At 43.4% G+C, this 57671-nt stretch carries 38 protein-coding genes, 1 other RNA gene and 1 pseudogene (1 of these 40 running past the window's edge); 15 read left to right on the forward strand and 25 right to left on the reverse strand.

The features are described from left to right. Positions 1 to 478: pseudogene (locus tag RMY16_RS16670) on the forward strand (glycosyl transferase family 2); the annotation flags it as partial. Positions 479 to 823: 345 nt separating this feature from the next. Next, the gene (locus tag RMY16_RS16675) at positions 824 to 1225 is read left to right on the forward strand and encodes a fasciclin domain-containing protein (RefSeq protein ID WP_322662579.1); all 402 of its coding nucleotides are present in this window, start codon (positions 824 to 826) and stop codon (positions 1223 to 1225) included. Between the two features lie 193 nt (positions 1226 to 1418). On the opposite strand, the gene sfsA is transcribed toward RMY16_RS16675, so the two are convergent. Both sfsA and RMY16_RS16685 read right to left on the reverse strand, forming a co-directional pair. After that, positions 1419 to 2138, reverse strand: coding sequence for a DNA/RNA nuclease SfsA (sfsA, locus tag RMY16_RS16680; RefSeq protein WP_416211679.1), 720 nt, complete (start codon positions 2136 to 2138; stop codon positions 1419 to 1421). A 144-nt stretch (positions 2139 to 2282) separates the two neighbouring features. Beyond that, a complete protein-coding gene (locus tag RMY16_RS16685) occupies positions 2283 to 2516 on the reverse strand; it encodes a hypothetical protein (RefSeq protein WP_322737338.1) in 234 nt (77 codons plus the stop codon). A 602-nt stretch (positions 2517 to 3118) separates the two neighbouring features. Here RMY16_RS16685 and RMY16_RS16690 point away from each other — a divergent pair. Together RMY16_RS16690 and RMY16_RS16700 are read left to right on the forward strand one after the other, a co-directional pair. Continuing rightward, on the forward strand, positions 3119 to 3787 hold the full coding sequence (locus RMY16_RS16690) for a 2OG-Fe dioxygenase family protein (RefSeq protein ID WP_322737339.1): 669 nt from the start codon (positions 3119 to 3121) through the stop codon (positions 3785 to 3787). A 464-nt stretch (positions 3788 to 4251) separates the two neighbouring features. After that, positions 4252 to 5520: a tetratricopeptide repeat protein gene (locus RMY16_RS16700; RefSeq protein WP_322737340.1), complete on the forward strand. Its 1269-nt coding sequence runs from the start codon at positions 4252 to 4254 to the stop codon at positions 5518 to 5520. 120 nt (positions 5521 to 5640) lie between these two features. Here the strand turns inward: RMY16_RS16700 and RMY16_RS16705 are convergent, their stop codons facing one another. Next, positions 5641 to 6474: a DUF4114 domain-containing protein gene (locus tag RMY16_RS16705; RefSeq protein WP_322737341.1), complete on the reverse strand. Its 834-nt coding sequence runs from the start codon at positions 6472 to 6474 to the stop codon at positions 5641 to 5643. Positions 6475 to 7203: 729 nt separating this feature from the next. Here RMY16_RS16705 and argS point away from each other — a divergent pair. From argS to RMY16_RS16720, 3 genes are all read left to right on the forward strand, one after another. Continuing rightward, positions 7204 to 8958: an arginine--tRNA ligase gene (gene argS / locus RMY16_RS16710; protein ID WP_322737342.1), complete on the forward strand. Its 1755-nt coding sequence runs from the start codon at positions 7204 to 7206 to the stop codon at positions 8956 to 8958. 125 nt (positions 8959 to 9083) lie between these two features. Further along, complete coding sequence (locus tag RMY16_RS16715) at positions 9084 to 9647, forward strand: Uma2 family endonuclease (RefSeq protein ID WP_322737343.1); 564 nt, start codon at positions 9084 to 9086, stop codon at positions 9645 to 9647. 8 nt (positions 9648 to 9655) lie between these two features. Beyond that, entirely contained in the window at positions 9656 to 10168 is a 513-nt protein-coding gene (locus RMY16_RS16720) for a cobalamin biosynthesis protein (protein ID WP_322737344.1), read from the forward strand. On the opposite strand, the gene RMY16_RS16725 is transcribed toward RMY16_RS16720, so the two are convergent. Further along, on the reverse strand, positions 10165 to 10518 hold the full coding sequence (locus tag RMY16_RS16725) for a phage holin family protein (RefSeq protein WP_322662548.1): 354 nt from the start codon (positions 10516 to 10518) through the stop codon (positions 10165 to 10167). The two genes, RMY16_RS16720 and RMY16_RS16725, sit on opposite strands and share 4 nt — an antisense overlap. Positions 10519 to 10989: 471 nt before the next feature. Between RMY16_RS16725 and RMY16_RS16730 the strand changes: the two genes are divergently transcribed. From RMY16_RS16730 to cheB, 7 genes are all read left to right on the forward strand, one after another. Beyond that, entirely contained in the window at positions 10990 to 12549 is a 1560-nt protein-coding gene (locus RMY16_RS16730; RefSeq protein WP_322737345.1) for a CheR family methyltransferase, read from the forward strand. Then, complete coding sequence (locus RMY16_RS16735) at positions 12539 to 13600, forward strand: chemotaxis protein CheW (RefSeq protein ID WP_322737346.1); 1062 nt, start codon at positions 12539 to 12541, stop codon at positions 13598 to 13600. Before RMY16_RS16730 ends, RMY16_RS16735 begins: the two co-directional genes overlap by 11 nt. 530 nt (positions 13601 to 14130) lie before the next feature. After that, positions 14131 to 15588 (forward strand): methyl-accepting chemotaxis protein, encoded by a 1458-nt coding sequence (locus RMY16_RS16740; RefSeq protein ID WP_322737347.1) that lies wholly within the window; start codon positions 14131 to 14133, stop codon positions 15586 to 15588. A gap of 279 nt (positions 15589 to 15867) precedes the next feature. Beyond that, positions 15868 to 17274 carry a methyl-accepting chemotaxis protein gene (locus RMY16_RS16745; protein ID WP_322737349.1) on the forward strand — a complete coding sequence of 469 codons (1407 nt, stop codon included), beginning with the start codon at positions 15868 to 15870 and terminating at the stop codon, positions 17272 to 17274. A gap of 21 nt (positions 17275 to 17295) precedes the next feature. Beyond that, complete coding sequence (locus tag RMY16_RS16750; RefSeq protein WP_322737350.1) at positions 17296 to 17877, forward strand: MCP four helix bundle domain-containing protein; 582 nt, start codon at positions 17296 to 17298, stop codon at positions 17875 to 17877. A gap of 263 nt (positions 17878 to 18140) precedes the next feature. Then, complete coding sequence (locus tag RMY16_RS16755; protein WP_322737351.1) at positions 18141 to 20525, forward strand: hybrid sensor histidine kinase/response regulator; 2385 nt, start codon at positions 18141 to 18143, stop codon at positions 20523 to 20525. A 54-nt stretch (positions 20526 to 20579) separates the two neighbouring features. Beyond that, positions 20580 to 21707 (forward strand): chemotaxis-specific protein-glutamate methyltransferase CheB, encoded by a 1128-nt coding sequence (cheB, locus tag RMY16_RS16760; RefSeq protein WP_322737352.1) that lies wholly within the window; start codon positions 20580 to 20582, stop codon positions 21705 to 21707. Positions 21708 to 21729: 22 nt separating this feature from the next. On the opposite strand, the gene RMY16_RS16765 is transcribed toward cheB, so the two are convergent. The 10 genes from RMY16_RS16765 to RMY16_RS16810 form a co-directional block, all read right to left on the reverse strand. Continuing rightward, positions 21730 to 22323, reverse strand: a complete 594-nt coding sequence (locus tag RMY16_RS16765; RefSeq protein ID WP_322737353.1) for a Uma2 family endonuclease — start codon at positions 22321 to 22323, stop codon at positions 21730 to 21732. 258 nt (positions 22324 to 22581) lie between these two features. Next, positions 22582 to 22965, reverse strand: a complete 384-nt coding sequence (locus tag RMY16_RS16770) for a response regulator (RefSeq protein WP_322737354.1) — start codon at positions 22963 to 22965, stop codon at positions 22582 to 22584. 97 nt (positions 22966 to 23062) lie between these two features. After that, positions 23063 to 25228 carry a GAF domain-containing protein gene (locus RMY16_RS16775; RefSeq protein ID WP_322737355.1) on the reverse strand — a complete coding sequence of 722 codons (2166 nt, stop codon included), beginning with the start codon at positions 25226 to 25228 and terminating at the stop codon, positions 23063 to 23065. A 467-nt stretch (positions 25229 to 25695) separates the two neighbouring features. Then, positions 25696 to 26652, reverse strand: coding sequence for a peptidoglycan-binding domain-containing protein (locus tag RMY16_RS16780; RefSeq protein WP_322737356.1), 957 nt, complete (start codon positions 26650 to 26652; stop codon positions 25696 to 25698). A 178-nt stretch (positions 26653 to 26830) separates the two neighbouring features. After that, entirely contained in the window at positions 26831 to 28105 is a 1275-nt protein-coding gene (locus RMY16_RS16785; RefSeq protein WP_322737357.1) for a pitrilysin family protein, read from the reverse strand. 87 nt (positions 28106 to 28192) lie between these two features. Further along, positions 28193 to 29458 carry a pitrilysin family protein gene (locus tag RMY16_RS16790; protein WP_322737358.1) on the reverse strand — a complete coding sequence of 422 codons (1266 nt, stop codon included), beginning with the start codon at positions 29456 to 29458 and terminating at the stop codon, positions 28193 to 28195. A gap of 167 nt (positions 29459 to 29625) precedes the next feature. Then, entirely contained in the window at positions 29626 to 35502 is a 5877-nt protein-coding gene (locus RMY16_RS16795; protein ID WP_322737359.1) for an AAA family ATPase, read from the reverse strand. Between the two features lie 136 nt (positions 35503 to 35638). After that, positions 35639 to 35822, reverse strand: a non-coding RNA gene (gene ssrS, locus RMY16_RS16800) — 6S RNA. Positions 35823 to 35882: 60 nt separating this feature from the next. Further along, positions 35883 to 37049: a 5-(carboxyamino)imidazole ribonucleotide synthase gene (locus tag RMY16_RS16805; protein ID WP_322737360.1), complete on the reverse strand. Its 1167-nt coding sequence runs from the start codon at positions 37047 to 37049 to the stop codon at positions 35883 to 35885. Beyond that, positions 37046 to 37570, reverse strand: a complete 525-nt coding sequence (locus tag RMY16_RS16810; RefSeq protein WP_322662518.1) for a pentapeptide repeat-containing protein — start codon at positions 37568 to 37570, stop codon at positions 37046 to 37048. The genes RMY16_RS16805 and RMY16_RS16810 overlap by 4 nt, the downstream gene beginning before the upstream one ends. A gap of 732 nt (positions 37571 to 38302) precedes the next feature. Here RMY16_RS16810 and RMY16_RS16815 point away from each other — a divergent pair. Continuing rightward, the gene (locus RMY16_RS16815) at positions 38303 to 38626 is read left to right on the forward strand and encodes a hypothetical protein (protein ID WP_322737361.1); all 324 of its coding nucleotides are present in this window, start codon (positions 38303 to 38305) and stop codon (positions 38624 to 38626) included. A 397-nt stretch (positions 38627 to 39023) separates the two neighbouring features. On the opposite strand, the gene RMY16_RS16820 is transcribed toward RMY16_RS16815, so the two are convergent. From RMY16_RS16820 to RMY16_RS16870, 11 genes are all read right to left on the reverse strand, one after another. Continuing rightward, positions 39024 to 40331 carry a sensor histidine kinase gene (locus RMY16_RS16820; protein WP_322737362.1) on the reverse strand — a complete coding sequence of 436 codons (1308 nt, stop codon included), beginning with the start codon at positions 40329 to 40331 and terminating at the stop codon, positions 39024 to 39026. A gap of 263 nt (positions 40332 to 40594) precedes the next feature. Further along, a complete protein-coding gene (locus tag RMY16_RS16825) occupies positions 40595 to 42835 on the reverse strand; it encodes a chemotaxis protein CheW (protein WP_322737363.1) in 2241 nt (746 codons plus the stop codon). A 38-nt stretch (positions 42836 to 42873) separates the two neighbouring features. Next, positions 42874 to 44142, reverse strand: a complete 1269-nt coding sequence (locus RMY16_RS16830) for a GAF domain-containing protein (RefSeq protein WP_322737364.1) — start codon at positions 44140 to 44142, stop codon at positions 42874 to 42876. Between the two features lie 106 nt (positions 44143 to 44248). After that, positions 44249 to 45262, reverse strand: coding sequence for a chemotaxis protein CheW (locus tag RMY16_RS16835; protein WP_322737365.1), 1014 nt, complete (start codon positions 45260 to 45262; stop codon positions 44249 to 44251). Positions 45263 to 45460: 198 nt separating this feature from the next. Continuing rightward, positions 45461 to 45850 (reverse strand): four helix bundle protein, encoded by a 390-nt coding sequence (locus tag RMY16_RS16840; protein ID WP_322737366.1) that lies wholly within the window; start codon positions 45848 to 45850, stop codon positions 45461 to 45463. 36 nt (positions 45851 to 45886) lie between these two features. After that, positions 45887 to 49021: a hybrid sensor histidine kinase/response regulator gene (locus tag RMY16_RS16845; protein ID WP_322737367.1), complete on the reverse strand. Its 3135-nt coding sequence runs from the start codon at positions 49019 to 49021 to the stop codon at positions 45887 to 45889. A 15-nt stretch (positions 49022 to 49036) separates the two neighbouring features. Further along, positions 49037 to 54283: a GAF domain-containing protein gene (locus tag RMY16_RS16850; protein WP_322737368.1), complete on the reverse strand. Its 5247-nt coding sequence runs from the start codon at positions 54281 to 54283 to the stop codon at positions 49037 to 49039. A gap of 261 nt (positions 54284 to 54544) precedes the next feature. Continuing rightward, entirely contained in the window at positions 54545 to 55078 is a 534-nt protein-coding gene (locus RMY16_RS16855) for a chemotaxis protein CheW (RefSeq protein WP_322681996.1), read from the reverse strand. A gap of 14 nt (positions 55079 to 55092) precedes the next feature. Further along, positions 55093 to 55455, reverse strand: a complete 363-nt coding sequence (locus RMY16_RS16860; protein ID WP_012408767.1) for a response regulator transcription factor — start codon at positions 55453 to 55455, stop codon at positions 55093 to 55095. A 146-nt stretch (positions 55456 to 55601) separates the two neighbouring features. Then, complete coding sequence (locus RMY16_RS16865) at positions 55602 to 56933, reverse strand: response regulator (protein WP_322737369.1); 1332 nt, start codon at positions 56931 to 56933, stop codon at positions 55602 to 55604. Positions 56934 to 57386: 453 nt separating this feature from the next. Beyond that, positions 57387 to 57671, reverse strand: partial view of a gas vesicle protein GvpC gene (locus tag RMY16_RS16870; protein WP_322737370.1) — the 3' end only. The gene runs 414 nt beyond the window's last position; only the last 285 of its 699 coding nucleotides appear in the window; its start codon lies off the right edge, out of view — the gene reads right to left on this strand; its stop codon occupies positions 57387 to 57389.

A 57671-nucleotide genomic window follows, 5' to 3' on the forward strand; every position in this document is an offset into this window, starting at 1 on the left:
GGGGAGCAGGGGAGACAAAGAAAGTAACCATGCCCAAGGCCCAATGCCCAGTCAAGGGCGTATCTGGCTGGGATTGAGTAGCTTGACTCGTAGTCTGCGTCCCTATGACTCGCTGGCGACGATTTGGGATATGGTTGCTCGTACTGCGTATACCCAGCTGAATTATTCGCCATTACTACTATTGGGAACTTTGGTGGGAATGCCTCTGATTTATTTAGCTCCGCCTATATGCGTGATTATAGGTGCAGTTTGGAGCAATTGGGCGATCGCACTTACAGGTATATTAGGATGGCTATTAATGACTTTCGCTTACTACCCGACAATCCGCTTTTATAAATGTTCTCCCTGGTTCGCATTGAGCTTACCTGCGATCGCTTTTATCTATACACTGATGACTCTAGACTCAGCACTCCGCCATTGGCAAGGGCGCGGCGGTGCTTGGAAAGGAAGAGTCTACCCCAACCCAGATAATTTATAGCTGGGATAAAATTTAATTTCAAAATCATTATTAATTCTCTCGAATTGCGATGTTCATGTATAATAGCTCCCTTTTATTCGCGAGTTTTCATCGCGAATAATTTTTGATTATCCCCGTCTTTTTGCCAAATTGGGGTGCTCCCTAAAAAATCGTGAGCGCATCCAGCAGAACTCATAACTCATTCACCTGAACGATGTACGTATAATTCTTTCTTTGTATAAAAATATATATAACCTATTATGTTATCAATAACAAAAATGATTTGGCATACACCTAATGATAGATAGATTTTATTAAACAAATAGTTTAGATTTGTAACAAGTTACACAGAACTAGGTAAAACACATGGCCAACATAATTGAAACTGCTACTAACAATGGTTCTTTTAACACACTAGTTGCAGCAATCGAAGCGGCTGGTCTGGTAGATACGCTCCAAGGTGCTGGCCCATTTACCGTCTTTGCACCCACTGACGAAGCATTTAACAAGCTTCCAGCAGGTACAGTAGACGCATTACTTCAAGATATTCCCAAGCTCAAGAAAATCTTGACCTATCATGTTGTCTCAGGCAAGGTACTGGCTGCTGATGTAGTTAAACTGAAGACAGCTACAACAGTTGAAGGTTCGGATGTAAAAATTGACGCATCTAACGGCGTTAAGATCAATGATGCAACAGTTGCAGCCGCAGACGTTGCTGCTGATAACGGTGTCATCCACGTAATTGACACAGTTTTGATTCCTGCATAACCAAACGTCAGAATAGCAAATGCTATTTCTGGGGTGACGACTACCTATAGTCGTTTATTTATTACAGACTGGTTGAATGTTTTTTAGTAAACATCAACTACCAACAAATCCATCTAGACAGGGTCTAGATGGATTTATTGTTTTATGCGTGTAGAAGCGTTGCAATTGCTAGTTTCTCTTAATTTAGATGTAATCAAATTTTTAGTTTTGCTAAACCTAAATAACGGATACCTTCGGGGGAAATGTCAAAACGGCAAGGTAAGACTTCTAAACCGAGAGCGATCGCATCCCGCAATAATTTACCATATATAGGATCTGTGCGATCGCCAGGGGAGAACTCAATACAATCACCCCGATTGATAAAGTAAAGCATCACTGCACGAGTCAAAGGTAATAACGCCATCAGTTCTCGCAAGTGTTTTTGTCCTCTTGTAGTCTCCGTGTCAGGAAATAGGGCTAATCTCCCTTCAGACAAAGTTGTATTTTTCACTTCTAAGTAAATCGGGCGTTCCTCATCACTCCCCGTCAAGAAAAAATCCACTCGACTTTTTTTATCTAGCCCATAAACCACCTCGCCCTTAATTTGGCTGTAGTTGCCCAATTCTGGAAAAAGGTATTTCATCAAAGCTAGTTTTACCACCCGATTGGGCAAAAAAGTATTTATGCCTACCCAAGTCGGCTCATTGTCATGTACCTGAATAAGTTCTAAAGTGTAAGCCAATTTGCGGTTAAGATTATCGCTTTTGGAAAGCTGTACCGCACTTAGAGGTGTCGATACTCCAGTCATTGGCCCTGTATTAGGACAGTGTGCTGTCACTATTTCGCCAGAAGTAAGTTGAACGTCAGCAAAAAACCGCTTGTAACGCTTGAGTAAAATACCGGGATACAAAGGTGGGTACTTAAATATCCACATTTTCAATACTTTCAGCCATTACTTTTTCTAAAATGCTCATCATTCTGCTTGTTACTTTTTGACTACCATAGCATTTTTATAGCCTACAACCCTTTCCCTACCTAGCTTTTTTAGTTGTTGAAGTATTACTCCAATAACTTTCAGCTAAGAGGAAATAGCTAAATTGACAGCCCGGACAGTCCCCCCATTAATCGGTATATCCGAAGACGTGATTAATAGTGAAATATCATAATCAATTGTTGAGCGATTATATGATGAATACGAAATAATGGCACCTCCAACCACTAACGATGCTTCGGAATCTGTAAGTTCCTCCATTTCTGGAGTTGCATCTAGGTTTATGTCGGTTGTTAGAGCTTTGTTTTTTAATACTTTCATCACTTTTTCCTCGCTAAATATAACTGCAAGCTAGCGACTGCATACTGATTGTATAAACTGACAACAGAACAATCAAGGGAAATATCGAAATATCCTACTTTTCTTACTTAAATTACTTTTTACGCACACTATTTAATACATTAATTATTAGGCGTTACTGGGTGCGAGAATCCAACTAAGTGAATTCAGGGAATTGGAAGTAAGTGAAGGCGATGATGATATTGGTTTAAGTCACATCAAAGGTGGGTAACGGTAAAGCCAATCTATCATTATGGAACCTTGTTCCTGTTTAGACATCTCCAGCAATTAAATACGCTTTATCCAGAAACCTTGTAGAGACGTAGCAATGCTACGTTTCTACATTCTTTTTCGGAGATGTCTTTTGTAAATATACGTCGATTCTTTGCCCACCGAACCCATATCTGCAAATCTTTTCAGCAGCTACTCTGCCCTGTGACAGAATTTAAGCAACTTTATATATCATGGATTGTCAATTTTTGTAGTCAAATTGACAACATAGTAATAAAAAGTAGCATATACTAAGTATTACAAGCCTCCCATAAGAATCTGGGAAAATTTCAACGTGCAAGGAGGTAAATCCTATGCAAAAAGTGTGGACAGCAACGGAATTAGAATATGCTTTTCTATTTACTCTTAAAAAGGTAAATTCCATCAGTCTAGAAGGTTTCAAGGCATTTTTTAATAATATGCCTCTTGACCCTTATATCAAAAACAATTATCGTTCCAGAAGATTATCTCGGTTTACAGTCTCTGGAAATGAGTTAATCAAATTACCTCATGGCGTCTTCTTTCAAAGTAAAGAGTATAATCGATTAGCGGGTGATATCAAAAGAGAGTTTGCAGAATTAGATGATGCACTCATAGAACTTGATATTTTCAAAAATCTTGTTTTAGCATTTAGTGATTCTTGTAAACTTCATCCTGAAGCTGAAATCGGAGTTCATCAAATTAGAATTAGTTGTTCTCCAGATAATTTTGGTAATCCAGCACCTGAAGGTATCCATCAAGATGGCACTGATTTTATTGGCATATTCTCAGTAGATAGAGAGAATATTCAAGGTGGAGAAACACATCTGTATACTGCCAAAAAAGAAAAGCCTGTATTTAGCAAAATTCTAAATCCGGGAGAACTCCTATTGGTTAATGACCATGAGTTTTTCCACTATGCCAATCCTATAAAACCACAAACTGAGGCTCAAGGAAATTGGGATGTTTTTGTTCTGACTTCTCCCAGCTTGCTTTCAGAATAATTTTAGTGCGAGAATTCAGCACTCAGAAAGCAGAATCAATTCAGTATTATTAGTATATTGATTCCACAATTATTCTGCTGTTTCTTAAACTCTGAATTCTAGTTAACCGTAAATATTTTAAAATTTACGAGATATGGGGAATTGAATTTAGTCATTTCCCCAATTTTTTATTATGAATTGGACATAATTTAGCTGATAATGGTTTATTAAAGTTGATGGCTCATATTTAATACATAGCCATAAACTGCTGAATCATTACACAAATTTTATTCGTGATATTTTCACTAAACTGAACTCCTAAATCTGGATGTGTACAATATTCCATTTATCAAAACTTAGGGTGTGTGTTGGTTTTATTTCACAAAAACTATGAAATATACTTAAAATATGGAGGTGAGTGCATAGGTTAGGCTACAAAACAAGCCTGCTGGAATTCAATTAACTGAATCAACCAAACAAATGCCATGAATGACGAATTCTACAATAAAGGATTGGAAAAGGCTAGGCGAAAAGATTACGCGGGAGCAATTGAGGAATTTAACCATGCTTTACAACTGACACCTTACTTTAGTGAAGCTTATTTGCAACGGGGTTTAGCACATTATGACTCAGGAGCAATTCTGAAAGCTGTTTCAGATTATACCGAAGCCCTGAAGCTGAATCCTGAGAGTGTAGAGGCATATTATTGTCGAGGATTGGCTAGGGTAGCGCTGAAAAATTTATCGGGGGCGCTAGATGATGTTGAACGCGCAATTCGTCTCAATCTCAATTATGCTGCTGCTTATAACCTACGGGGAATGGTGCGGCGCAAACAGGGTTTTATTCAAGATGCGATCGCTAACTTTAAAAAAGCTGCTGGGTTATATCTAGAGCAACACGATAAAGAGAATTGTCGTCTGTCTTTGGAACGAATTAAACAGCTACAACCTAAAGAATTACCTGCCCTTGAGGAATCGCGTTCCATCAATGCGCCAATTTTATCTACCAATGATTATTTCACGCAATTATTAGAAAAGGCTGAAAAGGGAGATACTCAAGAAGCACTTGCCGATTTAAACTGGGTATTAAAAGCCGATCCGCAAGATGCCCAAGCTTACTGCTGTCGTGGGGTTGTACGTTGTAAAATCGGGAATTATCGAGAAGCGATCGCAGATTTTAATCAAGCATTACGACTAAATTTTCAAGATGCTATTGTCTATCGCAACCGAGGTAAAGCACGTTCTGTCTTGGGAGATCATCAAGGTGCGATCGCGGATCTTAACCAAGCAGTTCAGATGCAACCCGAAGATGTCTTAGTTTATATTGCCAGAGGTAATGTTTATCGGACAATGGGTAATTATCTCGGTGCAATTCAAGATTATACCCAAGCGTTGCAAATTAATTCTGATGAGGCTCAAGCTTACTACAATCGTGGCATTGCCTATACTTGCTTAGAAGAAATACAAAATGCTGTCGAAGATTATCAACGGGCGGGGAGTATCTTTTGCGAACAAGAAGACTGGGAAAATTATCAACAAGTCTTAAATAGCCTAGAAAAAATCCAGAAATTTAGTCCAGAGTCAAAAAAGCAAAAATATCACCTGCTACGTCAGCGACTTTTACGAATGGTTGGGGGATACTGGGAAATTGCCGAACGATTGATTCAGCAAAACAAAGATTACCATCCTGGGATGTCAGACGAGTGGTATTTGCAAAAAGTGATTGATGATTTAGAACGCGATCGCAATAGATAAAATATAAATGCCACTACAAACATAAAATCACCCGTACATTATTTATACGGGTGAAAATGCGATCGCTTGTTATTTTCCAATGAAACTAAATGCGCCTTATATTTAGCACCGTCTCAAAGTTTAGTTAGAAGTGCGACTTTGACGGCGACGGCGCAATCCAAACATACTAACTGCTCCCACCGCAAACATTGATAGAGTCACAGATGGTTCAGGAACGGTAGCACCAATTAACGCTTTAACATTTGCCTCGCCGATATCAAGAACGACGACAACATCATTAAAGTCGCGATCGGAACCTTCGTTCCACTTACCAGTTACAGAATCTACCCCTGAAGCGTGTAAACCACCGTATAAATCCTCGAATGCTAGGAGGATGTAGTTGTTGTAAGCATAAGCAACTGTGTGCTGTAGCCCGTCAGCGTTAGAAGCAGTATCAGTACCAAAGATATTGGCAGAGGTACCACGGTTCAAACCATCAGCTCTTAACCAGAAGTCAAGTTGAGTACCTGCGGTAACATTACCAACTTTGACCCCATCACCTAGTTTTAGTGCGTTACCGCCCCAGCCGCCAACACATCCAGTGCCTTCACAAGAAATATCATTAAAAAGCAACCCAGATTTGTTAGTAGTTCCTGTAGCTTCAAAGGCTAACTGGTTTCTATAACCTGCGCCCTCATTAATAAAGTAAACAGAAACATTGTGGTCGTATTTTAAATTTAATTTACTGGGGTCTAATTTAAATTGTCCGCTGTTTGGAAGAGCAACACTTTCTGCTTGGACAAATTGTTGAAAAGGAGCGTCATTAAAACCAGTTTGAGACTTATTATATACAGTTGGTTGAGTCCATGAACTATTCCAATTAAAACCAGCAGCAGATGCAGCTTCTACTTGGGAAACTAATCCGGTTAATGTCGCTGTAGCCGCAATCAAGGCAGTGAATAAATTAGATTTCATCTTAAGAGCCATTAAGTAGGAAAAACAATTGAGATAATGCTTTTTTAGCAGCTATCTGTCTTCAGTTGTTTCTTACTTCTAACAGCCACAGTTCTGCAACGTCAATCTGTTTATTTACTTTTGCTAGTATATTTAAATAGCTCTTTATTTAAAGTGTTTTTACTGAAATAAGACATTTTTGATTTGGTATTATACTGTTATCAACACTTAGTATTTCAACTTATGTATGATTAAAACTTCATGAATAATATATACTTTTGATGAAAATCAGATATGCAATTTCTCTAGTGAAAAGCTAAAAGCTTTATCTATAGGAATTTCCATTTAAATGAGGTAGATAAGTAATGGTATACCGTCATCCGTATCAACTAAGCCAAGGCTTAGTTAATACGCTGCTATACAAATAGAGATGATCTCCGTACTTACGTTGGAAAACGTAGTAATCTATCAAATCCATGAAACCTGGGGAAATAAGTTTAGTCTTTGTTTTAAGCGCTAAAGCATTTACTACGTACTACGCTTTCGTTGGCTTGATTAACTAGCAGTAGTCTGTCAAAATCGACTTCGGTATCGTCAGAATCTAAAAGTTATGCCGAGGATGGGAGACAATTTAAGGGGGTTGTACCTTAAAATGACAGTCTTTGCTTAGGCTTGATGAATATCTTTTAAGGTTAAAATAATCAAGCTTTTCCAGAGCTACATTCCCCCTTTCACAGATAAAATCTATATATGAACGCTACACAAGAAAAACTAAAAGCTCAGGTAGAGCAGGCTTTAATCGCTGCTTTTGGTGCTGACTTCGCTGGAGTAGATCCAATTTTGGTTCCTGCTAGTAATCCTAAATTTGGCGATTATCAGGCGAATGTGGCTTTATCGCTGAGTAAAAAGAAAGGATTGCAACCAAGAGCGATCGCAGGTGCGATCGTTGAGAAACTAGATGTATCCGAAATCTGTGAACCACCGGAAATCGCTGGGCCAGGATTTATCAATCTGAAACTGAAAACAGCATACTTAGAAGCACAACTAAACGCGATTCAAGCCGATCCCAGACTGGGAGTTCCAGCCGCGAAAACCCCGAAGCGGGAAATTGTGGATTTTTCCAGTCCCAATATTGCTAAAGAAATGCACGTCGGACACTTGCGTTCGACGATTATTGGTGATTCCATCGCCCGGATTTTAGAATTTCTTGGACACGATGTACTGCGATTAAATCATGTCGGTGATTGGGGTACGCAGTTTGGAATGTTAATCGCCTATCTGCGGGAAGTTTACCCAGACGCGCTTACCACCGCTAATGCTTTAGATATTGGTGATTTAGTCTCTTTTTATCGCAAAGCCAAACTTCGCTTTGATGCCGATGAAGCTTTTCAAGAAACAGCACGCCAAGAAGTCGTCAGATTACAAGCAGGTGCAGAAGATACACTCCATGCTTGGAAACTCTTGTGCGAACAGTCGCGGGGGGAGTTTCAAGTAATTTATGAGTTGCTGAATATCAAGTTAATTGAACGCGGAGAATCTTTCTATAACCCTTTACTATCTGGGGTTGTAGAAGATTTGGATAAATCTGGGTTACTGGTTGAAAATCAAGGGGCAAAATGTGTTTTCTTGGAAGGGTTTACAAATAGAGAAGGTGAACCTTTACCCTTAATTGTGCAGAAATCAGATGGCGGTTATAACTACGCCACAACAGATTTAGCATCTCTGCGCTACCGGATTCAGCAGGATGAAGCAAAGCGGATAATTTATGTAACAGATGCTGGACAAGGAAACCACTTTGCCCAATTTTTTCAGGTAGCACGCAAAGCCGGATGGATTCCTGACGATGTGGAATTAGTCCATGTTCCCTTTGGGTTGGTGTTAGGAGAAGATGGTAAGAAATTTAAAACTCGTTCTGGTGATACTGTGCGGTTGCGGGATTTATTAGATGAAGCTGTTTCTCGTGCCCATGCTGACCTAAAAACTAGATTACAAAAAGAAGAACGTCAAGAAACTGAAGAATTTATTAATGAAGTTGCTAGGGTAGTTGGAATCAGCGCAGTTAAGTATGCAGACTTAAGCCAAAATCGCACCAGTAATTACATCTTCAGCTACGATAAAATGCTGGATCTTAAAGGTAATACTGCGCCCTATATGCTGTATGTTTATGCACGGATTCATGGAATTAGCCGCAAGGGTGATATTAATTTTAAAGAGTTGGGAAATAATGCCGTTTTGTTGCAGCATGAAACAGAATTAACACTAGCAAAATATTTACTTCAACTGGATGAAGTTATTAGTAGTGTAGAGCAAGACTTGCTGCCCAATCGTTTATGTGAGTATTTGTTTGAACTGAGTCAGAAGTTTAACCAATTCTATGATCGCTGTCCTATACTCCAAGCGGAGGAACCGCAGCGCACATCTCGCTTGATTCTGTGTGATTTGACTGCTAGAACTCTGAAGTTGGGATTATCTTTATTGGGAATTCAGGTATTGGAGAGGATGTAATATTTTTTTAACGCAAAGGTACGCTGAGGTAGCGCTAAGGTACGCAGAGTAAGAGTTAAGCTGATTTTTTCTTTGTGTACTTTGCCGTTTTTTAATCAGAATTGCTGGACTGGAGGCGATCGCTTATGGTACGGACACCATCAAAAAACATAACTTTGGCAGAGTTTCTAATTTTACCAGAAACCAAGCCTGCTAGTGAATACATCGATGGCCAAATTATTCAAAAACCAATGGCACAGGGAGAAGATAGCACTATTCAAGGTGAACTGATTATTTTTATTAATGCTATCTTGAAACCCCAAAAAGTTGCACGAGCATATCCAGAACTGCGGTGTACTTTTGGCGGCAGATCAATTGTCCCGGATGTAGCGGTATTTACCTGGGAGAGAATACCTCGCAAAGAAAATGGCAGGGTAGCAAATTTATTTTCAGCCGCTCCTGATTGGACTATTGAGATTCTATCGCCTGACCAAAGACAAACAAAAGTTACAAAAAATATTTTACATTGCCTGAATTATGAAACACAAATGGGTTGGCTGATCGATCCAGAAGAACAAACGGTATTTGTGTACATCCGCAATCAACAGCCAGTCATGTTGGATGAACTAGAAGGTTTACTTCCAGTGCCAGATTTTGCAAGTGAGTTGAGGCTGACGGTAGGAAATTTATTTGGTTGGCTGTTGGAGTAAACCCAATCATGTCAAACTCTGACGGACTGAGTAAGGAAATACACCAATTACAACAGGTTTTATGGGTAGGAATCGGTTGTAAACGGGAAACATCATGGCAGTTGATCGATCTGGCAATTGAGCAAGTATTTCGAGAAAATCAACTTTTTCCAAGTGCGATCGCAGGGATTGCTACCATTGACACTAAAGCCTCGGAAATTGGTTTAATAGAACTTTGCAACCGACGCAATTTGCCCCTAAAAACCTTTTCTGCCCAAATCCTTCGCTCTGTCTGTGTTCCCAACCCTGCCACAATTACCGACGATAAAGTAGGTACACCTAGCGTAGCAGAGGCAGCTGCTATTCTTGCAGCTACTCAAACCCCATTGTTGAGTGCTTACGCTTTTACCAGCACAGAAGCATTGCGGGTGAAGTTCTTAGTTTCTAAACAAATTTTCCAAATACAAGGGCAACTAGGAGCGGTAACGCTAGCTGTTGCCCAAGCTTCAAATATTAGTATTACAATTTCCCAATTTTTCTAGTCAACAACTCTCAAAAAATAGTTAATTATACTAGATACAATAGCTAGTACAATTGAACCTAACAAAGCAGGTAAAAAGCCGCGAATCTCAAAACCAGAACCAGGAGTTAAGGCACTTGCTAACCAAAGGGTTAAAGCGTTGATCACAAATGTAAATAAACCAAAGGTGAGTAAGGTAATAGGAAATGTCAAAAGACGCAAAATTGGTCTGATAAAGGCATTAACTAGCCCGATAACTAGTGCGGCAACAAGGGCTACAACAAAATTATTGACAACGAAACCATCAACGATTTTAGAAGTAATTAATAACGCTACCGCAGTACCAAGCCAAGTTAATAAAAAGTGTTGCATAAGTTGTTTTTAGAGGAATTAGCAGTAAGTTTAATTAATTTTACTATTGCAAGTTGTGATTTTTAACACTACTAAGTATCGTTGTATTTGCTTCTAAAGTTGCCATCATCTTTTATCAGCCCAAAAGCAATGTAATTTTTCAGCACTGGCATAGAGAGATACTTCTAATTGGTGTATCTCGATCGTATTGGAGGATTGCCAGTTTCTATAATTGACTGACAAGTTTTTTTGGCAATGTGGGGATTAAACCTCACACCACTCGAAGTGTCGTGATTCCTGCTTCAATCAGATTGGCACTCATAATTTTTTATTCCCTCAATACTAGCTATTTTACCTGTTTTAGGGAATGAAGCAGCCCTGCTTTTAGAGTCGATATACAAAAAACCCTGTTTCCAAGCTGATATCATCAAATAGATGTAACGGTAGTTGAAATGGGAAACCTAAGCCTATCCGCCCAAAAATCATGTAGCGATGAATCAGATAGGCAGCGATTGCCCCACTTTATTTAAACCCAATTCTCAACACAGTGATGACTTTAGCTTGTCACAGATGGTCGATCTGATTGCTGATAAATTCGGCATTTATATCAAGCCACACTATCAAGATACATTAAAGAAAAATCTTTTAACTCGCATCCGGGCACTGGGATTATGCTCGCTCGATGATTACTATCAGTTCTTGGTGGCAAGAAATCAATTAGTTCCTGGTGCGACAGAGTGGCAAGAACTAATCTCTTTACTCACTGTCACTGAAACTTATTTTTTTCGGGATCAGGGGCAGATGTCGCTGCTCAAAAATCAGCTGCTTCCAGAGTTAATCGAGCGCAAACGAGAGCTTAGTTTAACTCAGTGCAACGCTGCTAATGGAGAATTTTATCGTCCGACATTACGGCTTTGGAGTGCCGGGTGTTCCACTGGTGAAGAAGCTTACTCACTTGCAATTTTGGTGAAGGAACTAATTCCTGACAACCAGACATGGGACATTCTGATTTTAGGCACAGATATTAATCAACCCGCGATCGCTCTGGCTCAACAAGGAATTTACAGCGATTGGTCTTTTCGGACAACCACTCCAGAGATCAAAAATCGCTGCTTTCGATCCCACAAAAAAGGTTGGAAAATCGATCCTGCTATTCAAGCAATGGTCACATTTCAACCTGGAAACCTGATGCAGGATAACTTTCCTGCTTATGCATCCAGGATTCACGATTTTGATTTGATTATTTGCCGCAATGTGTTTATTTATTTTGACTTCAACGCGATCGCCCAAGTTATAGACAAGTTTTACTGCTCTCTGACACCGGGAGGGTTTCTGCTCACAGGCCACACGGAATTACACGAGCAAAAAACTGAACCGTTTCAAGTCAAAAATTTTCCACAATCTGCGGTTTATCAAAAGCATACCTCACTCGACGAGCAGAGCAAAGTCTTGAATACCATAACACCTGCTGCCATTGAGAGCAGGGAAACCGAACTTTTTTCCCCTTCTCTCCCAAGCTTGGAGACAGGCTTCGACGTGAGCGCTAACACTCAAACTCTTTTAGATGCAGCCAAAAAATCACTAATTCAAGAAGCTTATGCCGATGTCATTCAAATAGCGGAACAACTGATTGCTCATGCTCCCCAAGACTTTCAGGCATATTGTTTGATGGCAGAAGCTTACGCGAATTTTGGCGATTACTCCCAGGCGAATCAGGCGTGTCAGCAGGCACTCCAGATCAGCCCATTGGCGAGCGAACCCTATCATTTGTTGGCTCAAATTGCCGAAGAGCAAGGAGATCGCGACAGTGCAAAATTATTTTTAAAACGTATTATTTATCTCGCTCCTAATTCTGTTACTGCTCACCTGGAATTGGGTTCTATATACGAACGAGAGGGAAATGAAAAACAGGCTCAAAAAACCTGGCGATCGCTTTTAGAAATTTTGCAAAATCTACCCCAACAAGCGATCGATTCCCATAACCAGCAAACCACTGCTCAACTAAAAGCACACGTTCTTAAGCACTTAAATTCAACTAGTTATGAGCCATGAATCTTATTTAATGTTTAAACTCAATAATTTACGCTATGGCATTCCGGCTATAGCCGTGCAAGAACTCTTCTTTCTGCCAGAAGTGACTGCGATCGCACAAACTCCCAGCACAATTTTAGGCGTGATTAACCTGCGAGGGAAGTTTCTCCCCGTGATGGATTTATATCACCGTTTAGAACAAGCACGTCCCCCTTTTCAATTGACTGACAGCATGATTGTCCTAGAGTGGCAAACTCAACGAATGGGAATCATCGTCAATCAAGTGGATAGCGTGCAAGCGATCGCACCTGATCGGATCGCTGTCAATGTTTGTGGTCAATCAAAAGAGAGTTTGCAGGATAAATTAGTGGCTGGCATTGCCAATGTCGAGGAGGGCATCATTACATTGCTCAATCCCGAACTGTTGGTGCAACACGCCTTTATAGAGACTGTTTTCAATCTAAATTCTGATTTTAACAACGGCTCAGTCAATGACGCACTAAAACATTCCTCTGATTCAGCCCTAAATCAGAGCTTATACGCTCATTTTGATTCGCAGGAGCAACAGATTTTGCAAGAGCGAACTGAAAGTCTGCGGTGTTCAATTAATGAAGAGGATTCGGCATCGCTCTTGCCTCTGGCTGTTGTGGGATTAGGGGGTGAGTACTTTGGGTTTGGCTTGGAAACGGTGCATGAGTTTACCGAGATTCACAAGATTACCCCGATTCCCTGCTGTCCGCCGCACATTGTTGGCAACATCAACTTGCGGGGCGAAATTGTCACCTTAATTAACATCAATAATGTAGTTGATCTGCCCATGAATGGGGTGCGATTGCATCAGCAAGCCGTTGTCGTGCGTCTGGATCAACGAGTGGCGGGCATTGCCGTAGATGACATTTTTGATGTGACGTATATCCATCCTTCCCAAATGATCGCGGCTCCAATTGCCCTGCATTCTGCCAAAGACGACTATCTCCAGGGTGTCGCACCTTATCGCGATCGGATGATGAGCATCATCAATTTGTCTAAATTGCTCACTTCAGAGGTGTTAGTTGTCAATGAAGAAGTCTAAGAGGATGTTTGAAAAGTCCTCTTGTTGGTATCGAAAAGTTATAGATCCCCCTAAATCCCCCGATAAATTGGGGGACTTTGATTCCAGTTCCCCCCTTAAAAAGGCTACCGTGTACACACAAGTTATCGAATTACTACCAGTTCTCGAATTACCCCACCCTAACCCTCCCCTTGTAAAGGGGAGGGAACCGGATTTTTCTTGTTTCCCCCCTTTACAAGGGGGGACTAAGGGGGGTAATAATTCGACTTGTGTGTACACCGTAGCCTTTTTAAGGGGGGTTAGGGGGGATCTAAACGTGCTTAAAATCACAGCAAAACACTTTTCAAACAACCTCTAACGCTTATAAATCTAGGGTTAGGTTTTGTTCCACAGATTATCAATGAGATTCGCAGCAAACTCGCAGAGATAACGCAGTCGATATACAGAATGTTGTGCAATCTTCCGTTGATTTAAAAGTGCGATCGCAAAGATTACAAATGATAGAAATATTGGGAAATTCTTGAACTCATTCATTCACAAGAGATAACAAGATGCAAAGTAAGCGAAATTGGAAATTAAGATACTGGATTATGGGCAGCTATGGGGTTCCCATTCTGGCGTTGATAATTTCTGCGGGGCTGATATTTATTAATATCAACCTGGTGAGTCAGCGAGCGCAGGATTTAATTTCTTCCTATAACGTTAATTCAGCGATTAATGCCCTTGCCACGAATGTACAGAGCGGTTCTAAGTCAGTTCGGGGCTATTTGTTAGAAAAAAATCAGACATCGTTTGACGAATACCAAAAATCTCAAAGAAGCTTCAATCAGCTTTTGTCAAAGCTAATGTCACTTGCCAGAACAGAGCAAGAGCAACAGTCATTAACCAGGCTAGAGGGGCTGCTGAATAATTTAATGGTTGTCGAGGATGATTTGATTGGCAAAGTGAATCAAAGTAAGGTTCAGGAAGCTATTGAAACCTGGAGTAACGAAAATGCCCGCAGTATGGTCGATCGCCTGACAAGTGCAATCAATGAAATTCAGCGCCGAGAAGACCAGAATGTGATTGTGGCTGCCAAGCAACAACAAGCAGCGCTTGATAAACTCAAGCTCACAATTATGTCCACCACTGGACTCTCCTTGCTGTTGTCAGTTTTGACTGGCATCTGGATAATTAGCCGCACTGCTCAACGGATAAATGAATCAGCCAGTGCGATCGCCACCTCGACGGCTGAAATTGCCGCCACAATCGAGCAACAAGAGCGCACTGCTAACCAACAGGCAGTCTCGGTCAGCGAAACCACCACTACAATGGACGAACTCAGCGCCTCTGCCCAACAGTCTGCCCAGCAAGCATCCACTGCCTCAACCAGCGCTCAACAGGTCTTAAATTTAGCAGATCAAGGCAATCAATCACTGAACCGCACCCTAGAAGGAATGGCAGCCTTGAGCCACAGAGTCAGTGCTGTAGCAGACCAAATGCTGCGCCTGAACGAACAAACAAAGCAAATTGGCAGTATTTCCGGGTTGGTGAGTGACTTGGCAAATCAAACCAATATGCTAGCGCTAAATGCAGCAGTAGAGGCAGTCCGCGCAGGGGAACAGGGCAAGGGCTTTGGAGTTGTCGCCGCCGAAATTCGCAAACTGGCAGACCGAAGCAAGAAATCGGCTGAAAAAATTAATGTGCTGGTCAATGACATTCAATCCGCCATCAACTCAACCGTTGTGATGACAGATGAAAGTACAAAAACTGCTCAACAGGGGGCGGCAATAACTAAGCAGACGGTAGAGGTCTTTACTAGTGTTACCGATGCCGTCAACCGGATGGTGTTGAATATTCAGCAAATCTCGCTAAACGCTAGCCAGCAATCTATTGCGGTTCAGCAAATTTTACAGGCAATGAATGCACTCAATAACTCTGCTAGAGAGACAGCCATCGGCATCAGTCAGACTCGCGTTAGCACTCACCAACTCAATGATGCAGCCTATAAACTACAGAGTGTTGTGTAATCGGGGCAGAGGGCAGGGGGCAGAAGGCAGGAGGAAATGACTTCTTCCTCCTGCTGTGAAGCTTACTAGTTTTTTAGAGTTACTGCGTAACGGAGAGTAAGTTAATTTTTACAGGTCGATGCAACAAAGGTGCAGGTCGATGTAACAAAGGTGCAGATCGAGAGATTTGTGTGTACACCGTAGCTTTATGGGGTCAATTTAAAATCTAAAATCCAAAATTGTGTGATGGCAATATCTGGAAATTCTTGAACTCATTCACTCACAAAAGATAACAACAAGATGGAAAGCAAGCGAAATTGGAGACTAAGATACTGGATTATTGGCGGGTATGCCGTTCCCGTGCTGGCATTGTTAATTTCTGCCGGAGCGACGGTCATCAATATCAACACGGTGAGCCAACGGTCAGAAAATTTACTGTCTTCTTATGAAATTAATTCAACAATTGATGATTTGGTTGTTAGCGTGCAAAGTAGTTCTAAATCAACTCGGGGCTATTTATTAGAAAAAACTCAGCAATCGCTTGAGAACTACCAAGAGACACAAAAGAACTCCAGGGACTTTTTAGCAAAACTGATCGCACTTGCCAGATCGGAACAGGAGCGACAATCTTTAACCAAACTGGAAGAACTGGTGAATAAACAGCTTGTTTTTGAAGAGATCCTGATTGAAAAGGTGAATCAGGGCAAAGTCAAAGAAGCCATTGAAACCTGGAGCAAGGGGAATGCCCGCACTCTGGTTCAGGATGTCGTAGACATGATTGAACAAATGCAGCAGCGAGAAGATCGGACTTTTGCAACCGCCGCGCAACAGCAGCAAGAGGCGCTCAATGCCCTCAAGTTCACGGTGATATTAGCTAGTGGACTCTCCCTGGTGGTATCTGTTTTGATTGGCATCTGGGTCATTAGCCGCACTGCCCGCCAGATGAATGCCTCTGCCAGCGCGATCGCCGCTTCTACAACCGAAATTGCTACAACAATCGAGCAGCAACAACGCACTACCATGCAACAAGCTAGTTCTGTTAACCAAACCACCACCACAATGAATGAATTGGCGGCTTCCTCACGCCAGTCTGCCGAACAAGCAGAAGCCTCAGCCGCAGGGGCGCGGCAGGTGTTGTTGCTGGTAGACGGTCGCACTCAAGAGGGTGAGTTCAGCCAATCGAGTCTACGCGAGAAAGTAGGCGACATTGCCGCCCAAATTCTCCATCTAAACGAACAAACTAATCAAATCGGCACGATCTCCGCCCTGGTTAGTGACTTGGCAAGTCAAACTAATATGCTGGCACTCAACGCGGCAGTAGAAGCGGTGCGAGCCGGGGAAAATGGCAAAGGCTTTGCGGTAGTTGCTGCCGAAATTCGCAAACTGGCAGACCAGAGTAAGCAATCGGCTGAAAAAATTAATCTACTGGTCGTAGACATTCAAAAATCGACCAATTCCACCGTGATGGTGACAGGTGAAGGCACGAAAACCGTAGAAAAGATTGTGGATGCCATCAAAACGATCGCGATAAATGGTCAACAAATTTCCCTGACTTCCAATCAACAGGCGATCGCAGTGCAACAGGTGGTAGAAGCCATGAACTCGCTCAACATTGCCGCCAGAGAAACCGCCTCTGGCATTAGTCAAATTAAAGTCGGCACCCAACGCCTGAATGATGCTGCCCAAGAACTAAAAGCCGTTGTCTAAAAATATATTGGAGTTACAAATATGTTAAAAAATATGTCTCTGCATGGACGATTGATGGGTTCATTTTTGCTAATGGGCGGTATCGTCATGGTTGTAGGGTTTTTCGGCTGGCGGGGTACTCATCAATTAAGCAGCCATATCGACACTCTCAGTAATAACAGCCTCCCCAGCATCGACGGATTGTGGAGAGTTAATGAAGGGCAGACCCAGATACAGGCGGCAGAGCGAGCGATTATCAACCCCGAATTACCCTCCGCAGCCAAACAGTCTGAGTTAAATCGAATGCAGGCAGCCTGGAAGCAGATTGACACAGGTCTTGAGCAATATGAAGCCACGCCCCGCGCCCGCGAAGAGGACAAACTCTATCAGACGTTTAAGCAACAGTGGCAGGCGTGGAAGCAAGATCATGCTGCCTATCTTCAGACTTACCAGGATTTTGCCCAGTTGGGTGTTATAAACCCCACTGGCAGACAGCTGGAATTGACCAGCCAGAAGCGAGAAAATTCTCCAGAAATGAAGGTGGCGTTGTCATCAATAGTCAACAGATTTCACTCAATATCAACCAGCAAGCGATCGCCATTCAGCAAATTGTCTCTGCCATGAATGACTTGAATATTGCTGCGCGTGAAACTGCCAGTGGCATTAGCCAGATCCGCTCTGGTACTCAACAACTAAACGAGTCAGCGCAAGCACTCAAGGCAACCATTTAGTCGCTCAACCCTTACTATGGTTTGGTTAAAGGGGAAAGGGAAAAGGGGAAAGTTTTTGAATACATCCTTTACCCGCAACCCCATTCCCCAGACCACACTCGATTGTGAAAAATGCTTATCCGAACCTATTGGCTCAACCTCTAACTACTTAAAACTATGATGATCGATGATGAAGAACTGAGAGATGTTTTCAAAGTAGCCAGCGAAGAACACCTGCAAAACCTGGATGATGGATTGCTGCATCTGGAAAACCATCCCGACGATCTGGCTGTCCTGGAAGCCTTGATGCGAGAGGCGCATTCTCTCAAAGGCGATGCCAATATGCTAGGAATCAAAGATATAGGCACTCTGGCACATCAAATTGAGCATGTTTTGACTCAACTCAAGCAACAAGAAAACCCTGCATCCTCGTTGGGCAATGGCACAACAGACACGCCCTATGAACGCCTTGCTCATGCGATCGCCGCTATCCGCAAACTCGTTCATGAAGCCGTCACCGGAGAACCTGCCAGGGTTGATACCTTTTCTGTTCTGGCAGAATTGATGGGAGCAAGGGGAGCAGGGGTAGATGAGGGGGATGAGGGGGACAAGGGGACAAGGGGACAAGGGGATACGGAGAATGAAAAGATCCGCTCTGCATTTTCCACACTCCACACTCCACACTCCACACTCAGCACTCCACACTCTACACTCCACACTCCACACTCCACACTCAGCACTCTACACTCCACACTCCACACTCCACACTCCACACTCCACACTCAGCACTCAGCACTCAGCACTCAGCACTCTTCTAGCTACCGCATCGAAACCATCCGCGTAGGTACTCGCCACCTAGATACATTGATGACGCAAGCAGGGGAGTTAACTGTAACCAAAATTCGGATTGCTCATCGGCTGGGAGAAATTGAGGCGATCGCTAATTTGTGGGAAGAATGGAATCGAGATTTATTCACTAATCGGTTTGCGTTCAGCCGAGAGCAACAAAGTGATTTCGCCCTCCAACGTCTAGAAACTTTTCATCATCACTCTGAAAAACGATTAGAGGAATTGGGCCATTTGGTGAAAACCTTGCAGAGTTCCCTTTCGGAAGACACAACCCGACTGGAACAACTAAGTAACGATCTAGAAGAAGGTATTCGTACCCTGCGATTGCTGCCCTTTGCAACGATTTTCAACCTCTTCCCTCGGATGGTGCGCGATCTGGCGCAGCAGCAGGGAAAATTGGTGGAGTTAATCCTGGAAGGCAAAGACACCCTTGCCGACAAACGCCTGTTGGAAGAAATGAAAGATCCGCTAATGCACATTCTGCGGAATGCGATCGATCACGGAATTGAGCCACCACAGGAACGGGAACGGCTAGGAAAACCAACAACGGCAACAATTCGGCTCAGAGCTTACCAAACTCCCACTAACATTGTGCTGGAAATCAGTGATGATGGCCGGGGGCTTGACCTGGATAAAATCAAACAAATAGCAGTGAAACGGGGCATTTGCGGGGAGGAAGAATTAGCAGCAATGACTCCCAGCCAGATCCAGGCGTTGATCTTCGCACCGGGTTTTTCAACAGCCCCCCTGGTGACAGAAGTATCAGGACGGGGTGTGGGGCTGGATGTGGTGCAAACCAATGTCGAGAAATTAAAAGGTACGATTCAGGTAGAATCGTTTCCCGGGCTGGGATGTACACTGCGCGTCAATCTCGGTATCACCTTAGCAACCGCCCATGTCTTGATTGTGCAAGTGAACCAAATGCCCTATGCCATCCCAGTGGAGTTTGTGCAAACCGCCTGTTTGATCAAGTCAGAAGAGATTTTTCCCTTGGAGGGACGTGACACAATAATTCGGGATAGCCAACCCATTTCGATTGTGCAGTTGGCCGATCTATTAGAACTGCCCCCGATGCCATCTGGGTTAACTCAAGAAACGGCGCTTTCCTGTATTATTCTTCAGGTTGGGCAAGCACAACTGGGTGTAGTGGTAGATGCCTTAGTGGATGAGCAAGATGTACTGATTAAACCCCAAAGTCAGTTACTTAAACGAGTCCGCAATGTTTCCGGGGCAACAATTTTAGGCACTGGAGATGTGTGTATGGTGCTGAATTCCCAAGATTTGGTGAAGTCAGCCCGATCGCGATCGCAGTCCATTTCTTCTACCCAAACTCGTCAACTTGTGCCCACAAAACCAACCATCTTATTAGTCGAAGATTCTATTGCCACACGCACGCAAGAAAAGCGGATTTTAGAAACCGCAGGTTATCAAGTGATTACTGCTGTGGATGGTTTGGATGGATTGAACAAGCTGCGATCGCACACCGTTGATGCCGTTGTTAGCGATGTGCAAATGCCAAATCTCGATGGCTTGGGGTTAACTGCTAAAATCCGCCAATATCAAGAATATAGCGAACTTCCAATTATCCTGGTTACTTCCCTTGCCAGCGATGAAGATAAACGTCGGGGTGCGGAAGCCGGAGCCAATGCCTACATTATCAAAGGCAGCTTTAATCAAGAAGCCTTGCTGTCAACCCTTAAACGGTTAGTGTAGAGGTTTTCGGATGAAGAATAATTTTCTTGTAAAATCTCAACTTACTGTCAATTGATGAAAAACTCTGCCCCGATTCGCGTCTTTCTGGTGGAGGATTCGCTCGTCGCCTTAACCATCCTCAAGCAGATTCTGGCGAGTTCTCTAGAAGTGGATGTGGTGGGAACTGCTCCCAATGGTGTGGAAGCATTGGAGCGAATTCCAGCCGCACAGCCGCAGGTAATCTGCACCGATTTACACATGCCCAAAATGGATGGACTGGAACTAACCCGCCGGATTATGGCAGACTATCCCCGTCCCATTCTGGTAATCAGCACCTCCGTCAACACTCAAGAAGATTCTCGCAATGTTTTTAAACTGCTGCAAGCGGGTGCTTTGGATGTTTTTCCCAAACCCAACATTGACTCACTTTCAGACTATGAACAAGTCAAGCAGGAATTAATCAACCGGATCAAAGTTCTGGCAGGGGTTACAGTCTTTACTCGCCACACTTCCCGTGCGACGGTAGAACCCAGAATGCATCCTCTTAGCCCTAAAAAAAAGCCAGAACCATTTAGCCCAAACCCTGTCAGTAACTCACAATTCCCCATTCGTAATTCCCCGTTTTCCCTGCCGAAAGTCGTGGCGATCGGAGCCTCCACAGGCGGTCCCCAGGCATTGTACGCGATCCTAAAACAACTACCTGCAAACTTTCCCGTACCCATTCTGTGCGTCCAACATATCAGCGAAGGATTTCTGCAAGGACTGGTAGATTGGCTAGCAGCAGAATGTTTCCTGCGCGTGACGATCGCCCAACCGGGAGAATTTCCCAAACCGGGTACTGTCTACTTTGCTCCCGAACGACAACACCTGCAACTCGACACTCAAGGGCGATTAATTACCATCAGCACTCCTGCCGTTTCTGGGCATCGTCCCTCGGTTACAGCTTTGTTTCAAGCCGTTGCCACCTGCTACCCGCGATCGGCGGTTGGTATTTTGCTGACTGGCATGGGACGGGATGGCGCAGATGGATTACAAGCGATCGCTCAAGCCGGAGGCACTACCATTGCCCAGGATGAAAAAACCTGCGTTGTCTTCGGGATGCCCAAAGAAGCGATCGCTCTGGGAGCCGCCCAACATATTTTGGCGATCGGCGAAATTGCTCCCATGCTATTGAATCGAATCTCCAGTTATAAGCTGGGTTAGGTGTAGCTATAACCCATCAATGCTATCCATGTCCAAATGCCAAAATCTGAGCAGCACTCAGCTTAAAACTAGGAATAACTGTCGATGCCAGAGGGGTGTCGCCCATATAAATCGTGTCTTCATATTGCCCGTTCACCCATAAGCACAGCGTCACTTGCTGTATTTCCGGGTCAATAATCCAGTATTCTGCAATCCCTCGCGCCGCATATTCTGTGCGTTTGTAACGATAGTCTCGATTATGGTTGTCTTGTCCAGGTGAAACCACCTCAACCACCAAGATTGGCGGTGGCATATCTTGGGTAATTGTGTTGCTACGTTGTCCTGCCAGCGTTGCGTATCCTTCCTCACTCAGTATGGTCAGATCGGGTAAGCGCACCTTTGCTCGTTTGCCACTCACCACAATTTCCATATCTTTGAGGTTGATCAACACAATCGAAATGTATTTTGCCAATTCCAACATGAGGAGTTTGGCAAACTTGCAGTTTTCTGGGGATTCAGTCAGCACTTCTACTAACTCTCCATCTACAAGCTCATAGCGCGTGTCAGTACCGTCGTCATAGGCAAGGTATTCCTCCATTGTCATCAACTTGGGGACTTTGGGTGCAGTTTGAGTCATGGCTAGGAATCTCCGCGATCGCCGCCGCAAGGCTGTCAGGATAGAAAACTGGCTGTGCCAATCTTAGCAAATCCTCATTCTGCGCTAATGTTTACCCATTGCACACTGTTAAGCTAAACCACTTCTAATTTGCATATCTAAGATTTATATAACTGTTGTGGAGTGGGCAGCGTTCGACTGAACTTCGACAAGGGTTACAGTGAGCCTGTCGAACTGCTCAGTTACCGCGCTCACACCGAAGTCTGATGAACAAGCAGATCAGGAGCCAATAAATTTTCGTACAGCTTCGCGCAATTGTTCAGCATCAAAAGGTTTGATCAGATATTCTGTTGCACCCGCCAGATGACCCTTCACTCGGTCGAAGGGGGAATCTTGAGAAGTTACCATAATCACGGGCAAATGCTGAAATTGGGGCAGGCTCCGCACCGTGCGGCAAAACTCCAACCCGTTTACATCCGGCATCTGCACATCCAATAGCAAGACTGAAATCCGTTGATGATAAATGACCGACAGAGCATCAACCGCGTTAGCGGCTGTTATTACTTGATAGCCCGGTTCTAACGCTCGTTTAATCATTTGATGAATCACAGGGCTATCATCAAGCGCGAGAACAATCGGTGAGCTTGTCGTACCATTTGACATACTTTACAAGTCGATGAGTCAATCATTGTTGGCGTTTAGCCTAGCATTCCCAAAGGAAGACTTGAACAATTGATATTGTGATAATTTTATACACACTTCAAGTACTTTTAACCAGAGGCTCAACCGGAATTTGAATCAAGAACTCGCTGCCTTTCCCAAGTTCTGAGGAGCATTTTAAAATGCCGCCATGTTTTTCAACCACAATTTGGTAGCTGATGGACAGTCCCAGCCCCGTTCCCTTGCCAATGGGTTTGGTGGTGAAGAATGGATTGAACAGTTTTTGCTGGGTTGTTTCTGTCATGCCAGAACCGTTATCTCGAATCCGAATCACTACACTATCTGCGTGGGAAAATTGGGATAGATCGGAATTACCAGATTTTTCTCTACTAATGAGTTCTGTTTGAATGGTAACCATCGGATTAGGCGTTTCATCTAAGGCATCGATCGCGTTACCTAAAAGATTCATAAATACTTGATTCAATTGCCCCGCATAACAATCAACAGGCGGTAAATTGTCGTATGCTTTAATCACTTGAATCTCAAACTTGGCACTAGTTAATTTCAACCGACTCTTCAAAATTAACAACGTGTTGTCAATCCCTTCATGGATATCCACAGGTTTCATCTCTGCTTCATCCAGACGCGAGAAGTTCCGCAGAGATAGGACAATTTGCCGAATTCGTTCTCCACCCATTTGCATCGATGACAATAGATTAGGCAAATCTTGCATCAAGAAATCAAGATCGATGGACTCTATCTTTTCCTGAATAGCATCAGTTCCATTGGGATAGGTTGCTTGATAAAGATGCAATAATTCCAGCAAATCCCGAACATAGTTGGTTGCATAAGTAATATTACCGTTAATAAAGTTAACCGGGTTGTTGATTTCGTGGGCAACTCCGGCCACCAATTGTCCCAGGCTCGACATCTTCTCTTGCTGTACCAGTTGCATTTGGGTTTCCTGTAACTGGCTCAGTGCATTCCCCAGATAGGTGGCTTGAGTTTGAGCGGCAAAGGCGGTTGCTCGTGTTTGGGCAAATAGTTCTGCCTGATCGAGAGCGATCGCTACTTGATCGGTGACAGCTTTGAGTAACCGGACTTCGCTATCAGTCCATTGGCGCGAACCGCGACAGTGATGGCAAACAATAGCACCCAATTGACCAGAATGGGTTCTCAGTGGCAGCAACAGCACCGAGGTTACTACCAGTTGACGCAACAGGGCGCGATCCTCCAAGGTGAGTGCCTCTGAGGTAGTAGAAACATCCTCAATCCGTAGCATATCTAGATTTAAGATAGTTTCTGCCAGAATGGAGCCTGGCCCAAGGGAAAGTTCTCCCAACACCATCTGAATCTCTGGGTTAGTCGCTTCATGAGTCACCATAAAGTTGAACCGATCTTTGTTGGGCAGACACCACACAAAGTCACAGCGATCGACTTGCAACAGAGTATGAATTTCATTCACTGCCGTTTGTAAAATCGTGTCCAGATCCAAAGAATTACGAATTTGATTTGCCAGATTAAACAGAATTGAATCTTGTTGACCAACCAATTCCTGAGTAATCAATTGCTGTTTTAGTTGTTTGATTTCCGGGAGCATTTGACGCAGCTTTGTGGTGTTGCGCTTTAGCTCCAATTGCGCCACTACTTGATGGCTGAGTGTCTGCAATCCTTTCTGTTGTTTCTGGCTCAGATCGCGCGGTTCAAAGTCCATGACGCAGAGTGTACCCAGAACGCAACCGCCAGCCGTTACCAGGGGGACTCCGGCATAAAATCGGATATTGGGAGCATTTATAACGAAGGGATTGGTGGCAAAGCGGGGATCAGCCAAGGTATCTGGAATCACAAATACATCTGACTGGCGAATGGTGTAGTTACAAAATGTGAGGTCTCGTCGAATTTCTGTTAATGTGATTCCCACCTTAGACTTAATTAACTGGCGATCGGCTCCAATAAAACTCACTAGTGCCATTGGAGTTTGGCACAGATCGGCCGCCAGTGCTGTCAAGTCATCTAATGCCCGATCGGGTACAGAATCCAAACCCTGAAACTGATACACTGCTTTGAGGCGTGTCAGTTCGCTGGTGCAGGGCATCGTTGTACAAGAGAGCATGGAATCAAGTAGTAATTCAGGGATTTTCATAGTTTTATTTTTATTGAGGTGCGATCGCCAATTTGACGGTGAAACAGGTGTTTTTGATGGTGCTTTCCGCCGCGATCGCGCCAGCGATTTGTTCCACCAACTTCTCGATCCTTTGAATAACATAATGAGAGTTCCAGCCGTTTGAAGTGACTGAAATCACGGAGTATATTAATCGCGTTGGCGTAGCGTCTTGTAGAGAGCGTCTGGGGTTTCCACGCCAGTTCCTAGAACGGGGGGAACCCCCGGAACGGACTGGCTCCCCATGAGCGACTGCCGACGCAAAGGCGCTAAGAATCTAAATTCTAGATTTTTAAAACATTAACTTTCATATCATGTCCGGCTAATTAGTTATAATTCCCGAATCTATGCAAAAAGACCAAAAACCCTTCCCCTTTGCCCCTCGGTCATTGAGCTACCTGCCCTGAGCGTAGTCGTAAAGCCTGCGGCATAGCTACGCTTAAGGCGCAGCCTCTCGTAGAGAAGGAAGCCGAAGTGCTGCCCCTCTGCGGTCTTAATGATAAGTCTTTAATCGGACACGATATCACACCCTATTCAAAGCTTTATTCAAAGCTTTAAGAGTAGGGATAAGCCTAACGCCGCAAAAGAACCTCCCAGGTAGAGCCACCAACTACACCGTCAGGTTCTAAGCCATAGCGCTTTTGTGCTGCTTTTACCGCTGCTTCGGTTGTCTCGCCAAAGTCTCCATCGGCATTACCTTTCAAGAAACCAAGCTTTTTCAGTTGTTGTTGCAACTTAACAACTTCAGAACCACGTAATCCTATACGCAAAATTGGTAATCCTTCTGAGGTGTATTGAATACCAGGAGTTCGTTTTGTAGTTGTGTTTGACTGAGTTCTAGTAGTTGATGTAGTACGCTTCGGCGGTTTCTGTGTGCTAGAAGTCGTAGTTTTTCTGGGAGTAGCAGGTCTTGGTTCAGGGTTGGTCGTAACTTGGGTTACAGCTTTTTTTGGAGGAGTAGGTTTTGGTCTGGTCGGAACTTGTGTTACAGCTTTTTTTGGGGTACTAGGTCTTGGTTCTAGTCTGGTCGGAATTTGTGTTACAGCTTGTCTCGGAGGGTTGGGGTTGGGATTTGCAACGTTGGTGAGGTTACTAGCCTGGGTGGGAACAGGAAAATTTGTAGCTGAGTTAAATCTTGGTTGGGATGAAGGGACGATTGATGCTGCTACTGGCTGATTAGGAAAAAGTCGTTGCCAAGTGCTGGCATCAACAACGCCATCTGGATTCAAGCCAGCTGCTTGTTTAAACCGAGAAACAGCACTAGCTGTATTCTCACTATAAATACCATCTACTGCACCAGAATAAAAACCCAAAAGTTTTAGAGCTGCCTGAAGTTCAGATACACGTTCGCCTTGGCTACCAACTTTCAGGCTAGGACGGTTAATACTATCTTGAGGATTTACTTGGGCAATTTTTTGTGGCGCTGCTATTGATACTAGAGCCGTTGAGGCAATGAGCAGAGGCGTAGCGGAAAACAAGAGTATTTCAATGGCTGATAAAGATTTAGACCTCTTTGGCCGTTTTTCCATTTTACAGCGATTTACAGTTGGATATAGTAATTTTAAGTAACTCAAAATACTTGCTGTCAGGCTGCGTTGCATGGAATTCACTCCCAGAATATTCTCATGCTAATGGTACAGCCGCTTGGTCTAAAAAACAGCTGCTGCATTTTACAATATGTCCGACAGGCGTGGCTGCGGCACATTCTCAGTTCGCGATCGCTCGATTAATTGCTTCTTCTTGACCAACCAAAGACAAGTAAGGCTCTTTTAAATACTTACAGGCTGAAGCGATCGCATCCTTGGCACTCACCGCCGCAATCAATTCTTGAAACTTGGTGTCAAAATCAATTCCTAAGCCCAAAATTTCATACCAGCCGTATATCTGAGCAATTTGCCCGTTCGTTTGTTTACCTAAAGCGTATTGCCCCAATATCTTGTTTTTAGCAGCTTGGAGTGCGCTTTCGGATACTTCAGTAGTACACAATAAATCTACTTCTGTACGCAGTCCTTCTAGGGCAATGCTGGTATTCTCCGGTGCTGTACCGATATAAACTACAAAGGACGCTGGAAAGAGCCTTGTGGAGTAAAAGGCAGATACTTCGTAAGCTAAACCTCGTTTTTCCCGCAATTCGACGAACAAGCGGCTAGAAAGCCCATTTCCCAAGTAGGTACAGAGCAATTTTAATGGAGGGTAGTCTACAGAATTCACTGATGTTCCTAAATAACCAAGCATCACGATTGATTGCTGTGTCTGTACTGGCTTGAGCCTTACCTGCGGTTCTATCTTAATCTCAGGTAAATTCAGTATTGGTAGTGCTTGGGCTGGCGCTTGCCAATCAGCAAAAACTTCTTCCACCAACGTTGCTGCATCTGTGGGTGTGACTCTCCCAGCAATGCTAATTACTACATTATCTGGGCGGAAATAAGTTTGATGATACTCCACTAAATCTGCACGAGTTAAGCGGCTCATAGTGGTTTCATCTCCTAGCACTGACATCGAGTAGGGATGATTTTGGTACATTACCTGTCGCATTTGTTCAAAGGCGACATTGAACGGTTGCTCTTTTTGAGAACGAATATCTTGGAGTGCTAAACGCCGTTCTAGTTCCACTTGAGTTTCGGGAAAAGTCGGCGATCGCAAAATCCGCCCTGCCAATGTTAAAATTTCCCCAAAATCGGATGTTACCGTTTTGAAAGATAGCAAAAAATAATCAGTGCCAGCATCCGCACTCAAACTCGCCCCTACAGACTCAACTTTTTCTGCAATTTCCAAGCTAGAAAGTCCATCACATCCTTTTGTCATCACTGCTGATAACAAATGTGCCAATCCTGCTTGCTCCCGGTTTTCGTTACAACTACCAGCACGCACAAAGATTCGCGCTGCAATAATGTCCGCAGCCGGATTTTCTGCCACCAGCACAACAAGTCCATTGTTCAATACGGTGCGATGGATGGGTGATTTTTGCAGCAAGGTTGTCATTTATCATTTGTCCTTTGTCATTTGTCATTTGTCTTTTGTCATTTGTCATTTGTCATTCGTCTTTTGGTAATGACTAATAACTAATGACTAACATGGTTTAAGTATCGTAACTGCGTAATTCTGTGGCGATAGATACTGTTTAGCTAATTTTTGCAGTTCTTTGGCATCAAAAGACTGAATCTGCTGGGGATATGTCACAGCTAATTCCGCTTGGGCAATGGTATTGTAATATCCATAAAGCCCTGTAAGTTGATTTGGTGTTTCGGTAGAAAACGCATACTCATTACATAGCAACCTGCGTGTGCGGGCAAGTTCTTGTTCGCTAATTCCTATAGTCTGCAAATCATCCAAATGAGCGCAAATTAAAGATTCAACTTTCTCCAGATTTTCTGGTTCTAACCAGGCAGTAATTGTAAATAAACTTGATTCTCGTTGTAGAGAAAAACTACTGCAAATTCCCTGTACCAATTGCAAATCTTCTCGTAAATCACGCACTAAACGCGAAGTCCGCCCTTCTGCCAATAACACTGACAAAAAATCTAAACCATAGCCAGTACGGATATCTTCTACCCCTGGTACCAGCCAAGCCATCAACAATCGCGCTTGCTCTATGCGTGGTAAACACAATTCTTGACGATGAATTCCGGCGATCGCTGGCTTTGTGACTTTCTCAAACTGCGGACAATTCGAGCGTTCGGCAAAATCAGTAAATGAATGATTTACCATTTCCCAAGCTGGTTGCTGGGCTATACCCCCGGCAATTACCACCGTCATGTTTTCCGGCTGATAGTGGGCGTGATGAAAACAGCGCATTGCTTCTGGCGATTGCTGCATCAGTTCTTGCTCGGTACCCAACACTGAACGTCCGTAAGGGTGATGCGGATAGATGCTTTGAATTAGAGCTTGAAATCCTATCCAGTCGGAATCGTCCTGACATGAGCGAATTTCTTCTAGGACTACATCCCGTTCCCGGCTAAATTCATCTTCTGGAATTGCCGCATTGAGTAGTAGTTCTCCCAGGTAGGGCAGAGTATCTTTTAAATAAGGGGCAGCTGTAGTGAGTGAATAATGAGCATAATCATAGCTTGTCGCCGCATTACTCACGCCACCCCGGTTTTCAACTTTGGAATCGAACATTCCAGGGGGTAGCGTCGCCGTACCTTTAAAAATCATGTGTTCTAAAAAGTGTGCCATGCCAAACCACGGTTTTGGCTCTAAGCTGGCTCCAGCACGCACCCAAACATCCGCCACAACTACAGGAGTAGTAGGAATTTCTTGATGAATAAAAGTTAAACCACTGTCTAGTCGGAAGATCGAGGCTGGAAATACGGTATTAGTTAGTTGTTTTAACAATTTTTTGTAGTTTTGACCACAATTTAACGCAATTGTGTCATTCTAACTCTGAACGCTACCTCATTTAGAATCAAGTTATACAGATTTAGAAGAATTATGCGATTGCTGTTCTCCAGATTACCGAAAAATTAGAAGCGTTATGCATTGAGAGGAAAATCACAAATTAGTTAAAATACTGGAATCTCAATGACAAATTCTGTTCCTTCGCCAAGCACAGAATTGCAACTCAACCGCCCATCATGGGTTTCTTCGACAATTTGACGAGCGATCGCGAGTCCCAATCCCGTACCTTTGCCAACTTCTTTAGTTGTAAATAGGTGGTCAAAAATCCTTGCTCTAGTCTCTTCTGGTATTCCCTGACCGTTATCTTTGATGCGAATTGTCACTATCTTTTGGTCACTGGATACTTCGGTGTGAATCAGTATTTGCTGAGGTTCGGCTTCCACTTGAGCAAAATAACGCCCTTCAATGGATGTATCTAAGGCATCAATTGCGTTAGCCAGGATGTTCATAAATACTTGATTTAGTTGTCCTAAAAAGCACTTAACAGGTGGTAGTTTTCCGTATTTAGTGATAACTTCAATTGCTGGACGTTTTTCGTTAGCTTTGAGGCGATACTTCAAAATCAACAAAGTACTCTCAATCCCTTCATGGAGATTACAAGCAACTTTTTCGGTTGTATCGGCTCTGGAGAAGGTGCGAAGGCTGGTACTAATGTCTTCAATCCGTCCTGAAGCTACTTTCATCGAGCCTACTAGCTTTGGTAAGTCTTCAGTCAGGAATTCTAGGTCAATTTCTTCGCTATGCTCAATGACTGCGATCGCTGGATTAGGATAATGTTCTTGGTAGCATTGGATATGAGCGAGTAAGTCTTGAATATACTCTTCGGCATTGTTGACACTGCCTTTGAGAAATCCAATAGGATTATTAATTTCATGTGCTACCCCTGCAACCAAGTTGCCCAAGGTTGCCATTTTTTCATTTTGCACCATTTGTAATTGGGCTTGTTGGAAATTTTGCAGCGCTTCTTCTAAATCCTGAGATTTGTGCCGTAAATCAGCTTCAGACTCTTGTAGTGCGGCTTCAGCAAGTTTGCGTTCGCTAATATCTATGATTACGCCATCCCATATAATCGAGCCATCAGCTTGTCGCTCTGGTTGGGATGCACCTTGAAGCCATTTCACGGTTCCTGAAAGTGTGATAATTCGCCATTCGTGTCGAAATGGTGTGATATTTTCAGCAGAGTAGCTCATCGCCTGCTGAATGCTGGCAAAATCATCTGGATGTTCCAGAGAACGGAGACTTTGCGTTCCTGTCATTATTTCTTCTGCTGTCACCTCATAAAGGTTGTAGCAGCCAGAACTGACGTAAGGCATTGAAGCTGAACCGTCAGGATTTAAACGTAGTTGGTAAATTGCCCCAGGAATATTATCAGCGAGTTTCTGGAAGCGGGCTTCGGTAGCACGAAGTTGAGCGATCGCTCGCTCTAGTTGATGGGCATAATTTTGAGATTCTTGATAAAGACGGGCATTTTCTAGAGAGATGGCGGCTTGAGCGCATAGCAGTTGAATTACTTCAGTGCGATCGCTTGTAAATGCGCCAATCGTCAACTTATTTTCCAGATATAGTAACCCGATTAATTGGCCATGATGCAAAATCGGCGTACACAACACACTCTTAGGTTGTTGCTGCATCAAATATTGGTCAGTAGTAAAATCGTTTTTTACTGTTGCATCATCCAGCACCACAGTTTTTAAGCTGTGTTTGACATAGTTTACCAATGCGATCGGAATGTTTTGGCTGCTTGACAATGGTATAGATACTAGAGTCACCCCTTCATTGATAGTGGCTACAGCTTTAACCACTAAGTTGCCCTGTTCGAGTACAAGTAGGGCAGCTTTTTTCGCTCCAGCATTTTCCATCACCACTTGCAACAGGGTAGTAAGTAATTGCTCTAGTTGAATTTCACTGGAAAGAGCTTGTGAGACTTTAAAGATGGTGGAAAAATCGAGGGCTTCAGAAATACTGCTGCTAGAAAGGTTTGTGTGGATGGTTTGATGTGGAAATGATGACGCATCGACAGTTGAACTCAGTTGAAAGCGATGATGCTGCCCTTGCAAGATGGGAGCCAGGAGTTGAGGATAGCGTTTTTCTAAGTCTTCAGTTTTGGCTTTAGCACCCCAACGAGCATAGCAGTAATAAGCTTCTTGCATATAAACTTGGGCGATTTTTTCTTTGCCCCATTCGAGGTAGAACTTGGCAGCAAGCTCATTGCTCAAGGCTTCTTCTTGGATATATTCGTTTTCTTTTGCAAGAGTTATGGCGCGATCGTACAATTCTATTGCTGCTATTTTTTCGCCTAAAACCCGATGGCGTTCTGCTTCCACCAAATCAAATTTGTGCTGAAAATTCATCGGTGCAAAGTTGGCTCGAAACTGCAATTTTTCTTGATTTTCGCCAACCTTTAAGAGTAATTGCTCCTGTTGAGACGGTTCAGCCGTTGGATATACAGCCAGCCGAGATAAAGAATCGTAGTAGTAGAAGACAGGCACAGATAGCATTCCTATGCCACCGTTGAGGTATTGCTCTCCCTGATTTGCATTCTCAACCGCCGCAGAAAAATTCTCAAACAAATAACTGAGTATTAACTTACTTAAGAAAAATATATGGAGTGTTAATTCGTCCTTTTCTTGGAGGAGCGCAGATAAGAGTTCTTCCTGACAATCTTCACCAATCAGGGAGTCTGGATAGTCGCTATACTCGGTGAGATTTTTAATGGTTTGAGAGACGATATTAGACCAATTTAATAAGCGTTGATTTTTGGCATAATTAGACTCGTAGGCTTTGATATCTGCTAAGAGAATTTCCAAAACTTCTGTGCCACTTAAATAGACATAGAATAACTTGAAAATCATCGATGCCAGCACATGAAAAAAATCGCCTGTTTCTAATCCAAGGCTATGGGATTCCTGTAATAAACTAATTGAAGTGCGAACATGTTGTTTATTACATTGATTCAATGCACCCACCTTAAATAGAGTCATGCTTTGAACAGATTTTGCTTGAAGTCTATCCACAAGCATTAAACCTAGTTTGCCAAATTCGTAGCCTGACTCGAGTTGGTTACAAGTATTAAGTACAATTCCAAAATCTGCATACCCCGGTGCAGAGAGTGGTGCATTGCCATATTTAAGAGATAAATTCACTTCTTCGCAGGCAATAATTGGGAACAGATAAGGGGCAGTTTGGTGGATGGCGGGAGCAATGCTAGCCATAATCCGCAAAGCAACCAAAGCTTTGGTATCATCCATCAATGGCAAATCAACTAAGCCCTCAATACTTCTGGCTGCCAAAGTCGAGAGCGTGTTGAATACATATTGCTGAATGTCTGGAGGTGTTACTGATTCAGGTAATGTTACCCCAAGTTGAGCGAGAAGTTCACGCCCAATTGCGATCGCTTTGAATGATTGATTCCGCACCTGATAAGCTTGGAGTTGCACTTCATAAACTTTCACTCTATCCAGTAAGGTGGTTGTTTCTTCAATGACAACCTGGATAAGAGATTCCATCTGCTCAAATTCATTATTGAGAAAAGCAGCTTCGGCTGCTTCCTCGTATAAACTTCGAGTCAATTCGTAGGCGATTTTCCAACTATTAATCGGTAGCAGCTGCATTCCAGAATACAAGTAATGAATTGCTGCACTATAAGCGGTAGCTTCTTTTGCTTTTCGACCAGCATTCAGATTTAACTGAGCTAATTGTTGACGTTCAGTCGGCTGGCTAATTAGCAATATTCCCCGATTTAACTGACTGACAATCTCAAAAATTCGCTCTTCTTGCTGTGATTTAGAGGTATTTTGTAAGAGTAATTGACCAATTTTAAGATGGGTAAATTGTCTTTGCTCACCTGGAATCAGAGAATAGGCAGCTTGTTGCACACGGTCGTGTAAAAATTTGTAGATGGGGACTTGGAAATCATAATTTAATGGATTTGAGTCAGAATCATCTCCACTATATTGAAAGAATTTATAAACTTCAGTAGTAGGTAAAACTAATCCTTCTTGCAAAGCTTTCCATAAAGATGCTGCCGTTTCGGTTTCCGATTGTTCAGAAACAATTGCTAAGGTTCGCAAATCAAACTGGTTGCCAATGCACGCGGCTAATTTCAATACATTTTGCGTTGTTGTTGGCAATTTCTGCAACTGTAGTGCTACGAACTCTACTACATCATCTGTCAGAGCAAGTGCCTTCACAGCAGAAATATCACATTGCCAGTACCCTTGTTCCAAATTAAAACTAATTAGTCCCTCTTCATACAATGCTTTGAGAAATTGCGTTATAAAAAATGGATTTCCCTGAGTCTTTTGATAGATGAGTCGCGTTAGAGGTTGGGCAGTTTCAACTGAACAACTCAAAGTATCAACCAGCAATTGATTTAAACTAGCTTTACTTAACGGGGCTAAAGTAATGCTATGAATTGTGGCATTAGCTTTGCGAATATCCGTTAAAGTTAACATCAACGGATGCGCGGTAGATACTTCATTGTCTCGATAAGCCCCAATTAAAAGTAAAGAGCCACTTCCTGACTCGCTTATCAACAACTGCATCAATTTGAGTGATGCAGAATCAGCCCACTGCAAATCATCTAGGAAAATTACTAATGGATGTTCTTTTGTGGTGAATACCTGAATGAACTTTTGGAAGAGTAAATTGAAGCGATTTTGGGCTGCACTTGGTGAAAGTTCCGTTGCAGGTAGTTGTTGACCAATAATTTGTTCTAGTTCTGGAATTACTTCAAGAATAACTTGCCCCTGATCACCCAGCACTTGTAAAATTTTACTTTTCCAAGTTGACAATTGAGTATCACTTTCACTGAGCAATTGTCCCATTAAGTCTCGAAACGCCTGCACAAAAGCGGAGAAAGGAATATTACGATTAAATTGGTCATATTTGCCTTTTATAAAGTAGCCCCGTTGCCGGACAATGGGTTTGTGAACCTCGTTGACTAAAGCAGTTTTACCAATACCAGAAAAACCAGCTACCAGCATTAGTTCCGTCTGATTGTTGGTAACACGGTCAAATGCTTTAAGCAGAGTTTCAACTTCACGCTCGCGACCATAGAGTTTTTCTGGGATAATGAAGCGATCGCACACATCCCGTTGGGCAATTGGAAAACTGGCAATTTCCCCTGTTTCTTTTAGCTGGTCTAAACAATTTTGTAAATCATATTTCAGCCCAAATGCACTCTGATAGCGGTCTTCGGCATTTTTTGCCATCAATTTGCTGACAATAGATGAGAGTACAGGCGCAATTTGTGGATTAATCTCATGCACTAAAGACGGAAGTTTGGCAATATGACAATGTACCAATTCCATCGGCTCGTGCGATTTAAATGGTAATTGCCCTGTTAGTAATTCGTAAAAAGTTACACCTAGAGAATAAAAATCAGTTCGGTAGTCAATTCCCCGATTCATCCGTCCAGTTTGCTCTGGAGACAAATAGCCAAGTGTCCCTTCTAGCACATTAGGACTCATCAGTACTTGAGTTTCCCGTGGCAGTAGAGATGCAATGCTAAAGTCAATTAATTTAACTTCTTTAGTTTCTGGATTAATTAAAATATTGGCGGGTTTAATATCTTTGTGAATGATCCGATGACGAATTAGAATATCTAATGTATTGCACAGTGCGATCGCAATTTGTAAAAACTCTATCAGAGATTCTACCCTTCCCCCGACTACTTCGGCTTCGCTCAGTACAAGTCCCCATTCCTTCAAAGAAATTCCCCCAAAGTCTTCCATCACTAACACATAGCCATTATGATAGGGTTCCAGACTATAGGTTTGGATGATTCCAGGTAGATTCAAATTTTTGGCAATGGTGAACTGGTTGCGAAACTGTACCAATTCGCTGAAGCTGGGATAAGCAGTTTTCATCAGCTTAATCACTACAGATTTTTGGTCAGTTTCTCGATTAGCGCGATAAACCAAGGTTCGAGAACCGTTGTAGAGTTCTTTGCTAACTTGATATCCGGGAATGCTGACCATAGGGCTTAATTCTTGAAACCTCAGTATCTAGGTTTCCCAAAAACATCGCAATCTTTACTGTCAGTTCGCTGATTTTAAATTGATTGAAATAATTAAAGCTCCCAAATTCTAACTGACTTTGGGAGCTAATAATTTTAAGTTCACCGCGACGCCGTTTTACCTAAGTTTATGACCTGGGTTTATCCAGGTGGGAACCTAAATTCCTCGTTTAAAGTTTCCGGGTACATGCCCGGTATACTGCCACGAGAACAGTTGACTCCCTTGTCATTAAAGGCATAGATCAAAAAACTTGATGGCAGTCACCAACGTCGTAGTGCAACTCACTCATTATAGCTTTTCAAAAGATGTTGTGTGTTCAATATCGAAACTTTCTGATCTATTTACCTGGGATACCAGATAGATTCTATGCTGTGGGCGATGTCGTTGGCGTATGCACTTGCCGACTCTTGATTGTGATTATCCAGCAAAACAGTGACATGTCCCAACTTCCGCCCAGGACGTGATTCTGTCTTCCCATACCAGTGAACGTGCGCCTGGGGAATTTCTGCTATTTGTTGACGCTGGCTTTGGTAGTCGCTATAAGAATTTTTATACCCCAGTAGGTTGACCATTACAGCACCCGCGCATTGTAAAGCCGGATTCCCTAAAGGTAAACCACAAATGGCTCGGAGGTGTTGCTCAAACTGAGATGTTTCGCAAGCGTCAAGAGAAAAATGTCCAGAATTGTGGGTACGTGGTGCAATTTCATTTACCAGTACTTTGCCATCAGCCGTGAGAAATAGCTCAATTCCAAAAATTCCCACTACTTCTAGGCTATTTAATAGAGTATGTGCGATCGCTTGGATTTCTGCTACCTGATTAGGCGCAATCTCGGCTGGTGCAATCACCCGCCGACATACTTGTTGTTCTTGTTGGGTTTCCACTACTGGGTAAGTGACAATTTCTCCCTCTACAGAACGAGCTGCAATTATTGCTAATTCTCTTTCAAAGGGGACAAATTCTTCTACCAAGAAAAGTGATGGATTTAAAGTCTTTGTTGTGGTTTCATGACTTAGCTTTTGTTCTAAAGCAGCAAAATCCTGAATTATGAAAGTACCTTGACCGTCATAACCATGACGGCGGGATTTCAGAACTGCTGGAAAACCTAGATATTCTATTTTGGATTGAATATTTTCCACCTCCTCAAGAGCGAAAAATTGAGGAACTGGTAAGCCCAAATCACGTAAATAACAACGCTGATGATATTTATCTAAAAGAGGAGCTAAAGCTTCTAATTTAGGACGGAAACAAACGCCTTGCTGTGCTAAACCAGATAAAGCTTGCAGGTTAACAAATTCATTTTCAAAGGTGATGACATCGCATTTTTGAGCTAAGATTTCCGTAGCATTTGCATCATCAACTGGTGCAAAAACAGTTTCCTGAGCGATTGACACAGCCGGGTCGTGAACGCTTGGAGTTTGTACTACTAATTCTACGCCTAGCTTCTCTGCTGCATCCGCCATCATCCAGGCTAGTTGTCCGCCACCAATTACACCAACACGCTTCATTGACATCCTAGAGAATCACGAGTTTGCACGCCTGTTTTGGAATTCACACCACTGGCTTTTTCGCACAGTTCTTTAATTTGCGCTCTATCCAAAATTGCATCTGTAAAATCTGCACCGTCTATATTTACATCATTAAATATGGCGCGGAGCAAAAGAGCTTCTTTGAAAACTACATCGCTCAAATCTGCCTTAGTCAAGTTTACCTGATCAACCATTGCATTCGTTAAATCCGCTCCGTGGAGATTTGCTTTTGTCATCACTGAAGCGCTCATAACTGCTCCGCGTAAGTCAGCGTTTGTAAAGTTAATCAATTCCATATTGGCGTTAGAAAACTCCGCAGCTTGCAAACTCTGTCCAGAAAAATCACGTCTTGACAACTCTGCATTGCTAAATGAAAGCGGATGAGTCCAGTCTACTGCCACTGCTGGATCGGCCACACACCAGATAATAATTCCCAGAAGGAATGCCAACCCTTGCCGCCAAAATATATTGAGAGCCAATTTAGTGTATAATCGCCGCATTTAATTACCGCACTTGAATATTAGCAAGACTGGATCGTACTAATTGAGACTCGCAGCCTTGCTACTGGACTTGGAGAACGTGTATTGCCGTTGCTTAATATTTTGTAACGCAAAAAGAGCATAAACTTCTTACTTTAGCAAAATTATCCCTGCTACTTGAGGTAGAGAGTAACAATCTGCGATCGCACTAAAATTAGATATCCAGAACAATAATTATTAAATACAATACAGATTGCAATGACTAAGTATAAATTACTTATTACATCAAGCTTTAGCAAAATAGAGACGGGGAGCTTAAGTTACCGCTCTTGATGAAGATAAAACTTGAAATTCCTAACTCTCAAGGAATAATTTAGCTGAATAAAGCAATGTTTCCTATGGGCTATGCCTATGCTTGTTGACTTATTTACAATTCTTCATTTGGAGCTTTGAATTTCAAGATATCAAGAGTTTTATTGAGCAGTAATACTCACTGAATTATTTACAATTCTTGACTTTCCATTTTTCAAGTAAAGTTTGTTGTCTTTTAAATTCAACAGCCCCGATCAACTGTTAGTCTTTTAATTAATGAAAGCAAGGTTTGAGCGAAATTATATGCGTCTCAACTGCTTAAAAAGCTTAAAGTTCGATAATTAGCGTTAATTTTATAGCGATTAGTTTAGTTCTTCAGGAATCTCTAAGAGTTTACATTCACCAAGCACACAACTTCCACAAACCGAACTCTGAAACCCGATGATGAATCATTACTCACTTCAATGGATCGAGGCATGGTGCCAAGAAAATGGCTGGACAGATTTATTTGTTGAGCGACGTAACAACTTCTGGGCTTTCCCTCCGGGTGGGGTAATGCCGGAGCCAATTCCAGTTCATGTTCTCAGATTGATTAAAGCCGAAAAAGGACTGACTTTTGAAGAGCGATTGTGGTCAATATCCGCGGTAACTGGCACAATCCTAGCTGTTCTTTTTACCTTTTGGTTTCAGTCGCCAATGCCATTAGTTTTAGCTTTCGCTTTTAATGCTGTTACGGTGGCTCAATTTGAACTTGAAGATGCCTAAATTTTTATGTTGGGCTTTGCTATTAAAAACTGCTCTTGTCTATTTTCAGCAAGAGTAGTTTTTAATTTAAGAAGAAAGAATTCAGGTGTCAGAAGCCAGAATGGGCTAAACGCCCCTGACTTTTCATGGTATCTGGAAAAGGAGCAAGGGTCTGGGGTTGCAAGTATTGGGGTGTAGTCATTGGTATCAACTTAAGCTGAAAGCCTTTTCAAATCTTTGCTGCTGGTAGATTCCTTTTTCAGCTTATCTGCTGTACATACCAATTTGACAATTAGGGGATTAGTAGTAAAAATGCTGCAATAATGGTAGCCTTATTCAATAGCCTATGAAAGTATTGCTTTTATATTGTATCAAGGATAACTTGCATCTACTTTTAGCGAGCAGATCGAATGTACCTTCAATAGAGCTTGCTCCTAATCGGAATCTGGATTTGAAACTCTGTTCCTTGAAATGGTTGTGTAATACACTTCAACTGACCACCATGCTTATCCACAATTTGATAGCTAATTGACATTCCTAAACCTGTACCTGAGCCAACAGGTTTAGTTGTAAAGAAAGGGTCAAAGATTTTTTGCCTTACTTCTTCTGTCATCCCGCAGCCATTGTCAATAACTCGAATCATTACTTGATGGCTATCTAAAACTTCAGTGACAATGCGGATTTGGGGATTGTTATTCGTTGGTTGCTCATTTTCAGCGCTTATAATATTGCTCTCTGGCATCGAACAACCGACGATTGACTCTCTCAAAGTATCAATGGCATTAGTCAGAAGGTTCAGAAATACCTGATTAAGTTGCCCAGGATAGCAATCGACTTGAGGGAGATTACCATATTCTTTAATAACTTCAATGTTTGGATATTTTCCTTGACCTTTTAATTGATTTCCCAAAATTAAAAGAGTGCTGTTAATACCTTCGTGTACATCAACTCTTTTTATCTCGGCTTCATCTAGCCTCGAAAAACTTCGTAATGATAAAACAATTGCGCAGATGCGTTCAGCTCCTATTTTTATTGAAGATAACATTTTTGGTAAATCTTCTTTAATAAAATCTAATTCTATCGTCTCAGCTAAAATCTGAATTTTTGATAGGGCTTGTGGGTAGCATTGTTGATAAACTGAAATTAATTTTAATAAGTTTTCAGTATATTCATTCGCAATGCCGATATTACCATAAATGAAACTGACAGGGTTGTTAATTTCATGGGCGATGCCTGCAACTAACTTCCCTAAAGAGGACATTTTTTCAGTTTGAATAAGTTGAGTTTGCGTATCTGCAAGTTCTTTGAGAGTAAGTTTTAGTTGGCTGTTAGCTACTTCTAGTTGTGCTGGACTTGGCAAAGCTAGCGCCTGGGGAATTATCGGCACTAATGTGAAAGCTGTATAAACCGATATCAAAGCAGTCAAAGCTTTTATAAAACCAGATAGCCAATAAGTTGGATACCAAAGCGTCCAAATTTCCATTATGTGGGTTGTACCACAAAAGATAATAAAAGCTCCAAATAGTAAAAGTATTGATTTAAAGGGTAAATCCTCCCGCTTCCGAACAAAGTAAACAAGCGCTATGGGGATAGAGAAATAGGCAAGAGCAATTAAAGAATCTGATAAGATGTGTAACCAAACTAAGCTTGTCTTCCAGAGGTAACAATGTCCATGAGGAATAAAACCATTTGAATAGAAGGGATAGTTGAAAAATGCTAATATCATGCTATAAATTGCTGGGATTTTCGTGTATTGTGCAACTATAGTATTCCCAAATCATCGCTCAAGCTGAACTTTGATCCGCTAAAGCATCTGCTCAAAGTCGCGGATGTCGTAGGGCAAACGCATCTAAAGCATAATAATCCTTTCATAGCAAGGGTTTCGACGTTTTTTAATCTAGCTTATTTTTTCGTCAAGATTTTTCTAGGTAGTGGTGGGGTCAAACTGCTGTAATTTATGTGCAGCAAACATTTCGGCAGATATTGAGTTCAAGTTAGAGATTTTGCGAGAAGTTGACCATCCAAAACCAGGGTAAGTTGCCCATTGGCAAGAACGCTAGTTCCTTGGATATAAGCAGCAACTGGGATTGCTTCCCCCAGAGGATGGATCGCAGAAGATTGTTTGCCGATGATGCAATCTACTTCTAAAGCACATCGTTTGTCTAAGTAATGAAATACTAATAAAGGCTTATCTTGCTTGAAAGCATTTAGTGTATCTGTGCTGTAAGTAGTAACTGAGGTGGGAAGGTGGTTAGGACAAATCAGCACATCAGTCAATAAGTGGATAGGGACGAGCATTTCTGTTGTTAAATCCTCATCAGCACAACCAAGGAAGCCACTGGTGCCAGAAGACTGCAAAAATAACATACGTCCCGCTTGAGTTTGGATAATTTGTTCGGACTGAGATAGACAAATCTGCTCTACAGAATCGGCAATAAATGCATAGACTCTGGAGTTAGCTTGACAGACGATAAGTTGAGCAATTTTTCGATCGAGGGGAATTTGGAGCGAGAAGGCTGTACCATGTCCAGCTTTAGACTTCAATACTATTCTTCCCTGAATAGCTGTTAATTGCTTGCAAACTTCAGTTAATTCTACTCCTAACTCTAAGGCAGCGCGATCGCATAAAACAGATGAAACCTCTGGTTCAATTACCAGTTCTTGTAAGATATCCCCTGGTTTTGTCAGGGCGAGTCCTTGGGCTAAAGCTTGTTGATAGATTTGAGATAAGTTAAGTCCTGCGCCATCATCACAGCCATCAATAATCAGTTGATTTCCCTGCTGGTAAACTTGAATTTCAATAATACCGTTGCTATTTTTACCAAGGTGTTGGCGTGTTTGGCCAGACTCAATACTTTGCTCTAGTAAATAGCAACTTATATGCAACAGGAGGGTGCGGAGGCGATCGCTAAATGCCCGATCGACTTGGATATCGCTAACTTGTAAATGTAGTCTAGCAGACTTATCTTGTAGAGCTTGTAACTGAGACCAAAGCCGATGCAACGGTTCTAAGGCTACTTTTAAAGGAATAGTTGTAACTTTTTTGACTAAATTGGAAGAATGGTTAAGTAATTTTTTCTGCTGTATAAGTTCTTGTTTGAGTTGGTGATGATTGTTATTAAGCGAATGAACAGTTGATGCCACCTGAGACGCTTCAGCCAAAACAGATTGCAGAGTACTGTATAATTGCTGAGAGCGAGAAGCAGCTAGAGGAGAAAGGGTATCTGAAATTGCTGCTAAACGTCCTGACCATTCCTGTAGGTTATCGAGCAGGTGTTGTAATCGTTTAACTTGTCGGAGCAACCGCCCGATCATATGTTGATGTTGTTCTTCTTGACAGGCTTGCTGATTATATGTAGTTAATAATGTTGTAATTAGCGCGTTTAGTTGTTCGAGATGCTTAATATTGATGGGTGTGGCGGCTGGAATACTTGTTGCAAGAATGGTAGAAATCGATTCTTGCAAAGAGAGTGGATGGCGATCGCTCAAAGATTTAACTAGGGATGCAACAGAAGTTTCAGTAGGCAGAGAAAAATCCCCCAACCAAGCTTGGAAATCTTCTTCCCCATAATCCTCCAGGTTTGCTAGTTCCCCTGCCTTGATGGGAAGCTGCTCGGTTTCTACGCGAACAAGGCTGTCAGACTGGGGGCTAGTTTCATCTATTAGTTCTCTGTCAAGACTTTCCTTGTCTTTAACGATAACTTGCTTTGCAGAAGATTCTACCTCGGCCAAGCGATCGCCAAACTGAATAACTGGTTGATGTTCCTGCGGTTGCTCTACCGATGTCTCAAGGTTTGTTTCCTGGGGGATAACACTTTGTTGGCGATCGCCAAACTCTGCTTGTAGACGAGCAACAATGGCAGACATCCGCTCCAGAATTTCTACTTCGTCAATTTGCGAGGCTGTTAAAAATGCCATCAACAGCATCTGTAGGCAATCTAATCCTTCCGACAACAGGGAGGCGATGGGGGCGTTGACAGTTGCTCGATACTGATGCAGAAGCTGAAAAATCTCTTCTAGTGCAGCCGCAACTATGGCAATGGTATCTAGCTCGGCTACTATGGCAAGCGAATGCAGAGAGCGAGCAGCTTCCATGAGAGCCAAAGCTGTACCAGGGTTACTGTCTTTTGTATAGTTAGGCAACTCCTGCTCCAAGAACAGTAACAGATCGATCGCTTCTTCTAGAAAGCGATCGTCGTTCTGCGGTTGGGGGACAAAATCGGTACTCATGAAAACAACTCTCAGTTTCTATGGGGTTTGTGACAATTCTATGGCTTCGACATTGATTTGAGGGTACAAACAGCGATGTCGGCGATCGCTCTGAATTGCTCGTGAATTTGCTCGATTGACTCCAGCCCCGTACTGATTTGGCGATCGCACGGTTCGATAGCAGATGCAACGTCTGTTGCTGCCACCTGGAGTTCCTGAAACCATTCCTCTATATTTAGGGTGCTGTCGCGGGCTTGGCGGGCGAGAATTTCCACCTGTTCGGCAGCAGCTAGCAAACCTCGTTCCTGGTCGCTAGCTTTTGTGGCTTCGATGGCTGTATTCAGGGACAAAACCTGAATTTTGGTACTCAAGCCTTCCACAAGGCGAACAAAGCCAGAAGCTTGCTGGCAAAATTCACCAAGGTATTGGAGCTGTTTATTAGTAATAGCAACAGTATCTTGAATAGACATTAAATGCTCGTTAGCAAGCTCGGCGATTCTTGCTCCTTCTTGTACGGACTGGCTCACCTGCTCAAATGGCACTAGTAACTGTGAGCGATCAAAAGATTCAGCCTTTTGGGGAGGCGGTGACAGCTGTTGAGCAGGTGGAGCTACTATTTCAGCCCAGCGCAAGTTAATTGTCAACATCATTCCTACTTGTTGTAGCAAACTGCGCTCTGCTTCCTGCCATTGTCGGGGTTGAAGGCAATGATGAATAACTAACAAACCCCAAGGCTGTTGTTTGACAATCAAGGGCAAGCAGAGGCTAGCTTGTACCTGAAAGCGTTGCCAAAATTGCTGTTGGCGGGGAGTTAATTCTAATACTTCAGTGAGGTTGCCCTGCGAGTTTTGTCCGTCGCCAACATCGGTACTAACAAACAAATTTATCGGTAGGGATTGGTTGAGCAGGGATGTGCAACCTGCTTGTATAGCTTCAGCGATCGCTCGAGTGCGATTATCTTCCTCAAAACGATAAATCAGGACGCGATCGGCGTTGAAAACGTCTCGAAGGGCGGTGACTGTAACCTCCAAAAGTGCAGTTTGACCTTTTGTCTGCTGCATTTGCCGATCGATGGCCGCAAGTTGTTCTCGCTGGAGTTGAAAAGCCCCTCGAACATTTTCATCATTGTCACTGGGCGAATCCTTAGCCAAAGCTTGGATAAAAGCTTCGATTTGACTTACCTTCTGCTGCAATTGAGCGACCTTTGGCCCCTTAGCAGATTGAAAGACTGCTTTGATTACAGCCACATTAGCCAAAATTTCTTCTATCTGGATTTCATTTTCAACAGGCTGGGTTTGAGAATTAGGGTCTAAGGTTGCGATCGTCACAGAAAACTCCTTGGCAGCATCAAGTTAAATCAGTGAACAGTTATCAGTGAACAGTTATCAAAAAAACTGATAACTGATAACTGATAACTGATAACTGTTAGTTAAATCAGTGGGTTTGCCATTGCAATGTCTGGGCGATGGCTTTGGTGTCTAAAATCCAGCGATCGCCTGGCAGAATACCTCGAACAAAATTTAGCAGTTTGTTTGGGGAAAAGTCGGTTGGTGCCGATTGTGCTTGCTGTAAATCCTGCCACTCTACATCGTAGACATGAGCCACCAAAAACCCGACTACCTGATTTTGCAATTCGAGAACCAGAACCATTGGCTTTTCTGGTCGTGACTGCCGCTTCAAAAGTGGCGCATAACCAAGCAAATGTTCCAAGTCAACCAGCCGCAGCATCTGTCCTTGCCAATTATAGAAACCTAAAATCCAACTTGGTAAGGCCGGGGCTGGAGAAATTTTTTGGCTAGCGAGATGAATAATGTCCACTATTGAGTCAAATGGTAGCAATCCACTTCCTTGATTCCCCAAGGGAAAACGGAGAAATCTTTGCCGTTGTTCGCCTGATGTCAGCCCAGGAGCCAAGCTTGGGGTTGTTCCGGGCAACCCCAACTTATCAGCCAATATCTGGCTCATGCCTAGAAGAAGTACTTTCAGTGGTTCCTCGTTTGGTGCTACAGACAAAACAGCCATGTGGCTAACACAGCTTAACTCCGCCACTTGCCGATAAGACCACGGCACCGGACGCACAGCTGATAAAGGAATATCGATTAAGGCAGGGGGCTTGTCTACAGGAATGCCACAAATTTCCCCAGTCCGCGTTTGAGTCAGAAGTAAGAAGCGCCTTGAAGTGTCAACCGCAGTGAGAACTTGATGCGTTTGTTGGGGTTGTACTTTCTGGCGCAAGTCCACAATCGTAATGGTTTGCGCTCCCAAATCAACCATCCCGATACCACTTTCAACCGTACTGCTAATAGGAGGGCAAGGCATCACTTTGAGAACTGCACCAACTGGCAGGGCAAATAAATAGTCTGCGATCGCAAAAACAACGACTCGTAATGAGTCGCTCTCGCTCACAGCGCCAGATAATCGCTTAAACGGAAAGGGAGTGTTAAGCATAGCAAGGGTAAAGGGTAAAGGGTAAAGGGTAAAGGGGGAAAGGGGAAGGGGAAAGGGGGAAAGGGTGCAAGCCCCTAAACTTTATTTATGGAGGGGAAAAAGATTCAATTCCAGACTATTGCGCGAGAATTGAGGCATCCTTACTTCAAGCCCCTAACTTGAGTTATGGGGTTCCCTTTCCCCTTTCCCCTTTAACCTTTAACCTTTTCCCTGCCCGAAGGGCATTGACTGATTTATAGATTGAATTTGATTAGATAGCATACGGCTCAACTCCATAGCTTGATTAGAAAGTTGTGTATAAGTTGGTTGGTCTAGATAGCCCACTTCTAACGCTACTCTTAAAAGACTGCGAACTTCACCGGCAGACCCTTTAGCAATATTTAGAAAGTTTAAGTATTCTTTGCGAGAATATCGTTCAAATCCTTCTGCAATATTTGTAGGTATTGATACGGTTGCACGTCTTAACTGATCTCTTAAACCAAAGTCTCTACTGAGTTTACCTTCCTTAGTTCTTAAGTATATTTGCTTAACTATACCTTTTTGCCATACTTTTAAATCCTCAAAAGTTTCAATTTTTTTCCTTTCCATTCCTTCCCTTCTCCCTTCCCCTTTACCCTTTACCCTTTACCCATTAACCAATTCAGCGATCGTGGCTAGAAAGCTCTGTTCTGAATAGGGTTTGGTCAAGTAAGCTTTCGCCCCTAGAGCTAAAGCTAATTGGCGGTGCTTCTGTCCGCTACGAGTAGTCAGCATCACCACAGGAATCCCTGCCAAACGCTCGTCTTGGCGATGGTGTTCTAAAAACTCAAATCCATTCATACGCGGCATTTCAATGTCACAAATCACTAGATCGACATCACTGTGTTGCACCATTTGAGCGATCGCCTCTCGACCATCGCCTGCTTGCAACACTTGATAATCGGCTTTCTGGAGCGTCTGCACCAAACTTTGCCTTTGTACAACCGAATCTTCCACCACTAACACCGTCAGTCGGTTAGGTTGAGCAACGGCTGTATTGACTTCCATCGACTGTTGTTGCGGTTGCGTAGTTAGCTCGGATTGCTGCCCCTCTAGAGTAAGAACAGGCTCAGGCGCGGGCAATAGTTTAGTTGCAAGACTTGATGCCGGGGAAGTCGGCATCATATCTGTCTCCCAGGTTTGCCGAACTAACTCCAACGGGTCAACGATTAGGGTAAGACTACCATTGCCCAACACGCTGTAGCCTTGGATGTAACTAGGTAAAGTCAGGACTCTGCCGAGGGACTTAATTACTAATTCCTGCTCGACTAAAATCTGATCGACTTGCAAACACAGGTATTGATGCTCTGTTTCCAACAGCAGCAGAGGTTCGACGGTGTTCCGTTGTTTGACTGGAAAAGGACTTAGGTTTAAATTGTGGTCTTGGGTGAATAAAGGGTATTTGTAATCCAGCAAATTGGCAAGCGTGCGGATGGGAACTAGTTGCTGACTTTGCCCTTCTCCCCACTGCCAGAATTTTTGAATGCCTTGCCCGTGTAAAGATTGCTGGATTTGAATCTGCTCTGGCTGCGGTAATAAAACCTGGCTAACTCCTTCAGACAGCAACCCATAAGTAATACCTTGAGATTGACAAACGAGCAAGCGTGCCGTTGTCAAGCTCAGGGGCAATTGCAGGATGAAAGTGGTTCCCTGCCCTGAAAGCGATCGCACCACAATCGAACCTTGTAAAGCTTGCAATTGAGTGCGAACCACATCTAAGCCGATACCACGACCAGATAACTCACCAATCTGCTTGGCGGTAGAAAAGCCTGGTTCAAATAATAACTCTGCCAGTTGGTCTTCTGAGGCGTAGGCGGCTTGTTCGGGAGTCAGCAGGTGTTTTTCTATAGCTCGCTGACGAATGGATTCCCAGTTTAAGCCTCGACCATCATCCCGTACCTCAATAGTAGTGCGGTTGCCTTGATGATAAGCTTGAATTGTAATTGTTCCGGTTTCTGATTTACCCTGCTGACGGCGGGTTTCTATCGGTTCAATGCCGTGATCGAAGGCATTACGAATCATGTGCAGCAAGGGATCGTACAGCTGCTCAGAAATGGCTTTATCCACCAGTACCTTCGTACCGCCAAGCTTGAGTTCAACAGGCTTATGATAAGTTGCTACCATCTGTTGCAGCAGCCGGGGTAATCGATTCAACACTGTTCCTAGTGGAACCATTCTGGCTTGCAGCAAATCTTCCTGCGCTCCTGAAAGCAGTTGCTTGCGCTTTCCGAGACTGAAGCGAGATTGCTGAACTAAGGCATTAAAAGCCTCAATCTGTTCTTTTAATTGCACCATGTCTTCTGTAAGATTTTGCAGGAGAATGTGCAACTCGCTATAGTTATCCATTTCTAAGGCATCAAAATTGGATTGTGCCTCGGTAGTTGGAACTGAGCGTGGAGAGCCATGTATATGTCGCTGCTTGCGTTCGGGAAGCAGCAGATGTCGATCCGACCAAGTAAAAACTTTACTAAGTTGTTGTTGACAGTACAAAAACTGTAGTAGGGTGTCTTGAGCTGCTTTGTGGATGTGGTTAGATTGCAGGTTTTGTTGGTTTTCGCTGATTAGCAATTCCCCAATTGTATGGCTGAGGCGATCGAGCTGTTCTATCGCTACTCGGATACTGGGAAGTGATGCCGATGACTGAGCCTGGAGGCTTGGCGCTGGTGGTGGAGAGGCTGGCCGATCTGAGTCTGAGTATCGGCAGGATGTCTGTGGATCTCCGATCCAGATTGACTGTAAAATCCGATCTATGGCAGAGGGGGCTGCTACTGAATCCTGAGAAATAGGTGCCAGTACCTCCGGTGTTTTCGGTACGGAGTTATCAGTCCGCTTCGGGAAAAACGACCAAATTGATTCCGCTTCGCTGGCACTGAGGAGGGGAGATGGCTGATTCTCAGTTGTAGTCGTTTGTGTTGGTTGGGCAGCGATCGCAATTGGCTGCTCTTGTGGTTCTGGGACAGGAGTAGTTCTTTCTACCCATTCTCGCAATTGTGGAAATATCTCTCCTCCTTGAGTGCGATCGCCTGCCAGTACTACTGCTTGAGCCGCTTTAAAATTTTCTAAAGCCACCTGAGCGATTTGCAGTACTTTGTCTGGATGTGCTTTGAGCGCGTTTAGGGTCGCCTGGGCAATTTCTTCCAATCCAGATAAGCCATAAGATGCTGCTAGTTCGACGAAAAATTCTGCTTGGGAGTTGAGTGTTGTTTGAATTTGTTGCGGATCTTGGCTTTGGATGTCAGTTTCTAGCTGTTGCAAATCCTGGAGTACACTCCCGGAAAAGATTGACTCTACGACATCAAAGCCAAGTTCTTCCGAACTGGGAAGCGGAGCCTCACGACCAAAAAAGTCGCCTAGTTTATGTTGGAGTTGGGCGAAGATTGAGGCAGTTCGATCGAGTATTTCTGCCTCATTGCAGGATAAGCCCATCAAGGCTGCACTCAATGGAGTTCGCAGGCACTCATAAGCATCTAGAAGCAAAGCACCCAATTCTGGATCGATTTCCAGTTCTGGAGCGTATAACGCTTGGAATACATCTTCCAAATGATGGGCAATTGTCTGAATAGTTTCTTGCCCAACACTGGCAGCACTCCCTTTGATAGTATGGGCGCTTCGCATCAAAGCATGAACTTTTTCTATTGTTTTTTCATCAAGTAGACCGATCAAATTCTGCTCAATGGTTTGCAACAACTCTGCCGCTTCCGCAAGAAAAGCCTGCTCTTGATTACTGGGATCGGGGTTCATAACAGTTTTGCGAGATTAGTCAACTTTGAACTGGCTAACGCTGGTTTCCAGTTGTTGTGAAGTCATCCGTAGTTCTTCAAAAGACTCGGAGATGTGGATGGCACTTTCTGAAGTCTTGCGGGCGATCGCCGAAACATCCGTCATCGCCTCTGTCAACATCTGAGATTGCTGACTTTGATGGGAAACTGCTTGGGTAATTCCTTGTACCAGTCCACCAATTTCGTTGGTAGCTGCCACGATCGCACTCAGGGAATGACGAGTCTCATCGATTAAGTTCGAGCCTTGGACAACTTGGGTAATCCCTACTTCCATTGCTTCGGTAACTTCGTTGGTGCCAGTTTGAATTTCTTGCACGAGTCGCTCAATTTCTGTGGTGGCACTAGCGGACTGATAAGCCAGAGAACGAACTTCATCTGCAACCACTGCAAAGCCTTTGCCATACTCTCCGGCACGGGTAGCCTCGATCGCAGCATTGAGTGCCAGCAAATTAGTTTGAGTGGCAAAGTTTTCAATTAGACTCACTACTTTCGAGATTTTCTGAGAAGCTTCACCAAGGCGCTTAATCTTCTTCGCTGTTTCCGACACGGTTTCCCGAATCTCCAAAATGCCATCTACGGTTCTTTCCATCAGGGAATCACCAGCTTGGACGGTGTTATTAGCTCTTTGAACTGCCTGTCCTACTTTTTGAGCATCAGCAGCGACTATCTGGGTGGAAGTTACCATCATTTGTAATTGTTCCAGAGCGTGTTCGAGCCGTTCTGCCTGCTGTTGAGCTTGGTCAGATAATTTCACTACTGAGGTAGTGTTATTGCTGGAATTTTCACTCACTCTGCCAGCAGCAATCTGCACTTGTCGCACTAAATCTCGCAAACTTTGGATCGTAGTGTTGTAACCATCGGCGATCGTCCCAATTTCATCTTCAGATAGGGGCGCTCGAACGGTAAGATCGCCTCTAAAGGATGGTTCCAAAGCCATGAGAACGCGTATTGCTCCTTGTTGGAGTTTTTCGCGGGCGGTGCGTTCGCGCTCTGCTGCTTCTGCTAGTTGCTGCTCTTGAGTACGCACCTGTGTTAGGTAGTCTGCAAGATTGAGGGCAATACCAATCTGGACGCTGGCTTGGTTGAGGACATCCTCCTCGGATTGCTCCCACTGGCGCGGTGCGCTATTTTGATAAACTCCCATCAACCCCCAAAGCCGATTTTCTTGAAAAATCGGAGAAATCATGTAGGCTTTAGTTCCCCACATCTCTAACAATTGGATGTGACATTCGTCATGACCGACGGTATATATATTGTCAACCCGCAAACTTTCTTTGCGGGCATAACGCCCTCCTTGGTTGTACTGGAGATAGGTATCTCTAACTCTGGCAAGGCTAGTTCCCACCAGCTTAGGCCAATCCCCAGTCACAGACTCAACTACAAATTCTCCAGACCAATCAGGCTCAAAACGGTAAACTCCAACTCGATCTACTTTCAGCAGTTGCCGAAGTTCGTGGGTGGCAAACTGGATAAATTCCAGAACATTACCATGACTTTGGGCCATTTCTGTTAACCGACTTGGCAGGCGATAGGAAAATCGGGCGTTTGCTACTTCCCGTTCTGCCAGTTTGATCAGTTCCTCATTCTTGCTTAAGGTTTGTTGTAAGTATTGCGATTGTTGGACGGCAACCCCAAACTGCGTGCCGATTTTCGCTACCAAGTTGACTTCATTCTCTTGCCATTGCCGCGACCCGCTATTTTGGTAAGCTCCTAACAAACCCCAGAGCTTGTTTCCGGCAATAATCGGGGTGATGATATAGGCTCTAATTTGGAATTGCTCTAGAATTTTCAAGTGGCACTGGGCATGACCAGCAGTGTAAATGTCATTGATTACAAACGTCTCGTTGTTGCGATAGCGTCCACCTTGGGTTTGTTGTAGGTGTTCGTCTTCCCATATAGTCCTGATATCCGGGCCAACCAAAGCCACCCATTCACGACTTACGGATTCGGAAATAAACTCCCCACCCCAATCTGGATTGAAGCGATACACTGCTAGGCGATCGCATTCCAAATGCGATCGCAATTCTGGTAGGGCATTGCGGAAAATCGTATCTAGCTCTTGAACTTGGCGAATTTTTTCTGATAGACGTGTCAGCGCTCGTTCCCCTTCTGCGGTTCTAGCTAACTCTGCATTCTTCTTCTTGAGCTGTTCGATATATTCAATCTGCTGCAAGCCTATACCCATTTGCACAGCTACTTTTCGCAACAGTTGCACATCCTTAGATTTCCACTGCCGAGGGCCAGTATTTTGGTATGCTCCTAAAAAGCCCCAGAGTTTGTTTCCAATAAAGATCGGAGCGATCGTGTAAGCTTTGGCCTGGATTTTTTCTAATATCTCTAGGTAGCACTGAACGTGACCGACAGTGTAGATATCATTGACAACAAAGGTTTCATGATTGCGATAGCGTCCGCCCTGAGTTTCTTGTAAGTGATCGTCCATCCACATCGTTTTGATGTCGGAACCAGCTAAAGACAGCCATTGATCTTTTACGGATTCGGCAATAAACTCCACACTCCAGTCGGGATGAAAGCGAAATACTGCTAGGCGATCGCACTGTAGTTGTTTGCGTAAACTTGGCAGCAAAGTTCGGAAAATTGTGTCTATATCCTGGGCTTGACGGATTTTTTCTACCATCCCTGTCAGCACCTGTTCTTCTTCTGCTGCCCGCGCCAACTCTGCATTTTTCGTTTTCAGTTCTTCAATGTACTCGGCTTGCTGCACGGTTAACCCCAACTGAATGCCCAATTTGGTCAGCAATCGCACCTCCTCGGAATTCCAGTGGCGCGGCCCGCTATTTTGATAAGCTCCTAATAAACCCCAAAGTTTGTTTCCAACAAAAATAGGGGCGATGGTGTAGGCTTTAGCCTGGAACTGCTCCAATAGGTCGATGTGGCACTGGGCATGACCAACAGTATAGATGTCATTGACGACAAAAGTTTCATTGTTGCGATAGCGTCCGCCTTGGGTTTGCTGTAGGTGTTCGTCTTCCCATACGGTCTTGATATCGGGGCCAACTAGAGGCACCCAGTCACTTCCTACAGATTCAGCAATAAATTCACCGCTCCAGTCAGAGTTGAAGTGATATATTGCTAGGCGATCGCATTTGAACAACTGCCGCAATTCTGCCAAGGTAGTGCGGTAAATCGTTTCTGCGTGTTGGGAATGACGCATTCTTTCCGCCATGCGCGCGATGGCGTTTTCTACTTCAGCTACTTGGGTCATTTCTAGATTTTTTAACCGTAGCTGTTCGATATATTCAGCTTGCTGGAGAGCAATGCTCAACGATTCGCCGATCTGCAACAAAGCACCGGTCTCTTCATCAGTCCATTTCCGAACATCAGAATTCTGATAGGCTGCTAACAAACCCCAGAGATTACCAGCGCGGAAAATGGGAACAATGATGTACGCTTTGGCTTGGAACTTCTCTAATGCTTCTAAATAGCAAGGTGAAAAACCAGCAGCATAAATATCGTTGACTTTGCGGAAGCGCTTTTCTTTGGCGTACATTCCACCCTGCGTTTCCTTAAGATAGGTATCGGCATCAGGTTTAACAGGGGAGCCATAGTCCTTAACACTGCAACGCTCTGAAGATACCATGCCTGTTTTTAAAATGCTTTCTTGTTCCTGAATATCCAACAGGGACGACCAACCAGCAGCCACAGATTCAGCGATAACTTCTCCACTCCAATCTGGATAAAATTGATAAACGACTGCGCGATCGCATTTTAAAAATCGACGCAATTCTTGGGTTGTAGTGCGGAAAAGGGTGCGAAGATCCATTGCTTGCCCAATCTTTTCAATGATGCCGAAAACAGTACGTTCTCGTTCAACAAGTTTGGCTGACTCTTCAGAGCGTTGATAAAGTTGTTGCTGATATTGCACCTGTTGAATAGCAATACTAGATAGGGATGCAACCTGCACCATTAGTCGAACTTCACTATCTTTCCACTGACGAGGCTGAGAATTTTGATAGGCAGCGAGCAAGCCCCACAACTTTTCTCCCTGGAAGATGGCAACAATAATGTATGCTTTGGCTTGATAGGTTTCTAAAATTTTGATATAGCAGTCAGAAAAACCAGCACTGTAGATATCATTAGTGACTCGATAAATCTGTCCGCGATGGAAATTTTTGCCTTGGGTGTGCTGAATGTAGCTATCTGCATTGGGCGATCGCCCTGTTGTCCCAGCCAATCCCCCTTCGTCTGCAAGGTTCCTAACACTGCAATAGTTAACGTTATTGACAATTGCTGGGTTGTTTCGCTGTTCTTCTAATAGAGAAACCCACTCAGATCCAACAGATTCAGCCACAAATTCCCCACTCCAATCTGGCTGGAAACGATAAATTGCGACGCGATCGCATTTTAGTGACTGTCGCACTTCTTGGGTAGCAACGCGAAAGATGGTATCCAAATCTTTGGACTGGAGAATTTTATTCGCTACACCGGCAAGGATTTGGTCTTTTTCTACTTCTTGTTGCAACGTAGCCTGAATCACGGCAACTTGCAGTTGCGCTTCTAATTCCTGCTCGATTAATTTTAGTAACTGAATTTCAGCATTCTGCCACTGGCGAGCAGCAGTGCATTGCTGCACTACCAACAAACCCCAAACCCCATCTTTTGCTAAGATCGGCAAACTCAAACAAGCTCTTACCTGAAACCGCTCCATTAACTGCTTTTGGTAAGGGGACAAGCTTGCAGTGTAGGTATCCGCGATCGCGACTAATTTTTCTTGTTGATAAAGCTTGGCAGAACCCAACCCAAAAGTGACGGCGGGCAGTTTTTCCTTCAGCATTGGGGTAAAGCCGTCCCTCATTGCCTCCGCAGCAACTATCCCCAGCGTCGGATTCGTAAACTCATACAGCACCACGCGATCGGCTTGCAGTGCGCTTTGTACTTCTATGACAGCAGTAGCAAGCAAAGTATCTAGATCGGAAAATTGGCGGATTTTGCTGGCGATCGCCTGTACTTGCTCTACCTCTAATCCATCTCCTCCGTCTTGATATGGCAACACACTTAGCAGTTCTTTTAACTTGCGGATTCTCTCTCGCAATGGCCCTGTTTCCACCCAATCAGCTTGATCCAGTTCTGTTCGCAATTCTTCTAGAGCGGAGGTGATTTGCTGTTTTGCTGGTGCATCAACGGTATGCCCGTTATCAGTTTCCTTATAACCGTTGCTGGGATTTGAGTGAGGTTGGCTCGGTCTAAGATTGTGTTGCGCTACCATGATCTTTCTTGCTATGAAGGTTGTCGGAGTTAAGAAGTAGAATGCAGAGCGGAGGCTAGTTACTTTTTTAGAACGGCTTGGGCGTCCAGAAGCCTTTGTACATCCGCCCTTGGCCTTGTAAGTAAGCTCTAAAATTTAAAATACTCAGTGCTGAGTGCTGAGTGAATTAAGAAGTACTCAGGACTTATGTACTTGGTAAAAGCCCCGCTCCTTGTGGGCGCTCTTTCAACTCAGCACTCAGCACTCGGAACTCAGCACTCTTCATAGAGGCTGAAGGGCTTGAATCACAACATGGGTGTCAAGTAACATCAAAGGGCTACCTTGAGAATCCACAAAGTAACCCTGTAAGAACGAGCCTAGTCGGCCAGGTAACATTGATGTCGAAATCGCTAACCGCTCTTGGGGATCATGAACTTCAATAGTATTGACTTGCTCTACCAACAGCCCGATGGTTTGATTCTGAACTTGAACAAGCATCGCCATGCCAGAGTTACGCACACTTTCTCGCCGACACCAGTGTGTAGCTCCCAACAAACCTGCTAAATCAAGAATCCAAATAGCTTCTCCCCGCCAATTCATTATGCCTAACAAGAATTCTGCTACTTGCGGTACTGGCAAAATCTCGGTGAGGGCAACCTGAATTACTCCGCGTAAATCAGCTAATGGGAGTAACCCATTTACCTTTCCATTCAAGGGAAATCTTAAAAACCTCTGGTTATTTCCTTGAGGAGAGTTTTCAAGTCGAAATTGGCTATTTATGGGTAGCTCTCTAAAGCTATCATTGCCCTGTACCATTGCCCTAGTTTCCTTTAGCGAATAAATTTACTAACAGTCTGGAGCAAGGTATTTTCGTCTACAGGTTTGACTAAATAGCCATCGGCACCACTCATATTGCCCCAAGTTCTATCAACATCTGTGTTTTTAGTTGAGCAAATCACTACCGGGATTCCTTTTGTTGTCGGATCGGCTTTCAACTTGCGACAGAACTCAAATCCACTTTGGCCAGGCAAAATCAAATCCAGTAAAATCAAATCAGGTTTTTGTTGTTTCAACCTGAGTTGAGCCTCTTCACCACTGCGAACTTCATAAACTGAATATCCTCCTTGCTCTAGGTAACGTGTCATCTTTTCTGATTCTGTAAGGCTATCTTCAACTAAAAGAACTTTTTTCATTTTTTTCCTAACTATTTAATTCAGAATTTGAAGAATAATGGCGACAAATAAATTAACACCAACCCAGATTTAGAAAGCAATTTCCAATGCAAAATCTGTTTTGAAAATTGATGTAGGGGAGCCACTGGCATGACTACCGCTTCAACCTAAACGGTTAAATACTTGTGAAGCATATTGAGTACTTTCTCTGATTCTACTGGTTTACCCAAAAAGTCAGTTGCCCCTACTAATTTTGCTCGCATCCGATCTACTATTCCATCTTTACCCGTTAAGATGACAACCGGGACATCTTTGAGACTTGGAGTTTTACGGATTTGAGAACAAATTTCATAGCCATTTACTTTTGGCATCAATAGATCCAAAAAAATGAAGTCTGGCTTGCTTTTAATTAGGTTTAAAACTGCCGTCAAGGACTCTTGAATGCCAACAAAGCGATAACCTTGATGGGTGAGAATTTCCTCCAAACTGCGACAGATCATTGGACTATCATCTACACAGGCTACTAAAGGTCTTGAGACATCAATAATTGCTTTACTAGCCGCTGGGAGACCAACTTGTAAAATAGTCTTCTCTTCTGTCTTCAGTGAAGAATTGGAATTATTAACTGCACTGGACGGACTGACAATTTCTTTGCTAGTCGCTGGGGGGGCAACTTTGTTGAAATTGGGCGCAACTTGTAAAACAGTGTCCTCTTCTGTCTTTAGTGAAGAATTGGAATTATTAACTGCACTGGACGGGTTGCCAGTTTCTTTACTAATCCCAACCTGCCTGAGCTTTGGGGTGGGTGAAAAAGCGATCGCCCCTGTTTTTACCAATGTCATCAATAACCGAGTCAAAGCTAAGACATCCCGACCGCTTTTTTGCCCTAGACCTCGTAAAGTTTTTGTTCCATCAACTAGAGCAATAATCTGTTTAGAGGATGCTTGTCCTTGGAGTAGCTCAATTTGTTGAATTATCGGAAATAAATTGGGCGAGTAGCTTGCCAGTCCTGCATCTCGCCATTCTTGCCAGGCTTGTGTAGCCTTTTTCAAGACTTCCTCTGTTGGTATTACAGCTAAAAGAACCCCAGGAACTTCACCAACAACGGTACTATGTGACAACTGCCCTGCTGGATTGTCGCCATTTCTTTTGGCTTCAATGTACTGCATTATATCAAACAGGACTTCAGCTATTGAGCTTGCAATCAGGCTCACAAGTTGTTGTTGTTCGATTAATTTTTGTTCTCGTAACTTAGCAAGAATGGAATACTCGCGATAATTTTCTTGGGGAGAAACAAGCTGCTCCAACTGTGTCACATCCACATTAGAACAGTACCGCAACAAGTGTCGTCGCCATCGCTCATCGGCATTAGAACCGCCAGCCTGCCAAATTAATCGTCCTAAACGAAAATATAGCGTCCAAGTCGGCCCATCCCTTGCTTCAAGATTCAGCCTGCCTGTAAATAATTTAATTTGAAGTTGCTCGATCAATTGATTCACAATGGATCGCACCTCCTTATATATCTTGAGTTTTGCATTTAGATTAAAATTGCTCAAATAATCCAGTTTACTAACTTCATCGTGCGATCGCCAATAGCACAGTTCAAAACCTTGATTGAGCTATCCCAGCTTGTTATATCCCTTTCCAATTTGGATATTTTTCAAGTTCAAAGCCGGAAGCTTGAACAAAGTTTAAGCTCTTTTTCTAATTATTAATAGGTTAACTAATTATTAATAGGTTAGCTTGTTGCCATGTTACATCTACTGAGCAAATTGCTTGTACAAATGCAGTTGCAATACAGACCGGAAAAAGATGGAAATGTTGAATACTACAAAGCATAGACCAGCTTTAATGCTTATCGATTTTGTACTCTGCTGCTTAAGGCGAGAGACACAAGCGATCGCCCAACAGCTAGTCTGCAAATACAAAAAAATGAGCTTGAATTAAGTTTGTCAAGAAATTGTTTGTTGCCGAATAAAGTATTGGCGATCGCGTTGTTCCAGTACCCCTTGCTTGATCAAGGAGCGCAGGATATCTATCGTTTGCACCCGGCTTAAGCCTATCACCTCTTCAATTTCTATCAGAGTAGCTCCTTCAGCTTGCTGAATATATTGCTGCACTTTAGATTTAGCAGTATCTGCATTCAAGGCAGGCACTTTCTTAGTCATGCTATTGGCGGAAGCACGAAAACCAGTGGCTTTAATTGCAGAACGGGAGATTGACCATTTTGGAACTGT

It is taken from the genome of Nostoc sp. DedQUE12b, assembly GCF_034530835.1.
GTDB lineage: Bacteria > Cyanobacteriota > Cyanobacteriia > Cyanobacteriales > Nostocaceae > Nostoc.

Bases quoted from the DNA above. Each gene is read 5' to 3' on its own strand.
- RMY16_RS16675 (WP_322662579.1), top strand. From the start codon at position 824: ATGGCCAACATAATTGAAACTGCTACTAACAATGGTTCTTTTAACACA.
- sfsA (WP_416211679.1), bottom strand. From the start codon at position 2,138: ATGTGGATATTTAAGTACCCACCTTTGTATCCCGGTATTTTACTCAAG.
- RMY16_RS16685 (WP_322737338.1), bottom strand. From the start codon at position 2,516: ATGAAAGTATTAAAAAACAAAGCTCTAACAACCGACATAAACCTAGAT.
- RMY16_RS16690 (WP_322737339.1), top strand. From the start codon at position 3,119: ATGCAAAAAGTGTGGACAGCAACGGAATTAGAATATGCTTTTCTATTT.
- RMY16_RS16700 (WP_322737340.1), top strand. From the start codon at position 4,252: ATGAATGACGAATTCTACAATAAAGGATTGGAAAAGGCTAGGCGAAAA.
- RMY16_RS16705 (WP_322737341.1), bottom strand. From the start codon at position 6,474: ATGAAATCTAATTTATTCACTGCCTTGATTGCGGCTACAGCGACATTA.
- argS (WP_322737342.1), top strand. From the start codon at position 7,204: ATGAACGCTACACAAGAAAAACTAAAAGCTCAGGTAGAGCAGGCTTTA.
- RMY16_RS16715 (WP_322737343.1), top strand. From the start codon at position 9,084: ATGGTACGGACACCATCAAAAAACATAACTTTGGCAGAGTTTCTAATT.
- RMY16_RS16720 (WP_322737344.1), top strand. From the start codon at position 9,656: ATGTCAAACTCTGACGGACTGAGTAAGGAAATACACCAATTACAACAG.
- RMY16_RS16725 (WP_322662548.1), bottom strand. From the start codon at position 10,518: ATGCAACACTTTTTATTAACTTGGCTTGGTACTGCGGTAGCGTTATTA.
- RMY16_RS16730 (WP_322737345.1), top strand. From the start codon at position 10,990: ATGAATCAGATAGGCAGCGATTGCCCCACTTTATTTAAACCCAATTCT.
- RMY16_RS16735 (WP_322737346.1), top strand. From the start codon at position 12,539: ATGAGCCATGAATCTTATTTAATGTTTAAACTCAATAATTTACGCTAT.
- RMY16_RS16740 (WP_322737347.1), top strand. From the start codon at position 14,131: ATGCAAAGTAAGCGAAATTGGAAATTAAGATACTGGATTATGGGCAGC.
- RMY16_RS16745 (WP_322737349.1), top strand. From the start codon at position 15,868: ATGGAAAGCAAGCGAAATTGGAGACTAAGATACTGGATTATTGGCGGG.
- RMY16_RS16750 (WP_322737350.1), top strand. From the start codon at position 17,296: ATGTTAAAAAATATGTCTCTGCATGGACGATTGATGGGTTCATTTTTG.
- RMY16_RS16755 (WP_322737351.1), top strand. From the start codon at position 18,141: ATGATGATCGATGATGAAGAACTGAGAGATGTTTTCAAAGTAGCCAGC.
- cheB (WP_322737352.1), top strand. From the start codon at position 20,580: ATGAAAAACTCTGCCCCGATTCGCGTCTTTCTGGTGGAGGATTCGCTC.
- RMY16_RS16765 (WP_322737353.1), bottom strand. From the start codon at position 22,323: ATGACTCAAACTGCACCCAAAGTCCCCAAGTTGATGACAATGGAGGAA.
- RMY16_RS16770 (WP_322737354.1), bottom strand. From the start codon at position 22,965: ATGTCAAATGGTACGACAAGCTCACCGATTGTTCTCGCGCTTGATGAT.
- RMY16_RS16775 (WP_322737355.1), bottom strand. From the start codon at position 25,228: ATGTTATTCAAAGGATCGAGAAGTTGGTGGAACAAATCGCTGGCGCGA.
- RMY16_RS16780 (WP_322737356.1), bottom strand. From the start codon at position 26,652: ATGGAAAAACGGCCAAAGAGGTCTAAATCTTTATCAGCCATTGAAATA.
- RMY16_RS16785 (WP_322737357.1), bottom strand. From the start codon at position 28,105: ATGACAACCTTGCTGCAAAAATCACCCATCCATCGCACCGTATTGAAC.
- RMY16_RS16795 (WP_322737359.1), bottom strand. From the start codon at position 35,502: ATGGTCAGCATTCCCGGATATCAAGTTAGCAAAGAACTCTACAACGGT.
- RMY16_RS16805 (WP_322737360.1), bottom strand. From the start codon at position 37,049: ATGAAGCGTGTTGGTGTAATTGGTGGCGGACAACTAGCCTGGATGATG.
- RMY16_RS16810 (WP_322662518.1), bottom strand. From the start codon at position 37,570: ATGCGGCGATTATACACTAAATTGGCTCTCAATATATTTTGGCGGCAA.
- RMY16_RS16815 (WP_322737361.1), top strand. From the start codon at position 38,303: ATGATGAATCATTACTCACTTCAATGGATCGAGGCATGGTGCCAAGAA.
- RMY16_RS16820 (WP_322737362.1), bottom strand. From the start codon at position 40,331: ATGATATTAGCATTTTTCAACTATCCCTTCTATTCAAATGGTTTTATT.
- RMY16_RS16825 (WP_322737363.1), bottom strand. From the start codon at position 42,835: ATGAGTACCGATTTTGTCCCCCAACCGCAGAACGACGATCGCTTTCTA.
- RMY16_RS16835 (WP_322737365.1), bottom strand. From the start codon at position 45,262: ATGCTTAACACTCCCTTTCCGTTTAAGCGATTATCTGGCGCTGTGAGC.
- RMY16_RS16840 (WP_322737366.1), bottom strand. From the start codon at position 45,850: ATGGAAAGGAAAAAAATTGAAACTTTTGAGGATTTAAAAGTATGGCAA.
- RMY16_RS16845 (WP_322737367.1), bottom strand. From the start codon at position 49,021: ATGAACCCCGATCCCAGTAATCAAGAGCAGGCTTTTCTTGCGGAAGCG.
- RMY16_RS16850 (WP_322737368.1), bottom strand. From the start codon at position 54,283: ATGGTAGCGCAACACAATCTTAGACCGAGCCAACCTCACTCAAATCCC.
- RMY16_RS16855 (WP_322681996.1), bottom strand. From the start codon at position 55,078: ATGGTACAGGGCAATGATAGCTTTAGAGAGCTACCCATAAATAGCCAA.
- RMY16_RS16860 (WP_012408767.1), bottom strand. From the start codon at position 55,455: ATGAAAAAAGTTCTTTTAGTTGAAGATAGCCTTACAGAATCAGAAAAG.